Source organism: Bradyrhizobium sp. 141, from assembly GCF_023074055.1.
In the GTDB taxonomy this organism is placed as follows: domain Bacteria; phylum Pseudomonadota; class Alphaproteobacteria; order Rhizobiales; family Xanthobacteraceae; genus Bradyrhizobium.
In genome coordinates, this window is record NZ_JADPKR010000115.1 from 110985 (window position 1) to 168141 (window position 57157).

A 57157-nucleotide genomic window follows, 5' to 3' on the forward strand; every position below is an offset into this window, starting at 1 on the left:
TGTCATAGGGGAAGCGCAGCTCGTGCGGCTTGTTCTTCTGGATGACCGGCGGGATCGAGCGCAAGTACGCGAAGATCGCGTCGCTGTCGGCGCGCGTGACCTTGGTGTAGGACGCAAACGGCATCGCCGGATAGATCAGCCCGCCGTCCGGGAAACGGCCGCTGTGCATGGTCTTGTAGAAGTCGTCCGCGCTCCACTTGCCGATCCCGGTCGCAGGATCCGGCGTGATGTTGGAGGTGTAGAGGGTGCCGAACGGCGTCGGCATGGCGCGGCCGCCGGCGAACAAATGGCCTTCCGCCGCGGTGTGGCAGGCGGTGCAATCGCCGGCGCGGGCGAGATATTCGCCGCGCGCGACGACGTCGCTGTTTTTGTCCTGCGCCTGTGCCGCCGTCGTCAGCGCGGCGAGGGCGAGAAGCGTGATCGACAGTTTCGAGCCCATCATCCGCCTCGTCAGTTGGGCTGGCTGCCGCAGCCGAATGGCAGCGCGTAGGTGCCTTTCGGCACGGGAGCAGGGTTCGCGGGCGCCGGCCGCGTCGCGAGCCACGCGGCAACCGCGGTGACATCGGCCTCGGTCAGATGCCCGGCGACGAGCTGCATGCAATCGGGCGCTTTCGCCGTGCGGTTGCCGTAGCGCCAGGCGCCGAGCTGGGCGCTGACATAGGCGGCGCGGAGACCGAGCAGACCGGGAATGCCGGGCTGCATGCCCGTGAGGCCGGGACCATGACAGCTGACGCAGGCCGGAATGCTACGATCGGCGTCGCCGCTGGTCGCGAGCAACTCGCCCTGCGCGAGGACTTCCTTGCTGACCTCGCTCGGGGCAGGCTGCGGTAGCGGAGGGTGCTCGCTGGCAAAATATGCTGCCATCGCCTCCAGATACGGATCCGGCAGAAATTCCAGCAGATAGTTCATCGGCGGGTATTTGCGCCGGCCGCTGCGGAAGGCGAGGAGCTGATTGTAGAGATAACCGGCCGGCTTGCCGGCAAGCCGCGGGAAATAGACGTCGTTGGTGCCTTCGCCCTTGTTGCCATGACAGGGCGTGCACGCCTCCACCCGCGCCGCCATCGTGTCGGGCGGCTGGTTGGCCGTTTGTGCGGCCGCGCCATCCATGGCGGCCAAGGTGGCAATGGCGAAGGCCAGGGCAGGGTAGCGAGCGAACACTTTCGTCGCCCTCCAGAAAGCAGGACCGGGTTGATTCCTGGCCACAACATACTGCTCCATTATTGCGCCAATATAGCTGCGCGCAAGCGCCGAAGGGATCAACGACGTTTGGTCGCGGCTTTGCAATGCAATGACGATCCATTTCGACAAATTTTGCGAGTTTTTTGAAAAGCAAACATAAGTTTGCAGTCTCGCGGCTCATCTCGCCCGAGATTTGCTTGATCTCATCACCCTCTTTGTCAGAGGGTGCAGGGAAGACCGGATGCCGGCTGGGCACCAGCGGTCCACTGTGCGAAGGTTGCGCTACAAGAGGCTGCACAGCGGCATACAGGTGAAGCCAAACAACCGGCCTTCCCTGCGCAGGGGAAAATAAAGATCCGTATGGAATAGTAGAGAACCATATGGAATGACCAACTCGTTGATCAGACGAAGTTTACTGCCATATGATGCCATCGGCATTCCTCCGCATTCCCACACACCATTGGGACAAAACCGGGGACACACATGGCACGCAAGGTTCGTCACAGCGCCCTCGAAAGCCGCAGCGCGCGTCTGAAGTTGCAGGTTCGCCGGAAGCCATATCCCGGCCCGTCATTGGCGCGAGGCGTCTCGCTGCTCTACCGGCGTAATCGTACCAATGGCGCATGGGTGGTGAAATCGAGCAACGGTCATGGTGCCTACTGGACCAAGCGCATCGCCGATGCCGACGACTTCGCGGACTCTGACGGCAAAGACGTCATGACGTTCTTCCAGGCGCAGGACGCCGCGAAACGTTTGGCGCGCGGCGATCATGGCACCGGCGATAATGCACCCGTCACCGTGGACGGCGCTCTCACCGCCTATGAAGGCGATCTCAAAGCGCGCAGCGCCAACCCCTACAACGCACAATGGCCTCGCGTGCACCTCACATCCGTGCTGCTCGCCAAACCAGTCGCCCTGGTCACCTCGAATGAGTGGCAGAAATGGCGCGATGGCCTGCTGACCAAGATGGCGCGTTCGACAGTCAATCGACTCTCCGGCTGCCTGTGCGCTGCGCTGGAGCTGGCTGCACAGCACGATCAGCGCATTCAGAATAAGCGTGCGTGGGACGTTGGTCTCGCCGGCCTGCCGGATGCGCAGGAAGCCCGCAACGTCGTCCTCTCTGATCAGAAAGTGCGGGAATTCGTCGTCACCGCCTATGGGCTGGATGACAAGTTGGGGCTGCTGACTGATACGCTGGCGATCACAGGCGCGCGGCCAAGCCAAGCCGTGCGCCTGCGCGTTGCCGATCTGGACGCCCATCCAGTGCGGCCGAAACTGTCGATGCCGAAATCAGCCAAAGGCGGCGGACGCAATCGCGCCAAGAAGAAAGTCGAGCGCTACAGCGTGCCCATCACGGCGCAGCTCGCGACCAAGCTGAAGGAGTCGGCGAAAGGTCGCGATGGCGATGCGCCGCTGCTCTTGCAGAGCGACGGCAGCCCCTGGGGCGATAATCCCGGCCAGACCTATCATCGGCAGATCGACAAGATCGTCACTGCGATCGGACTCGACCCTGCCGTTGTGACGATCTACGCCCTGAGACATTCGAGCATCGTGCGAATGCTCTTGCAGAACATTCCGATCAGACTGGTGGCATCGCTGCACAACACCAGCGTCGCGATGATCGAGCGAACGTACTCGAAGTTCATCACCGAGCACGGCGACGACATCTCCCGCAGGGCGCTGCTGCAGGACGAGCCGCCGAGCGGCGCGAAGATCGTAGCGCTGGCGAGTTGATCGGCTGAGTCTGTTCGTCAGTGGACGAGCAACGTTGTCCTGTAACGGTTGTCATCCAACAGTTGGCCACCAACGTCAGCGGATAGTTGGTGACAAACATTAGTTGTTGGCGCCCTCTAGCCGGCGACGCCGGGACTGCTTGTCATCTTGCGTCAACTTGATCACTGAAGATACATGGAGTTCGCGTGGCAACGCGCTGCGGCTCTCTGCGTTGTTGAACCAGGATATTCGGAAGTGTCGGTGCAAGCTATGCCTAAACGTGAGAACCCGGCCGGCAGTCGGCGGTCACCACGCGCAGCATCGCGCGTTGGAGCGGTGCCACACCGTTCGGCTGGCGCGACAAGCGTCGTGCCATTTACTGCTCTCTCCGAAGAAAAATGGCAGGCAATTCGTTCGACCTGCACTCATACGTCCCAGGGCATCGATTTGCGCAGAGAGACCGACCAGATCGGTCAAGCTTATTGGGCGGCGCGGGCCACCAGGGAGATGTGGCTCAAGAAATTGCAGGGGAAAAAACCGGCAAAGCAGCGGGAAAAAATCCACAAGGCATTGCTGTCAGTGCGCCAGTCCCAGAAGGCGTTGGCGGGAGTGCTGGCGGACGGCCTGCTCGATGACGACTTTGTCCACCCCGATTTCGAGACGCCGGAGTACCGACTTGAGGCGTGGCTTTCTGATTACGATTTGTGGGTTCACCCGTTTGCCGGCAAGAACGACCCTATCAAGGCGGAACTGGTATCGCGATTGATCGGCCTCTGGAAGAAGTCTGGCGGGGCGCTGCGCTGGTCGAGGAAGAAGGACGATGCCGGCACGCCCTATGCTCCTGTTGTCGATTTTCTCACAGTCACGCTCAACGCCATCCTCGGCACGGCGTTCACGCCATCTGGCGTTGCTAAAATGATCGACCGCCATCGAGGAGAACGCCTGGGATATAATCCCTGGCTCATGTACGCGGTGCATCGGCGAATCACCCGAGACATGTGATCGCTGGCGGAGTCTGCCGCCACGGGGACCGAGGGCGAGTGTCGCATCGTGACGACAAGAGCCTGGAGCCGCTGTGAGATTGGCGACTTCCCCTATCAATCCTGAACTAACATCGATCGTAGCACTCTACGAAGCAGATAGACCGCGCTCTATTGCCTCCTACACGCCACCACACGAGTAGGAGCACACACAGCTATGGCCCCCCCCGAAGTCACCGGCCGGAAGACCGCACGGCGCGACGTCGCAGACGACGCAGATGCGTTTACAGTGAAGGAATTCTGCGCGCGCCACCGCATCTCCGTGCAGCTCTTCTACAAGAACCGCAAGCAGATGCCGCGCACGATCAATGTCGGCACGCGCGTCCTGATCAGCAAGGAAGCCGCCGCTGCGTGGCGTCGCATGCGCGAGCGGGCGGCGCAAGCCGCTGAGCGCGCGGCCTAGCCGCAGAAAAGGCGGCCCGCCAGCCGCCCTCTCCAATCCCTCTCACGGAATCTCTTTAGATGTTTGTCAGCAATACCAGCGCGCTCACGGGCGTGCAAGCCGGCCGCAACTTCCCCGAGCCGGAGACCGCCGTCTCGTTCTTCGCTCCCCTGGCGGAGTACAGTTACGATCTGGTTGTGATCGACCCGCCCTGGCCGTTTTCGACCTGGAGTGCGGCCGGGCAAAGCAAGTCGGCATCGAAGCACTATCGCATCATGACGCTTGCCGACGTCATGGCATTGCCCGTTCGCGGCCTGTTGAAAGATCACGCCGTTGTCCTGCTCTGGGCAACCGGCGCGATGCTCGCGCAGGCGGTCGCGGTCATGGAGGCGTGGGGGATCACCTACAAGACTGAGCTTGCCTGGCGCAAGGTCACGCGCAACGGCAAGGTGCGCATGGGCTGCGGGTTCTGGGCGCGCACCATGCATGAGCCTGTCCTGCTGGGCACGGTTGGCAAGCCGAGCAAGTTCACGCTGCCGTCCTGCTTTGACGGAATCGCGCGCGAGCACAGCCGCAAGCCTGACGAGTTTTACCGCATGATCACGGAGCGGACGCCCGGCTTGCGCCGCGCGGACGTGTTTGCGCGTGAGCAGCGTGATGGCTGGGATGCCTGGGGCGATGAGGTTGGCAAATTCTCGTCGGCGGACAGCCGCACCGAGCGCAACGCGATTCCCAAGCGTGACCGCGCAGAGGCAGGCCGCGAGCAGGCGGAGGCGTGCGATGCATGATCGCACCCGGCCTTCGCTGGAACAGGCCATCGACTTCCTGATGCTGCTGCGCCCTGACGGGCCGTGGCAGTTGTCTGCGATCAATCCGAACGTCAATAACGACATTAAGACCATCACCGCGACGACCGCCGACCAGGCGCGCGTGTTCCTCAATCGCTATAACGGCAACCACAATCTCTACTACGCGCCCAATCCGGTGCGGATCAAGGACAAGAAGGCAGCGAAGACGGACGTCAGCGCGATCGAATTTCTGCCCGGCGATCTCGACCCGCACGAGGGTGAAGCGCCCGAGGCCGCGAAGGCCCGCTTTCTCACGGCGCTGAAATCGTTTGAGCCCACGCCGATGTTTGTGGTCGATAGCGGCAACGGCGTGCAGGTGCTGTGGCGTCTCGACCAGCCGATCCCGCTGCCCGATCCGGTCATGGTCATCGATGGCGATGGCAAGACGAAGCCGGCTCTCTCGCCGGAAGCGCAAGCCATCGTTGCCGATGCCGAAGCCCGTTCCAAGGCGGCGATGGAGAAATTGGATAGCGTCGCCGGAACGCAGAACATCGACCGCATCCTGCGCTTGCCTGGCACCAAGAATCTGCCGACCAAGGCGAAGATCAAGAAGGGCCGCAAGGCATGCGAGTCGAGCCTGCTCGCCTATAACGAGCTTGCTGAGTGCAAGCTGGATGACTTTCCGATCGGCCCCGGCAGCAAGGCTGGTAGCTCCGGGGACAGCACGAGCAGCAACGCTGGTAGCAGCAACAACACCGGCAGCGCCAGTCCGACGAGCAGCAACGCGAGCGGCACCAGCAGCATAGATTGGGCCGTTATCGAGAAACATCGCGGCTGGCTGAAGAGCGCCGCCGATCTGCTTCCCGACTTCAGCGCCAAGGGCAAGGCGATCGTCGGGCATTCCGGCAATCTCAAGGACCTCAATTTCGATCTCCAGCACGCCGGCGCCCTTGTCAAGCCGTACCAGAGCTGGAGCGAGGTGTCCCTTGCGCTTGCCGCCATCTTCAAATCCGATGGTCGCTACAGCAATGAGCAGATCGCGGCGGCATTGCTGTGCGACCTGGAATGCAATCAGCACATCAAGAACCAATCGAACAAGCGGCGAGCCATCGAACGCCTGATCCTGCGGTCACACGCCCCAGCGTCGGGCAAGGTACAACGGGCAGACATGCCCGACTGGCGCGAAAAAACGGAAGGCGGCTCGCCGCTGCCCAGCATGCACAACGCACGCCTTGCCATCACTGCGCTCGGCATCGCGTGCAGCTACAACATCTTCCACAACAAGTTTTTGTTTGGCTTCAAGGAAGACGCCACACGCCACGCCCTCGAACAATTTTTTGGCGAAGTGACCGACAACGGCGTCATCGCGCTGCGGCAGATGATGTCGGATACCTTTGGGCTTGATTTTCACGACAAGTACACGCGCGATGCCGTGATCTCGCTCGCGCTGGAGCATTGCTTCGACCCCGTTGTCGATATGCTTGCGCAAGCCGAGGCGAACTGGGATGGCGTCAAGCGACTGGACCGCATGGCGGTGGAATACTTCAACTGCGAGGACACCAAGCTCAACGCCGCCTTCATGCGGAAAACGATGATCGCAGCAACGGCTCGCGCCCGCAAGCCCGGCTGCAAGTTCGACAATATCACCGTGTTGGAAAGCGCCGAAGGCTTCAACAAGTCTACCGCGATCCGCGTGCTCGCCGGTGACGAGAATTTCTCCGACGAGAGCATTATCGGCAAGGAGAGCCGCGAGGTCCAGGAGCAACTCGCTGGGGTCTGGCTTCACGAGAACGCCGAACTCGCGGGCATGCAAAAGAAGGAAGTCGAAAAAATCAAGAACTACGCATCGAAGCAGGTGGACCGCGCACGCCCCGCGTATGGTCATTTCAACAAGTTGCAACCGCGTCGCTCAGTCGAATTTGGCACCACCAATTCGGCCGAATACCTGCAATCGCAGACCGGCAATCGGCGGTTCTGGCCGCTGCGGGTTCTCAAGAGCATCGACATCGAGAAACTGCGGCGCGACCGGTTGCAGTTGTGGGGCGAGGCGGCGCGCTATCAGAGCCAAGGCGAAAGCCTGGTGCTCGATGAGGCGCTGTGGGGCGAGGCCGGCATCGAGCAGGAGGCCCGCCGCATCACTGATCCCTGGGAGGACGTGCTCCGCGACATGCCGAAAGTAGCTGCTGTCCGTGAGTTCAAGGACGGCTACTGGCGAGAGGAGGACGTGCAGATCATTTATCGCGATGACGAAGCTGGTGAAGACCGCGTCGCCGCAGCAGACCTCCTGGAATATCTCCTCAAGATTCCGCCGGGCGCCCAGCAGACCGGGCATTCGATGCGGTTGTCTGCCGTGATGCGCAAGCTGGGCTGGGATCGTCCCGACAACGGCAACCTGACGATCGGCGACAAGCGGGTGAAGGGCTACTTCAGACGCTCATGAAGCCAACAGCTATGCACTTTCGGCATGAGACGCGGACGACCTGGACGACCAGGGACGACGAGGATGGGCATTTCCTACTTGCTCCAGGATGTGCTGCCCGGCAGGCGGCACGCGACAGCGCCATGGTGCGTGTCTGGAGAACTCTTCTCAACAGGTCATCCAGGTCATCCAGGTCGTCCTTATGGCTCTCTGCACAGCGTTTTTCTCGCAAGCGGCTGGTCGTCCGTTTTCGGGGGACTTGGTCGGCCAAGCCGTCCTCTGGGTCGTTGGAGGGCGCTGACAGCAATGCTGCCCCAGGGGGGCGCCCCGCTCCATGGGGGGTGCACTCGAAACGGCCTGCAAAGCCCCGATTACCGCACGGGCTCGTCCGTTTGCACTGGGATCAGATTCCGAGAAGGGGGTTGCCCATCGTGACGGCATTTAGCCCACGGGGGGCACCGTGAAAACCAAGGCGAAGGCGCACCCTGCACCGACGGCCGCCGCCCAGCGCATGCGGGAACACCGCGCGCGCAAGGCAACCGGCGCGACGCGAATCGCCTTTGATGTCGACGGGGACGACAAAGATTGGCTTCGCAGCCAGGGCGTGCTGCGGGAGTGGGACGAGGACAATGGACTTGCACTGGCCCAAGCCTTGAAGCTGGCGCTGCAGAAACTGCATCGCAAGTTACAGCGTAACGAAGGTTGAGATCGTGATCTGCTATTTGAAGGTCGACTTCGAAATGAAGAGGGGGCGACAATGGTCGTCAGGCTAGCAGCGAGTGAAGTGGAAACAGGTCGCCGTTTGGTTGCCCGCAAGATGGCCCGTTCGGTGGTTCGCATTTTGCCGGAAGCCGATGATCTGGTTGCAATCAATCGGATAGCCAAGCAAATCCGCGAGCTGCTCTGGCACCGCGATGATCCTGACAGCATGCGCGCGTGTCGCGCGCTGATCCGCGAGCAAGCCCAGCTGTCGCTTGCGTATGAGCGACGCCATGGGAAAGCACCCAACATCGAGCGCGTGTAAATGACGGACATCCCAACTCCCGAAGAGCGCCGTGCGATCGAAGCCAGGGTGTCGCCCCAGCGGCGAGCCGAGATCGAAGGCCTCGTCAAATCGCTGGCACCGGTGATCGGCGATTTCGTACTGGCAGCAATCACGCCGCTGAAAGAGCGGCTCAAAGAACTCGAATCGCGCCCGACACTGCGGTACTTGGGCATTTGGGATGTATCGCGGACGTATCCGCCGGGGTCCTTCGTGACGCATGCGGGTTCAGTTTGGCATACCGAGACGGAAAGCACCGGCGTTCGGCCGGGTGAAAGCGGATTCTGGCGACTGGCTGTGAAGCGTGGAACAAAATGACTTTAGATGAAGCAAACGCCGAGTTGTGCCGCCATCGCGATCTTGCGCTCACGGCCTATGCGCACCGTCTGCTCGCTCAAGGTGCCGACATTCACGGCGAACAGTTTCGTGCGGACTTGTCGAAATACGCCACCGAGCTGGAGGCGTGGCGGAGCAAAGCTATGGAGGGCTTGCGGCAGTTTGTCCAGGCGATGATGGAGCGGCCGGGCGCGACGTTGCACTGACTTGCCGACTAGCTTACCGAGTTTCTGTTGGCGTTTTGAGGAGCGCTGTAGGACTTTTGGGATCAATTTGCATCGATCGGTCTCACTCGCGGGCCACCACCCTCGCCGTTGTCGCAATCAGCGCGCCCTCGGAGAATGGGGGTTGTGAAACCGTGTGCTGTTGGAGAAGCCATCGGCGATCACGTTCGCGGCGCGCCCTGAACAGGTCGAGGCACTTCTTGGAGCAAAGCGCGGTTCGCCAGGAGTAATAACGGATCAGGCCAAACTTCCCGCCACACATAGCACAGTTCTTCGCTGCGGAACGGCACTCCGCGTATTCCAAGCTATCGCACATGCTGCCTCCTTTGGGCGGGTGGGGTTCTTGGAATCCAGCCGCGCAACACTTCTTCGGCACCGTGACCCCACTTTTGTTGGATTCGTCAGGAAGGTCGCTCGTTCAAGAGTTACTCAGCAAAAAAACTCTACTCAGTTCACCAGGAAAATTCTTGTGAGTTTGAGCCAGAAATTTTGGATTTCGTGCTGCTGAGGCACTCTCACCTCACGGAGTTGGAGGCCCGGAACTCTCGGGGTGTCAGACCTGTCCAATTGGTAAAGGCGTGAGTAAACGAACTGACCTCACGATACCCCAAGAGCCACGCGATCTCCGAGATTGGCAATTGCTCTTCGCGCAAGTAGTGCCTGGCTAACGCCTGTCGCAGATCGGTAAGTACCGCCGAGAACGTTGCGCCCTCTTCTGACAATGCCCGAGCGAACGTGCGGCGGCTCATGCCAAGGCGCCGGGCAACTTCAAGCACATTGCCTTTGCCGTTGGGGAGTAGTTGGGCGAGCTGATCTTCGACTTGGGATCGGATGCTGGCGCGCAGTTTTTTACGCTGACCGAGCGCTTCATCGGCATATTTGAGCAATAGCTTGTTCAGATGGACTTCAGCGCCGATAACCGGCAAAGAGCCGATCGACTTTGGAAAAAGAATCTCGTCCGTGTCGGCCGCATAAGTGATCATACACCCTAGATGGGTTCGCACATCGTTCGGTATATGCGTTCTCAGATGCCTTAATTTGACCTGCCTCGGTGCGACTCTACCGCCGGTTAGCGCTCGACAGATGCGCAGCAAGGTGACAAGCCAAAACTCTGTGTGGTGGCGATCGGTGCCACGATCCAAGGTCGGGTATTCAAGCCCTATCGTGACAGCGGTGTTGATAGAAAGGCGTATCCGAATGCCTTCATTATTGATTGCACAATAGCGCTCCGCGCTTCGAAGCGCATCGACGAGCCGATCGGATGACGCCATGACATAGTACACCAACCCGATTTCGCCCAGTTCAAACTCCTGAGCCAGGCGAAATCCAAAATATTCGTCGTGCAGCTCAGTGGCAGCAAGCTCGAGTATCTTGATTTGCGACTCCGCTTTCACGCGGCAGTCGAGATTCTCAATACCATGAATTGCTAGACCTGCATCCGCCAGAACTGGCTTTAAGTCTTTGCCCGCCTTCCGTAGCCGAGCGCAGGCGAGCCGGGCTATTCCTCCGGTAGCAGTTGGTATCGAGGAAAGGCGGCCCGTAAGCTTCTTGCGCATCGAGCCCTCTCATCTTTCAAACGGGCAATGGCCTGAAACCACATTATTTGGATCGGCCAGAGGATGGCGCAGTTGGTTTGCGCGCGGCTGTCAAGTTTCACAGCGCTAGCACGATGCGGTAAGCTGAAGGTCAGCGTTGCCGTTGATCTAGATCAATCTTCGACTCTCACACCCGTACAACGGCAACGTCGGAACTCGCTACGGAGCTACTGACGACCAAATCGATGTCGTGTTGTGCGGATCTGACTGTAGGCTCATGCGTTTAGGACTACATCCCGAACAACACCCAGACCATCGCGACTAACAAACTGACAAACCAAACAATTGAAGCCAAGAACAACCAGTCGCTTCCCGTCATGATGATGAGTGCGTTTAGTATCGCTGCCGCTTTTTGTCTTACTTGCATGGTGCCTGGCGCTCTAGCGGACAACGCCAAGCAAGTCCTGCTATCAGGTGCCAACAAATTGGGAATTTGGGCCAGCCGAGCCGACAGACTCTTTCCGTTTCGGCCGGTCAGAGGGCGACACGGCCGACTAAGACGGATAAAAGGGGTCCTGCTTCCTAGCGTCGATCAGAAGGACAGTGCAGAAAATGAACAGCGCCCAACGCTCCGTAAGATTACGGCGCGCGGGCCAACTTCGCCTTCCGGATGGTTCGGATCGAGCGTGCGTGATGGCTAAGAACGCTATCGTGGACCTGGGAAGCGATTTCGGCCTGGGGGCTCAAGAGGGGCGTTTGGAGTCCCTGTTCGCCCATCGCGTCGGTTGGCGCCTGCAGCGGCAGGTCTGAAGCCGGGAGTAGAGCCGACGTCATCGCCTCCGGTGCAGATCGGCCGTTGAGGTCCGCTGTTAGTGACTCGGGCGAGCCTCCCTTACCGACGCTTTAGGGCGGCGTGGGCTGGCGATGCTGATCTTCCAGCAGCGCGGAAGCGAGCGCCAGCAAGCTCTGCTCGTCATAGCTCGCGCTCCATCGCTGGATGCTTGCGGTTCTTCACTTTGATCCAATAGCGACAGCGACCGCCCTCATAAGGACGATCGCGCCGCTTGGACACCAGTCCCTCAAGCCCGATGTTGCAGGCCGCTCGAAACAGATCAGGCCCAAGCTCACCGCGCTCGAAGGGATTGACGAACACACCTTCAGGACGCCGCGCCAACAGGCGCTCCAAGTTCGCCTTCCGCATCGACAAGGGGAGCAAGCGAAGGTCGTCACCGCCTTCGGCCAGAATATCGAACGCACAGAACTGCACTTCGTGATCGTGCTTGCGCGAGTGCAGCGCGTTGAAATCGGAGACACCATCGACGCCGAGCACGACCGCCTCGCCGTCGAGCACGAACTGCTTCTGGCGGACCTTACGCGCGGCTTCCACGATCCACGGATAACGGCTGGCCCAGTTGTAGCCGCCACGGGTGATCAGGCGCACGCGGTCGCCATCGCGCTCCAGGCGGAGGCGGTACCCATCGTATTTTACTTCATGAAGCCAATCGGCGCCGTTCGGGACTGCAATGCCCTTGGTCGGCAGGCAAAACTCAAATGAACGGCATGCGAGAAGAATAGGCATTCGCGGCCTGTTTGCCAGATGTGGAGCTTGGGCAACCGGCCACAAGCTGGCGGGCTGCTCTACGGCCTTGGCGGCAGATCAGGTTCAGTTTCGCTACCGGTGCTCCACGGATAGCTTGCTCCACTGCCGATGCGAGCACAGCAAGGTTTTCGGCCAATCTGGCAAACACAACTCGCGCTTCTTGGGATTAGACGCCAGGTCGCGAATAAGGGCGCACTCCGCCGCGTCTCGCTGGAGCTTCTCTAGCTGGGCCTGCATGTCCTTCATCTGCGGCCTCAATGTTCCGGCGTCGGAACATTACAAATACTTGTTCCTGGTCACAAGTGAACACAGCGATAGCGCTCAATGGGACTAGCGTGCGATCACATGGCGCCTTCTCACGCGCCAGCCGTCGGACCGCTTGGCCCCCGTACTTGTCCCCTCCAGCCCCCAGGGGTCAGGCTGGCCCGATGGGGGCTTTGCGCAATGTCAAAGTGAGAGCCTGGCATCTCGGGCAGTGGCATAAGAGGTCCGGTATCAAGGGTAGATCGGACCTGCCGTATGGGAGCGCCCGACCGCCGCTTTTGCCCCTGGCTGTGTTTGCACACAACCAAGAGACCCATTGCGGACCCCAGGGGTTACCCTGAAAGAGCGAGATTTGATCGGCAGCGTTCAAAGGAGCAGATGAACGACCCGTCGTGGCAGTCGGCCAGGAACCCATCTACTCGCATTTGCTTAAACAGTTAGATACGAACGCTCTTTGCTATGGTTGACGGAGCCGACAATGAGCTCCGTAGACGTCGTTGTTCCCTGCTTCCGGTACGGGCACTTCCTGCGAGAGTGCGTCGAGAGCGTTTTGACGCAATCCGGTCCCGAATTGCGTGTGCTCATCATCGATGACGCGTCGCCCGACAATACTGCGGAAGTTGCGCAAGAGTTGGTTGGCTCCGATGCCCGCGCCAATTTCCGAAGGCACACCTCGAATCAAGGTCTCATTGCTACCGCCAACGAAGGTATCGCCTGGGTGAGAGCCGACTACATGCTTCTGCTGTCTGCGGACGATTACCTGCTGCCCGGTGCCCTCAAGAGATCGGCCGATCTGATGGACGATCATCCTTCTGTCGCTTTCACCTTCGGAAGCGCGGTTGTCCTGGATCAACGGGGGGAGCGTTCGCGCCGCAAAACAGGTGTGGGATCGAGAACCCACGTTTTGTCTGGACTTGATTTCATTAAACTTAGCGGCGCAAGAAACATTGTGCTGTCACCGACCGTAGTGGTTCGCACGAGCCTGCAGAAAAGAGTGGGCGGGTATTTGGCTGACTTGCCCTACGCCTCTGATATGGAAATGTGGTTGCGGCTCGCCGCGCACGGCGACGTGGGGGTCATTGCTGCTGATCAAGCGGTGTATCGATCGCACTCGGCCAATATGTCAAGTGAGCCTTCGCGGGAGCAAGACCTGCTCCAACGCAAGGCGGCGATTGAACACTTCCTGAATAGTTGCGCCGCTAGGTTGACGAACGCTGATGATCTTCGTGCCTGGTTGATCCACATGTTGGCGCTTGAAGCGATCGGCTGCGCAAGCGCTGCCTTCAACGAAGGAGCGATGGAAAGCTCAGCGCGCCTTTCTAAGCTTGCGGTGAGTATCGATGCGAGCGTTCAAGGAACGCGTCGGTGGTGGTTTCTCGCCTGCAAGAAGGCTCTTGGGTTGCGAGCATGGCTGCTGGTGCGGCCCTCAGTTGAGTGGTTTAGATCTATCTTCCAGAACGAGCGCCGCTGAATCTGCTAAAGCGACTGGGGCGTCATTTCAGCTTTTGGCCCATCGCGCCAATACTTGCATGTCTCCTCTTGCGCCGCTCTTCGGGGCTAAGCAGACATTGTGGTGCAAGTTCTAGCGAACGCACTGCCGCACCCAGTAGCCGCCGCTCACCCGTATCCACTGGCGCGGGCTCGGCGGGGCTCTTTGATGATCGGCCATCCATGAATGTCGATGTTGGTTGGCGCGGTGATGCCGCGCCAAAAGACAGCATTCGCTTCGGAGGAATGGACGACCAAAGCTCCGGCGATGCAGGTAACGGCTATGCAGCACAGCAGGAAACGACTCATTTGTCTGATCCCGGTGAGACGCCTTTGCCGATGCTATCCGAGGTCCGGGATTGGGCCAAGGCACCGAAATTTCAGTTGTACGTCAACCTTGGCGTTCGGGATGACGCCGTCGCCGGCGTTGCACTGCGGAACTGAATTGACTCGACGCCGTCCCAGAAAGGGAATTCACTGGTTCCATCGATGAAGACATCCGGTTGCACTCCAATACTGGAGGAGCCGTAGCGTGATCATCAGAGAACTCCATTTCGACATGTATTCGATCCTGGCGCGCATCCGTTTTGCCATCGCGCTGGTCGGTGGCGCACTACTGATCGCCCTCGGTTACCAGCATCTACTTTATGAAAGAACGCGCTCGTACAGCGCATGATGTTGGGCACCATGCCTAGAGAGATCGCCATAGCGCTCTGGTCCCTAGCCGCCGCCTGCATAGTGGCGTTCAGCGTTGCCGCGCTCGTATCCCCGCATTAGCAGTGCTGAAGGCTTGGCACGATCTGCGCCGGATAGGGTGCGGTAATCGGCAACACCAAAGGATCAGGAGGCACGGCGGAGAGGTATAACCGGCCTCTACGCGACACTTAGTTAATTTTTCGGGAGGTTCGCGTGCGGACTGTCGTCCTACTTATTGGGCTATGGCTACTGATCAACGTTTTGTTTGTTGTGATCACGATGCCCCCTCGCAGGCCACGCTTGCCGTCTCGACCAGCGCGGCCACCGTTGATCCAAGCATTGGATGCAATCAGGCGCTTTCTGAAAATACGACGCCCTTGAAAAGTCAGACGATTGCGCTGTCATTTAAACCGGTCAAACACCGGACTATCACCCGTCACTTTAATCTGCGAGAACCTTCAATCCGAGACAAACAATGGCTTGCGAAAAGCAAGTCCGAAGGAGGTTCGCAGTGGAGAAGGTGCGACGCTTGCGCGCGATGGGTTCTCTGTGCCGTCAACAGGCGGCGTACAACAGCATGAACAAATGGAAACTCCTCGCGGACGTGGAATGCTGGGAGCACTTGGCTGAGCTTGAGTTGTCGTCCCACTTCCAGGAATGCAACGTCGCTAGCTCAATCAGCTCGCTTGCTGGGTGAGAAAACTCCTGCAACGCGAAATCGACCAATGGGCCAATTCTTCAAACATCGGGGGCGTGCAATGGCTAACCGTAGTCGGACGTTGAACCGCGTTGTCCTGTGCCTGCGTGCTCAGGCGCTTCTTTTTCAGCTTGCCGAACTTGAGACCCTTCGAGGCCGAGTGCGAGAGGCCGAGGAGAATACAGCTCTCGATCAATCGTCAGACCCGGTGAAGTCAACCATTCACTGATTGATCTCGGGTCTCACGGTCGAGCGTGGGAGGGTGCGCTGCATCACCCGATTGCCCGACGCCTCGCTGGCCGATTTCAACGGTGAAGCACATTGAAGACTGATCGGCCGTGCGCGCGATAGGCTTTGCCGCGATCTATGGCGCCTCGGCAGAGTGGGCAATGGAGGCGCGCAAGGTCGCCGACCGGCTTGCCTGTAAAGCGTGAAATAAACGCATGCTTGCCTTCCAAGGGCCTGGCTTATCCAATCCCGCCAGCGCCAATCGGAAGACGACGGCGATCCGTGAGCTAGAGCGATACATGCTCGTTCAGCGTCTTCGCCTCGGCGCTCGCGTCCGTACATCACGCTCGTTAAGGAACTGGTTACGGGTCGCTGTCACCATTCCCCTATTAGGTCGCCATAGGCGGCAGCCAATTCCAACAACGGTTAGATTTTTCGACACGCCCGGTTGGCGGTCTCTTGTAGGAGAGGCCCAATGTTTAAGGGCTTCATGGTGGCGGTTGTGGCGCTGATTAGTACAGCGCAGGCGGATCAATACCTAACCAACGGTCGATACACCGAGGCGGCGATGGCTATGCTGCGCCAAATCAGGAACGCGTTTGGATTTTGACTATTTTTTGCGACGGAGGCGCGTGATGGAAGATGTCTCATGGGCTGATCTCGACCCGGATGAGCAACGCGCCATTGCCATTTTGGGAGCCGGACTTTCTATCGAACTATGTGCTCCCCTTGCTCTCCTGACCTTAAAGCGGCTCGGGCTGGTCGTAGGCTCGCATTTGACGGCTGCTGCGCACCAATTGCGGAGGGACGTTGTTTTAGACGATCTTAGGACGCGTGATTGCAGCTTGAAGGTTCGAATGAAGCTCGGGGGTACGGGAGATGTCAGCAGCCATTGAGCTGATCGTGGAGGGTTACGTTTCCCTCAAGGACCAGAAGTCGCTCGACGAGCTTCGGATGCAGCGCCGGAAACTGATTGCAGACCTCAATGCGTGTACCGGGATCGACTGCACGAGCACAATCCAGCAGATTGAGGGCGACATCGTCGTGATTGAGGCTGGTCTGGTGCAGTTGGACGGGGCGACGACGAGATAACCGGTCAGTCTGTGTTCACCCTGGTGTGACCCGCAAGGTGCGGAGGTAATAGCCCCGTGCCCGAACGGCTGACTTGATCTCGTCGCTGACCTTGAGAACTCTCTTTCTGCTCTTGTGCCACTTATGTGCAGAATAAAGCACGGGTACGGCAGAGCCTGTGCTCAGAACGAGCAAGTCGCGCTTGTGATTGCGATAGACATCAAACACCTTCTGCCCCCGCTGATCATATGAACTAAGAATGAAATATGTTCTCGCCTCTATCGAGGAGCTTAGTGTCTCGATTGGCTATGCGGGTTGTAAATCTGCAACGCCTGCCACGTTTTCCTTTCATCGCGAATTGATGCAAAGTCCGCGCGGCTGGAGCGCGGCGCCTACGGAATTACCTTAGCAATGCGCGAAGATGGCGGCTTAGTTCGTCGTGATCGAATAGAAGTTGCACGTGGGCTTGCCAAACCGCTAACGCTGGTGTGCCGATAATCTTCATTTCGATGGTCCGGGCTTCGGACGATAAGCCTCCAGCAGTTCTTCGAAGCTCATGTCGTTCGGTTCGAGAGATCGCCCGATCAGCGCCTTCGTCAGTGCACGGCACATGGGGTATCCACGCCGCGCCTGGAGTCGGGCTGCCGCCAAGCGCTGCGGTCAACTCCACAGCATGGATAAAGGCGAACAACGGGCTACGGCCGATATAGGTCTCGCCGCATCTGGCAAGCAAATTTCGCGTTGCCAATTGTTAGATCAGCAACGCCTTGGGTTGCCGTGCACAGGTCAACATCAACGCCATTCTCGGTCCCGATATAGTCAGCTCGGCAGCCTTCGCCCGTCTTCACATTGCGAAACGTGGTGCCGCGCCATTTTATCGTGCAAGGCGTAGTCTCACCATCGCAATCATCCCGGCTGCCTGTGTCAAGGACGAGTGGATATGTTTGATTATGATCTCGGCAAAGGTAGGTGTAAGTGGCAGCTTGCGTCGAGCCGATCAGCGCGACGGACGTTGCAGTCGCTAGTAATAACAATCGTACCACTTACCCCTCCTAGCTAATCCGTTTTGGCGGGTTTCTGATATCCACGACCCATGGCTTTGGTGAGTTGGAGCGAATCTGCCACATTACGGGCGATGGCAGACAACCAGCAACTTAGCCTGATTCTCGGCAACGCGACGCGGTTGCTCGACGATGCGCGGTTGCTGGTCGAGCATCGGCGCTACGCCAGTGCCTTCGCATTGGCGCTGCTCGGTGTCGAGGAGATCGGCAAGGTGCTGCTCAAGAGCTGGGAGGCTGAGGGGCCGCTCGCAAAAGCCAAAGAAAGGAAGACCGCGCACGTTCTAAAGCAAGCGGCTGTGGCAAACTTGCTGGTCGGCGCGCTGCTCGCGCGGACGTTTCCCAACGGGGTTGACTGGGCGACCATCGACTTCGATGCCGTGACCAAGGCATTCAACGACAGCGTTGAAGGCGAGCTGCTGGTGCTGATCCGCCATGGCCATCTCGACCGCAGGAAACAGGAAGCGCTGTATCAGGACGACGTGATCACCGCTGTCGAGGATGGGTTCGCAGAGCTGCAGATCGGCGGGATGCTGAAGATTGCCAGCGACGCGCAGGAAGCGCTGGCAAGTCCCTTCAACCGGCTCGCGGCGCGAGCGTTCTACGAAGCGACCGTGCTTGGTGTTCGGTGAGCGACCGGCCCGACGCCGCCCCGCACACGGCCAGCGCGCGACTGTGATACTGAACCATGGATCAGTATTGCGCAGCCGCCTGATCGTCGCCTCGACCGAGTTTCCCGATGGGGCGTTGAGTGGCAGCAAGGTTCTTGTCGACCAAAACCAGATGGGACGAGGCGCTGGCGAACATCGAGGCCTATGTGGACGATCTCCGGGAGCTGATCCGGAAACTTGAAGCGGCGGTTGCTGCATTGAGGGCCGACGACGTCGAAGGCCGGGCCAGGCGAGAGGCTTCAAGGCACAGGCAAATCAGGCCCGGCAGTCGCAACCCTACGACCACCGGGCCTGAGCGCCAGCCAATAACATTACGATATGAAACATCGTCAGTGTCGCTGACACTGAGGGCGCAGGTCTGTCCGCTTCCCGACTTTCGGCGATAGGGGAAAATACGGAGTTTCCCGCGAGGTAGTCACACCTTCAAAAAATTTCCTGGAAACAGCACCGTCCCCAGATCGGGACACAACGGTGAACACAAACTCGCTTGGATATTGATTTTATTATGTTTTTCGACCCATTCTATTCCCTGCGCAGTGGTTTGACGGCTTATGCCGAGCTCTCCCCGGGGAGCGATGCACTATTGCCCCGTCGCCTTGCGGATGACTGATGTGCGCACCCAGTCGGGCCGCCACATCACCGCAAGACTTGACGCACAGACCCCGGGCGTCAGGACGACACGGTTTGCCGTACGCTGATAGCACGGGTCGTGTGCGCGAAGGCTCTTCGCTCACGGTTGCCCGCCCTGCGATGCCTCTCGCGCCGGCGCTGCCAGCGTCCACCACGGCTCACCCCGCGTTTCGTGACGATCGCGATACGCCCCTCTGACAGGGATGAGGTGACGCGACAATGCGATAAATCAGAAATTCTGTAAAGACGAATATTTTAGCGAGCGTGCATTGCCCTACGGCTAGCGTGTTTTGCCCGTCGGGCAACGCAAGGGCTTGTAGCCCGGATGAGCGCAGCGACATCCGGGTTCACGCGGGCAGTGGTCCCGGGTCTCGCTTCGCTCACCCGGGCTACGAAGTTCCGCTTGGGCCACCTCAGGGATCATTTCGCACCCCCGCGAGTTCTCTCCGGATCGTCCGGGTTGGAGCTGCCATGACCGTTGATTTCGACACGCTGAAGGCCTCGCTCGTCCTGTATGGCCTGAACGCGATCTACGCGGTGCTGCTGCTCGCGATCGGCTGGTATCTGTCCGGCGCCATGCAGCGTTTCGTCACGCGCCTGCTGAGCGTCACGCACCGCGTCGATCCGCTGGTGACCTTGTTCGTGGGCAGTCTTGCGCGCTACGGCGTACTCGCAGTGGTCGGCATCGCCGTGCTCCAGCTCTTCGGCATCCAGACCGCGAGCCTTGTCGCCGTGCTGGGTGCGACATCACTTGCCATCGGTCTCGCGCTTCAAGGCACGCTCTCCAATCTCGCCGCCGGCGTGATGCTACTGTTGTTCCGGCCCTTTCATATCGGCAATGATGTCGAGGTGGCCGGCAAGGCGGGGAAGGTGAAGTCGCTGTCGCTGTTCATGACCGAGCTGGTCGCACCCGACAACACGCAGATCCTGTTGCCGAACGGGCAGGTGTGGGGCGCGGCCATCATCAACCACAGCGCCTATCCCGGCTCGGGTGAGGTCAAGGTGGCGTTTCCGGTCCCGGCCGGGGCGGCCAATGCGATGGCCGATCGTATCCTGGAAGAGTTGCGCAAGGACTCCCGCATCGACAATCAGGCGCAGCCTGCCGTCTCCGTCACCAAGGTTCTCGATGTCGCCAATCCCGCGGCACCGATTCTGGAATTGACGGTCAGCGCGAAGGCAAAGCCGTCGCAGGCTGACGCCGTGAAACAGTGCGTGCTCGACCACGCGAGTGCGCTGCTGGCGGCGGCGTGACGTGACCTAGCCCCGGGGCGACCGCGTCGGCCTGCGCTTCACCGCGTGCCGGCGCGGCGAGCGGGTCACGCGCGGGCGCAGGCGGGTTGCGGCGGCGCGCGGCTTGGTCTGGGCTTGCGGGCCGCGGGCGAGATCCATCAGCATTCGCAGCGCCTCGACGACGGAGCGCTGACGCACGGCGGAGCGGCCGATCGCGCCGAAACGATGCTCGCGGTGAATGATCCGGCCATCGCGCGCGGCTGCTGCGAAGTGCACGAGACCGACCGGCTTGCCGGGCGTTGCACCGCCGGGACCGGCAATGCCGGTGATGGCGACGGCGAGATCGACGCCGGCACGCTCCAGCGCGCCGACTGCCATCGCGGTTGCGGTTTCCTTGCTGACGGCGCCGAAATTGGTGAGCGTGCTCGCCTCGATCCCGAGCATCGCGCGCTTGGCGTCGTTGGAATAGGTGACGAAGCCGCGATCGATGACATCAGAGGAGCCGGGGATGTCGGTCAGCGCGCCGGCGACGAGGCCGCCGGTGCAGGACTCCGCGGTCGCGATCGTCAGCTTGCGCATCCGGCACAGATCGAGCAGCGAGCGGGACAGGGCGCGTGCGTCGCTGCCGCCCATGATCCTACACGCTCCAGGGAAGACGGATGGTGGCGCTCGCGGTGGCCGCGATGCCTTCCTCGCGGCCGGTGAAGCCGAGCCGCTCGCTGGTGGTCGCCTTCACCGCGACGCGGGAGATATCGACGCCGGAAATCTCGGCGATGCGTGCGCGCATGGTGTCGCGCAAGGGGCCGATCTTCGGCCGCTCGCAGATCATGGTGACCTCGAGATTGGCGATGCGGCCGCCGCGCTGGGTGACGCGCTCGATGGCGTATTTCAAAAACTGGTCGGAGGAAGCGCCCTTCCATTTCGCATCGCTCGGCGGAAAGTGCGAGCCGATGTCGCCGTCGGCGAGCGCGCCGAGGATGGCGTCGACCAGCGCATGCAGGCCGACATCGCCATCGGAATGGGCGAGAAAGCCCTTGGTGTGCGGCACCCGCACGCCGCAGAGCATGAGGTGGTCGCCTTCGCCGAAGGCGTGCACGTCGTAGCCAGTGCCGGTCCTGATATCACCGAGCTGGGCCGCCAGGCGCGCTTCCTCGCGCACGAAATCCTCGGGGGTGGTGAGTTTCATGTTGGCAACATCGCCTTCAAAGGTTGCAACCGTCAATCCCGCCCATTCGGCAATCGCGGCATCGTCGGTGAAATCGCTGCGACCGTCCTTTGCCGCGCGACGATGCGCCTCGAGGATGACGTCGAAACGAAAGGATTGCGGCGTCTGCGCGATTCGCAGCCGCGCGCGGTCCGGGGTGCCCTCGACATGGCCGCCATCGCCCGTGAGCTTGATGGTGTCGGTGACGGCAACGGCGGGGATCGCAGCGCCGGTGCGGCTCGCCGCCTCGATCGCGCGCGAGATCAATCCTTCCGAGACGAAGGGGCGCGCGGCGTCATGGATCAGCACGATATCGGGCTTGTGCTCGACCAGGGCCTCGAGGCCGGCAAGCACGGACGCCTGCCGCGTCGCGCCGCCATGGGTCGGCGGCTCGTGCTTGAGCCCCGCGACCGCGGCCGTGAACATGGCGCCGTCATCGGGGTTCACCACCGGCTGCACCGCAAACACCTCGGCGTGGCGGCTGAAGGCTTCCATCGCGCGATAGATCACGGGCACACCGCCGATCTCGCGATATTGCTTCGGCCCGCCGGCGCCCGCACGCAGCCCGCGCCCGGCTGCGACGAGGACGACCGCGGTGCGCTGTGATTTCGCCATAGGAGTCGAATACTCAGTTGGTGATGAAAGAGTCGGGAAGTGGGGTGATTGCCGCATGCCTCTAGCACGGCAGGCCCGCAAAAAAAGGGGGTTTCCCCGTATTGTTGGAAACAGCATTTTGCTGCACTGCACTTGAAAGGTTTGCAGAATTGTCTAAACTGTAGGCATGGCGCTTGACTGCACAAGAATTGTGCGCAAGATAGATCATGGCAGGCGCGATGAGGCCCTGCCCAGTCGACGAGACCCCTGTGACCGGTTCGGCAGTATCCGGCTCTAAGCCGTTGAAAATAGGCGATATTGACGTCGCCAATCCGGTCTTCCTGGCGCCGATGTCGGGGGTGACGGACTCGCCCGTCCGCAAGCTGGCCGCCGAGCTTGGGGCCGGTCTCGTCGTGTCGGAAATGACTGCCAGCGATGAGCTCGCCAACGGCCACCGGATGTCCCGGTTGCGTTGCGAAGCCACCGGGATCGGCCCGCACGTGGTCCAGCTCGCCGGCTGCGAGAGCCATTGGATGGCCGAGGGCGCCCGGATCGCCGAAGCCGAAGGCGCCGATATCATCGACATCAACATGGGCTGTCCGGCCCGCCACGTCACCGGCGGCCAGTCCGGCTCGGCCTTGATGCGGGACCTCGACCATGCCGTCAGCCTGATCGATGCGACCATCGCGGCGGTGAAGGTGCCGGTGACGCTGAAGATGCGGCTCGGCTGGGACGATCGCACGCGCAACGCGCCGGAGCTGGCGCGGCGCGCGGAAGCCGCCGGAATCAAGCTCGTAACGGTGCATGGCCGCACCCGCAGCCAGTTCTACAAGGGCGAGGCCGATTGGGATGCGATCCGCGCCGTGCGCGAGGCCATCGCCATTCCGCTCGTCGTCAACGGCGACATCACCTCCTACGAGAAGGCGCTCGCCGCCCTCGGGGCGTCCGGCGCCGATGCCGTGATGATCGGCCGCGGCGCGCAGGGCCAGCCCTGGCTGCCCGGCCAGATCGGCCGCCGCCTGAAGGGCGGGGCCGAGGAGGCGGCGCCCTCGCTCGAAACCCAGCTGCATTATGTCCGCACGCTCTATGAGGGCGTCTGCGCGCTCTATGGTCTGCGCATCGGCCTCAGGCATGCCCGCAAGCATCTGGGGTGGGCGCTCGATGTCGCGGCGCAGGCGAGCCGTGCGCCGGCCGAAAAGCTGAAATCCTGGCGCCAGAAGATCCTCACCTCGGAGGATCCGCGCCTCGTCCACCAGTCCCTGCAGGATGCCTTCGACGACTTCGCATGGAGCGCTGCTGCATGAGCTCAGCCGTTGAACATCGTCGGCCGCTTGCGTCCGACAGCGACGCCATCCTGGACGCTCTTCCCAATCCGGTGCTCATGATCGGGCCGGACGGCAAGATCGTTGCCGCCAACATCGCGACCGAAGCCTTCTTCGACATCTCGACGCAGTTCCTGAAGCGGCAGTCGCTGAAAGAGCTGGTGCCGTTCGGCAGTCCCTTGCTGGCGCTGATCGACCAAGTGCGTTCGTCGAACGCGCCAGTCAACGAATACAAGGTCGATCTGGGCACGCCGCGCATGGGCGGCGACCGCCAGGTCGACCTGCATGTGGCTCCGCTGACCGAGCGGCCCGGCCATATCGTGGTGATGCTCCAGGAGCGCTCCATCGCCGACAAGATGGACCGCCAGCTCACCCATCGCAGCGCCGCGCGCTCGGTGATCGCGCTGGCCGCGATGCTGGCGCATGAGATCAAGAATCCGCTTTCCGGCATCCGCGGCGCGGCGCAGCTTCTGGAGCAGCAGGCCTCCTCGGAAGACCGCATGCTGACGCGGCTGATCTGCGACGAGGCCGACCGCATCGTGACGCTGGTCGACCGTATGGAGGTGTTCGGCGACGAGCGCCCCGTGGTGCGCGGCCCCGTCAACATCCATTCGGTGCTCGATCACGTCAAACGGCTGGCGCAGTCGGGCTTTGCCCGCAACATCCGCTTCATCGAGGATTACGATCCCTCGCTGCCGCCGGTGCTGGCGAACCAGGATCAGTTGATCCAGGTGTTCCTCAACCTCGTGAAGAACGCCGCGGAAGCCCTGATCGACGTGCCCGACGCCGAGATCCAGCTCACCACTGCGTTCCGCCCCGGCGTGCGCCTGTCTGTCCCCGGTCAAAAATCCCGGGTATCGTTGCCGCTCGAGTTCTGCGTGAAGGACAACGGACCAGGCGTGCCGGACGATCTTCTGCCCAACCTGTTCGACCCCTTCGTGACCACCAAGCAGACCGGCTCGGGGCTGGGTCTTGCGCTGGTCGCCAAGATCGTCGGCGATCACGGGGGCATCATCGAATGCGAATCTCAGCCGCGCAAGACCACCTTCCGCGTGCTGATGCCGATGTATTCCACATCGGTGAAACATGCCGATCAAAGCAGTCGCGCCGACTCTGCCGGGAAGTCGTCGCCTGTGTCACAGGGGGCGAAATGAGGATTAACGATGCCCGCAGGTAGCATTCTCGTAGCTGATGACGATACCGCCATCCGCACCGTTCTCAATCAGGCACTGTCCCGGGCCGGCTATGAGGTCAGACTCACGGGCAACGCCGCAACGCTGTGGCGCTGGGTCAGCCAGGGGGAAGGCGATCTCGTCATCACCGACGTGGTGATGCCGGACGAAAACGCCTTCGACCTGTTGCCGCGGATCAAGAAGATGCGGCCGAATTTGCCCGTCATCGTCATGAGCGCGCAGAACACGTTCATGACGGCGATCCGCGCTTCCGAGCGCGGGGCCTACGAATATCTGCCAAAACCCTTCGATCTCAAGGAGCTGATCGCCATCGTCGGCCGCGCGCTCGCCGAGCCGAAGGAGCGCGTCTCGACGCCGGACGAGGACGCCGAGATGGAGGCGATCCCGCTGGTCGGCCGTTCGCCGGCGATGCAGGAAATCTACCGCGTGCTCGCGCGGCTGATGCAGACCGACCTCACCGTGATGATCACGGGCGAGTCCGGCACCGGCAAGGAGCTGGTGGCGCGCGCGCTTCACGATTACGGCAAGCGCCGCAACGGCCCGTTCGTCGCGGTCAACATGGCCGCGATCCCGCGCGACCTCATCGAATCCGAGCTGTTCGGCCATGAGCGCGGCGCCTTCACCGGCGCCAACACCCGCGCCTCCGGCCGGTTCGAGCAGGCCGAGGGCGGCACGCTGTTCCTGGATGAGATCGGCGACATGCCGATGGAGGCGCAGACCCGTCTCTTACGCGTGCTGCAGCAGGGCGAATACACCACCGTCGGCGGCCGCACCCCGATCAAGACCGACGTGCGCATCGTCGCGGCCTCCAACAAGGACCTGCGGGTCCTGATCCAGCAGGGCCTGTTCCGGGAAGACCTGTTCTTCCGCCTCAACGTCGTGCCGCTGCGGCTGCCACCCTTGCGCGAGCGCATCGAGGATCTGCCGGATCTCATCCGTCATTTCTTCGCGCTCGCCGAGAAGGACGGCCTGCCGCCGAAAAAGCTCGACACGCTGGCGCTGGAGCGGATGAAGCAGCACCGCTGGCCCGGCAACGTGCGCGAGCTGGAAAACCTCGCCCGGCGTTTGGCGGCACTCTATCCGCAGGACGTGATCACAGGCTCCGTCATCGACGGCGAGCTCGCCCCACCGACCGTCAGCCCGGGCGCGGCAGTCCAGCAGGGCGTCGACAATCTCGGCGGCGCCGTGGAGGCGTATTTGTCCTCGCACTTCCAGGGCTTTCCGAACGGCGTACCGCCGCCGGGCCTCTATCACCGCATCCTCAAGGAGATCGAGGTGCCGCTGCTCACGGCCGCGCTCGCCGCCACCCGCGGCAACCAGATCCGCGCCGCCGATTTGCTTGGCCTCAACCGCAACACGCTGCGCAAGAAGATCCGGGACCTCGACATCCAGGTCTATCGAAGCGGGGGCTAGACCGCTCGCGACAAACGCTGAACGCGTTTGCGCGGCGCGACAAACGCTGAAGGGCGTTTGCGCGGAGGTGGCTCAGCTCCCCCTACCAAAGCGGAGCTGAGCCTGTCCGGATCGCGCTGGCCGTTGTGGCTGACGCGGTGAGCAGAAGTCCGACACGGGCCTAAATGTTCCGCTGAAAGGGGACGATCTCGTCATTTGGCCGCAGGCCGCACCTGCCGGGCCTCATCTGACCAGGCGAGTTGATGTTGGCAGCATGGCCAAGTCGGCTCGCTCCTGCAGACCCGGGCCATTGACCAGCAGGTCGGAGGCCACGATCAGCAGCAGTACAGCCGAAGCCATTATCGCAAGAAAGATCCTGTCCATGCCGGGTCAAGCCGGAATAGCCGGATTCCGTTCCCGCTGATTTGGCATTGCCCTGTGGATGCGCCGCTCCGTCCCGTCGCGGGCGCCGCGGAATTGTCGCAATTCGGCAACAATGTGGTACGAATACATCAGTATCCGCCCCGTCGCGGACCCGTTTTCAGCCACCACCATTGCCGGAATGACCAGCGCAGACACCTCGGCCGCACACTTTAACACGGCCCCAGCGGAAGAGCCCCGGCGTTGGTCGGTGCGGCGCTGGCTGGCGCCCATTGCCGTGGCGCTGGCGCTGGGGTCGGCGTTTCTGACCTTCCTGGTCCTGACCGGCCTCACCAAGATCGAGCCGACGCCCGAAGTTGTCCGCTCGTTCTACCTGATCAATGCGGCCACGATCCTGCTGCTGGTCGGCATCATCGTCCGCGAGCTCTGGCAGCTGATCCTGGCGCGGCGGCGGGGCAGGGCGGCGGCACGCCTCCATGTCCAGATCGTCAGCCTGTTCTCGATCGTGGCGGTGCTGCCGGCGGTGCTGGTCGCCGTCGTCGCCAACGTCACCATCGAGCGCGGCCTCGACCGGTTGTTCTCCGGTCCGACCAAGGAGGTGATCCAGAACTCGCTGACCATCGCGCGGGCCTATATGCAGGACCATGCGCAGCTGATCCGTGGCGACATTCTCGGCATGGCCAACGACATCGCGCACGCCCGGCCGCTCTACGACCAGGATCGCCGCTCGTTCCGCGAGATGCTCACCGCCAGCGCCGGCTCGCGCAACCTGCCGGGCGCGATGATCATCGACAAGAACACCAACATCCTGGAATCCGCCGAGACCGGCATGCGGCTCGCTTATTCGCCGCCGGCGCCCGACTTCCTCAGCAACGTCAACGAGAACGAACCCGAGATCGCGGTGCTGCCGGACGCGAGCTACGTTGCCGCGGTGATCCGCCTTCGCGCCTTCAACGACACCTTCCTCTATGTCGCCCGCCCGCTTGATCCCAATGTCGTCAATCAGCTCAAGCAGACCGAGGTCAGCGTTGCCGAATACGCCCAGATCGAGTCGCGCCGCCTCGGCATCCAGGTCGCCTTCGCGCTGATGTTCGCGGTGATCGCGCTGACCATCCTGATGGCCTCGGTGCTGATCGGTCTCAACTTCGCCAATTCGCTGGTCTCGCCGATCCGGCGGCTGATGAATGCGGCCCACACGGTTTCGACCGGCGATCTCCATGTCCAGGTGCCCGTGCACCAGTCGGAAGGCGATCTCGCCCAGCTAGGCGAGACCTTCAACAAGATGACGCAGGAATTGCGCAGCCAGCGCGACGAGCTCGTCAACGCCAGCGACCTCATCGACAGCCGCCGCCGCTTCATCGAGGCCGTGCTGTCCTCGGCGAGCGCCGGCATCATCGGCGTCGATGCCTCCGGCAGCGTCGGCATTTTGAACCGCTCCGCCGAGAAGCTGATCGGGCACGCCGAATCCGAGACGCTCGGCCATCCGCTCTCCGATGTGCTGCCCGAACTCGACGAGATGATGAAGGCGGCGCGGGAAGGGACCCAGCGTCTGGTACAGGGCCAGATCACGATCACCCGCGACGGGCAGGAACGCAATCTGTCAGTCCGCGTCAGCGCTGAGAAGAACCAGCCGCACGACAGCTACATCATCACGCTCGACGACATCACCGAGTTGGTCTCGGCGCAGCGCACCTCGGCCTGGGGCGACGTGGCGCGCCGCATCGCCCACGAGATCAAGAACCCGCTGACGCCGATCCAGCTCTCCGCCGAGCGCATCCGGCGCAAGTTCGGCAAGGACATCACCGAGGCCAAGGACAAGCAGATCTTCGAGCAGTGCACTGATACCATCGTGCGCCAGGTCGACGATATCCGCCGCATGGTCGACGAGTTCTCGCGCTTCGCGCGGATGCCGAAGCCGGTGATGGAGGGCGAGGACGTCGCCGACGCTGTGCGGCAGGCGGTGTTCCTGATGAAGGTCGCTCATCCCGAGATCGATATCGAGGTCGAGTTCAAGCAGGATCCGCTGCGGGCCCAGTTCGACCGGCGGCTGATCTCCCAGGCAGTCACCAACATCGTCAAGAATGCCACCGAGGCGATCGAGCAGGTCCCGCCGGAGGAGCTCGGCAAAGGGCGCATCGACGTCGTGGTGTCGCGCGAAGGCGAGGACGTGCTGATCGACGTGGTCGACAACGGCATCGGCCTGCCCAAGGTCGCGCGCTCGCGTCTGCTCGAGCCGTATGTTACCACGCGCGCCAAAGGCACCGGGCTTGGCCTTGCAATCGTCGGCCGCGTGCTTGAAGACCATGGCGGGCGCATCGAGCTGAAGGATGCTTCCGACTTCCGCGAGGGCCAGCGCGGCGCCTGGATGCGGATGCGCTTTGCGATCTCCGGGCAACCCGCGAAGTCCGAGGGAGCCGAGCAGGCCCCGGCGGCCGCGGTCAAGGAAGCAATCGGCAAACAGGCCGGCGCTCCTGTCAAGGATCAGGCGCAGGAAACAAAAGAGCCGGCGGCCGAAACCAAAGAGCCCGCTGAAAAGACCAATGATTCAACGAAAATCGAAGCCTCAACAGGCAGCTGACAAGACAGGCGCGAACCCATGGCTAGTGAAATTCTGATTGTCGATGATGAGGCCGATATTCGCGATCTCGTTGCGGGCATTCTCGAGGACGAGGGCTTCGTGACCCGGACCGCACGCGACAGCGATACGGCACTCGCCGAGATCGCCAACCGCAGGCCGCATCTCGTGTTCCTCGACATCTGGCTGCAGGGCTCCAAGCTCGACGGCTTGCAGCTGCTGGAGCAGGTCAAGAAGGACAATGCCGACCTGCCGGTCGTGATGATCTCCGGCCACGGCAACATCGAGACCGCGGTCGCCGCGATCAAGCGCGGGGCCTACGACTTCATCGAGAAGCCGTTCAAGGCCGATCGGCTGATCCTGGTCGCGACCAGAGCGCTGGAGAACTCGCGGCTCAAGCGCGAGGTCAAGGAGCTGAAGCAGCTGGCGCCGAGCGCCAGCCAGCTTGTCGGCCGTTCGCCCAGCATGAACCAGCTGCGCCAGACCATCGAGCGCGCGGCCAAGGCCAACAGCCGCATCCTGATCGTCGGCCCCGCCGGCGCCGGCAAGGAATTGACCGCACGCACGCTTCACACGGCCTCGGGCCGTGCCGACGGTCCCTTCGTCGTCATCAACGCCGCCGCGATCACGCCCGAGCGCATGGAGCACGAGCTGTTCGGTGTGGAGCAGTCCAACGGCGAGCAGCCACGCAAGCCCGGCGCGCTCGAGGAAGCCCATGGCGGCACGCTGTTCATCGACGAGATCGCGGACATGCCGCGCGAGACCCAGAACAAGATCTTGCGCGTGCTGGTGGAGCAGTCGTTCCAGCGCGTCGGCGGCACTGGCAAGGTGCAGGTCGATGTGCGCATCATCTCCTCGACCGCGCGTAATCTTGAAGAGGAGATCGCGGCCGGCCATTTCCGCGAGGACCTCTATCATCGGCTCTCGGTGGTGCCGATCCGGGTGCCCGCGCTCTCGGAGCGGCGCGAGGACATTCCGGAATTGATCGACTACTTCATGGAGCAGATTTCGGCCGGCAGCGGTCTGCCCAAGCGGCAGATCGGGCAGGACGCGATGGCGGTGCTGCAATCGCATGTCTGGCCGGGCAATGTACGCCAGCTCCGCAACAACGTTGAGAGAGTCATGATTCTGGCTGCGGGTGGCCCCGAGGTCATCATCACGGCCGACATGCTGCCGCAGGACGTCGGCTCCATGGTGCCGGCGATGCCGACCAGCAACAACGGCGAGCACATCATGGGCCTGCCGCTGCGCGAAGCGCGGGAAGTGTTCGAGCGCGACTATTTGATTGCACAGATCAGCCGTTTTTCAGGAAATATTTCTCGAACGGCCGAGTTCGTTGGCATGGAACGTTCGGCGCTGCATCGGAAGCTGAAGGCGCTCGGTGTCGGTTAACGACGCCGGGGTGCCGTTACACCTCGGGAATAGGTAAGGAAAGTCATCGATTTCCGTAGTCTTTCGGGGCAATACGGCGTGCCCTGCCGCGTGAAGCGGCTTGCCTAAAAGGCCCACCTGTCCTCTAATCGCACAGCTGTTCCTTCCGAGGGGGATCTCATGAGGAACGGCAACCGGGAGAGGCCCCGGACATCACAAAGAGGGCCGCAACCGGCGCAATAAAAAGAAACTCAAAGCGAGAAAAAAACAATGGCGGCAGACCGCGCACAAAACCTACAGGACACCTTCCTTAATCACGTTCGCAAAACCAAAACGCCACTGACGATCTTTCTGGTCAACGGAGTGAAGCTCCAGGGCATCGTGACCTGGTTCGACAATTTCTGTTTGCTGCTCCGGCGCGACGGTCATTCGCAGCTTGTCTACAAGCACGCGATCTCGACCATCATGCCGGGCGCACCGATTCAGTTGTTCGAAGGCGGCGAGGATCAGCCGGCTTGAGAGTGATCTGATTGGAACCCCGGAATTTCGACGGGGATGCCGACCGTCCGCGGTCGGCAGGGGCTAAGCAGACGGGGCGGGTGCTTGTCATCGGTCCCTATTTGCGAGTGCGCGCGGGCAATGCCGACGCGCAATCGGAAACTCACGTCTTGCGTGACGCCGAGGCCCGGCTTGATGAAGCCGCGGGCCTCGCGCGCGCGATTGACCTTGTGATTGCCGACGCCATCATCGCGCCGATCAGCCAGATCAGGCCTGCGACGTATATCGGCAAGGGCAAGGTCGAGGAGATCGCTGCGCTGATCAAGACCCTCGACGTCGAACTCGTCGTGATGGATTGCGCGCTGGCGCCGATCCAGCAGCGCAATCTCGAGAAGGAATTGCACGCCAAGGTGCTCGACCGCACGGGGCTGATCCTGGAAATCTTCGGCCGCCGCGCCAAGACACGGGAAGGTTCGCTCCAGGTCGAGCTCGCGCATCTCAACTACCAGCGCTCGCGCCTCGTCCGCTCCTGGACCCATCTGGAGCGCCAGCGCGGCGGCTTCGGATTCATGGGCGGTCCCGGCGAGACGCAGATCGAGGCCGACCGCCGCCTGATCCAGGAGCGCATCTCCAAGCTTGAGAGTGAGCTGAAGAAGGTGCAGGCGACGCGCCGGCTGCATCGTGCCGGACGCCAGCGCGTGCCGTATCGCGTCGTGGCGCTGGTCGGTTACACCAATGCCGGCAAGTCGACGCTGTTCAACCGCCTGACGCGTGCCGACGTGCAGGCTGCCGACATGCTGTTCGCCACCCTCGATCCGACGTTGCGTGCGCTGAGCCTGCCGCATGGCGGCAAGGCGATGCTGTCGGATACGGTCGGTTTCATCTCCAACCTGCCGACCCAGCTCGTCGCCGCCTTCCGCGCCACGCTGGAAGAGGTGTTGGAGGCCGACGTCATTCTCCATGTCCGTGACATCTCGCACGAGGATGCCGAAGCGCAGCAGAGCGACGTTGACGCCGTGCTGCGCCAGCTCGGCATCAACCCCGATGATTCAGGCCGCATCATCGAGGTCTGGAACAAGATCGACCGCTACGATACCGAACAGCGCGAAGAGCTCTTGAACATCGCCGCGCGCAGGCCCGAAGATCACCCGGCGATGCTGGTCTCGGCCGTATCGGGCGAGGGCGTCGATGCACTTCTCGCCGCGATCGAGGAGCGTCTCGCCGCAAAACGTACCACGCTCGATCTCTCCATCGACGCTGCCGACGGCGCCGGCATCAGCTGGCTGCATCGCAATGCCGAGGTGCTGGCGAAAGAGCTGCACGACGGCCGCTTCGACATGACCGTGCGTGTGGACGAGACCAAGCGGGATATCGTGGTGAACCGGTTCGACGCCGTGCCGCGTCTGTCGGCCTAAGGCCAGCGGCTCAGTAGCCCGGATGGAGCGAAAGCGTAGTCCGGGATTCTCGCGTTCGGACAGATTGGCCCCGGATTGCGCTGCGCTCCATCCGGGCTACGGCGGAGAGAATCACCTCGACAGGTCGAGGCTCATGAACTGGTTGTGCGGACTCGCCTGGTAGTCGGCGAACGGCTCACAGGGGACGAAGCCGACGCTGCGGTAGAGCGCGACGGCGGGAACGTGCAGCGGCGCTGTGCCGGTCTCCAGGCTGAGACGCGCGTAGCCTCGCTTGCGGGCTTCGGCGATGATGTGGAGCAGGATAGCGCGACCGACCCCGGTCCCACGCGCGGCCGGCGCGGCGCGCATCGACTTCACTTCGCCGAGTGCCTCATCCAGCCGCTTCAGGGCACCGAAGCCAGCCAGCACATCGCCGTGCCAAACCGTCCAGAACGTCACGGTCGGAGCCGACAGACCGCTCGCATCCAGCGCCTGCGCGTGCTCACCCATGACGCTGCGGAGTTCTTCCAGATGATGTGCCAGCAGATCGGCGACATGCGGCGCCTTCGGATCGTCCTGTCTGATTTCCATGGCGCGTCCTTGCATCACTTAGCCGTCTTCGCCGCGTTCCACAGCGCGTCCATCTCCGCAAGCGACGCCTGTTCGAGCGTCCGGCCCTGTGCCTCCAGGGCTCGCTCGATATAGGCAAACCGCCGCTCGAATTTCGCGTTCGTCGCGCGCAAGGCTGCTTCCGGATCGGCGTCGACATGGCGGGCGAGATTGACGAGCGCGAACATCAGATCGCCGGTCTCTTCGGCGATCTCCAGCTTGTCGTTGCGGTCGAGCGCGGCCTCGATCTCGTCGGCTTCCTCGCGGATTTTTTGCAGCACCGCGCGCGGGTCGTTCCAGTCGAAGCCGACGGTGGAAGCCTTGCGCTGCAGCTCCATGGCGCGCGTCAGCGCGGGCTGGCCGGCCTTCACGCCCGACAGCAGCGATGTGTGCGCCGGCACTTCCTCCGCCGGCCGGCGTGCGGCGCGCTCGGCCTTCTCCTCCGCCTTGATGCGGTCCCAGACCTCCTTGACGTGGGAGGAGGCGAGGTTGCCGTCCTTGTCCGCGAAGACATGGGGATGGCGCCGGATCATCTTGCGGGTGATGGCCTCGACGACGTCACCAAAAGCAAATGCGTTCTGCTCCGACGCCATCTGGGCGTGGAACACCACCTGGAGCAGAAGGTCGCCGAGCTCCTCGCGGAGATCGTCGAGATCGCCGCGGGTGATGGCCTCGACTACCTCATAGGCCTCCTCGATCGTATAGGGCGCGATCGTCGCAAAATCCTGTTCAAGGTCCCAGGGGCAGCCGGTCACCGGCGTGCGCAACGCCGCCATGATCTCGATCAGGCGGGAAATATCGCGGGAAGGGGTCATTGCGGGGCGCTCTCCTGGGTCCCAGTCTTATGCCAAAAGCGGGCCGCCGTTCCCAGCGTGGGCGTGCGCAACGGGCCGATTTCCACCGATTGGCGGGCAGGGCCTGCAATGCTAAAGCGCGGGCCATGAGTGACGCATTTTCCTCCGAAACCGCGCTGGTGCTGTTTTCCGGCGGCCAGGATTCCACCACCTGCCTTGCCTGGGCGCTGAGCCGCTTCGCGCGCGTGGAGACGCTGGGCTTCGACTACGGTCAGCGCCACGCCATTGAGCTCGCCTGTCGCGAGCGGCTGTTCGACGGCGTGAAAGCGCTACGCGCGGACTGGGCCGCAAAGCTCGGCGAAAGCCACACGCTGTCGATCCCGACGCTGGCGGCGGTGTCCGAGACCGCGCTGACGCGCGACGTCGCGATCGCGATGGGCGCCGACGGACTGCCCAACACCTTCGTGCCCGGCCGCAATCTGGTGTTCCTGACCTTCGCGGCGGCGCTGGCCTACCGGCGCGGCATCACACATATCGTCGGGGGCATGTGCGAGACCGATTATTCCGGCTATCCCGATTGCCGCGACGACACCGTCCGCGCCATGCAGGCCGCGCTCTCGCTCGGCATGGCCAGAGAGTTCGAGCTGCATACGCCCTTGATGTGGATCGACAAGGCCGCGACGTGGCAGCTCGCGCAGGATCTCGGCGGCCAGGGGCTGGTCGATCTCATCCGCGAGCACTCCCACACCTGCTATCTCGGCGAACGCGGCGCCCAGCACGATTGGGGTTATGGCTGCGGAGAATGCCCGGCATGCAGCCTGCGGGCGAAGGGGTGGCGGGAGTTCGTGGCGGGGAAGTGATCGCCGTACTCTTCTCTCGTGCCCCGGACGCAGCGCAGCGCTTCTTCAGCGGTGCGCTGCAGAGCCGGGGCCCATGTTTCCGTAACGTATCGTGTCGCCATCTGGGTCCCGGCTCTGCGCCGCAACGCTTGCGCGTTGCAGCTTGTCAGGGACACGAGAGCGAACCGCTCGCAATGACGGCGTGTGGTGGGAGCTACCGAAAATCCTCCTCCCGCAGCTCAATCGGTTTGCCGTGCGGGGTCCGGTCCGCGGCGTGGTCCCAGGCATCGCGATAGCGATGCAGCGTATCCATCGACGCGACGCCCTTGCGTGCGATCAATCCTTCGAGCGTCGCGAGCCAGTGCAGGTAGTAAGTCTCGCCGGTGTCGGGGTCGCCGGCGGCCTGCGCGCGCTTGATCTCGGAGGCGAGGCTAGCTGCCCATTCCGGCCAGGTGAACACGCCGCGCTCGTGCAGCCTCAATGCCATTGCGAAGGCGTGCGCCTCCCAGGGCGCGCGGAACACCGGGCCGTCGTCGTCGCGCGGAATGCTCGGGATCGCCGCTGTCGCGGCGGCAGCGGCGCTACCGCTCATCATGCCGGATCCAGATAGGGCTCGAAGGCATCAATTGAGACCTTCAGCGTGGGATCGCCATCCTCGCCCCAGAGATCACGGCCTTCGAACACGACGGTGTAGAGCCATTGGGGATTTTCGCCGAGCTCCATCGCTGCGGAATCCGGAAACACATGGCAGCCGTGGTTCAGCTCGACGACACCAACATGGCCGCGCACATAGCGCGGCAACCTGGTGTGCGTGGCCGGATGAATGTTCCTGGCGCGTACGCGATCGCCGATGCTGAATTTCGCGGGCGCGGGGGCAGGGCGGGCGAACTTGCCGCGCACCATGATGCGCTCGACCTGACCAAGATCGAACTTGCCGTGCTTGAGCGTCTTTGCGGGCTGCATCGCATGGCCGGCGGCGACCTCGTCCCTCGTGAGGTAGCCCTTCTCCATCAGCATCTCCTCGAGCCCGAGAAACCATTTCTTGTAATAGGAACTCGACAGGTAGACATGCGGCGGCAGCGTTTCGCGGTAAAAGCGCGAGGTGTCGATGTTGAAGGCGCCGGCCGCGCCCATCGCGCGCACCATCGCCAGCACGCGGGATTCCCATTCCTCGTGGAACATCGGCTCGTTGGCTTCCGGCTCAACCTTGCCGAACCCGTCCATGCCGCCCATGTCGTGCACGCCGTTCAAGAGGGGGCTCCCGGTGTTTTGGGAAAGCCGGTCCCGATCATGGAATCACGCGTGACGAGCTCGGCGAGCTGCTCCTCGCTCCAGCCCTCGGTGCCCTCGGGGCGCATCGGCAGCACCAGGAAGCGGGTCTCTGCCGTCGAGTCCCAGACCCGGATCTCCATGTCCTTCGGCAGGGTGACGTCGAAATCGGCGAGGACGCCGCGTGGATCCTTCACGGCACGGGACCGGTAGGGCGCAGCCTTGTACCAGACCGGCGGCAGTCCGAGCATTTCCCAGGGGTAGCAGGAGCACAGCGTGCACACGACCATGTTGTGCCGCCGCGGCGTGTTCTCGACCACGACGAGATGGTCGCCGACGCGGCTGACATGGCCGAGCGTGCCGATGGCTTTGGAGCCATCCTCGAGCAGCGCCGCCTTGAACGCCGGATCGGCCCAGGCCTTGGCGACGACGCGCGCGCCGTTGTGCGGGCCGATCTTGGTCTCATAGGCCTGGATGATGGCGTCGAGCGCGGCGGGCTCGACATAGCCTTTTTCGGTCAGGATGGTCTCGAGCGCGCGCACGCGCAGCTCGGTCTCCGACAATTCGGAATGATCGTGGTCGTAGTGATGGTCGTGATCGTGGCTCATGGTCTGGAAGATAGGGGCAATGGGCCCTGCCTGTCGAGTATGCGTTGCGGCGCAACCGGGTCCCATATTCGTGAGGCCGGATGTAGGCTAGCATCGCCGCACGGCAGAGTGGGAGACGTTGGTGACGGACTACGTGAAGATCGAAAAGGGCCTCGGGCCCGAGGGACGGATCGCGGTGGTGCGTTTCGACCGCGGCGACGGCATCAATGCGCTGTCGCCGGAGGCGCTGCGCCAGCTCACCGCGGCCGCGCGCAGCTTCGAGGATGATGCTGCGACCTCCGTCGTGGTGCTGACAGGCAGCGCGAGCGCATTCAGCGCCGGCTTCGACCTGAAGGATGCCGAGGGACGCGCGCGCAAGGACATGGATCTCGGCATCTTGCGGCGGCACCTCAAGCTCGGACCACGTCTCACCCACGCCTGGCAGGAGATGGAGCAGATCACGATCGCGGCGATCGAGGGCTTTTGCGTCGGCGGTGGCGTGGCGCTGGCCGTTGCGCTCGACTTCCGTGTCATGGGCAGCGATGCCCATCTGCGCGTGCCCGAGATCGGGCTCGGCATGAACATGAGCTGGCAGAGCATCCCGCGCATGCTGCATTTGATCGGGCCCGCCCGCACCAAGCAGGCCGTGATCCTGGCCGATCAGCGCATCTCTGCGGAGGAAGCCTATGAATGGGGTCTGGTGGAGCACGTCGTCGATCCCGGCCATGCGTTCGACGCCGCCATGGATCTCGCCCGGAAAGTCGCGGCGCAGCCGCCGCTCTCTGTGGCGATGACGAAACTCACCGTCAACCGGCTCGCGCATGCGCTCGATGATCTCGCCAGCCACATGGACGTCGACCAGTTCGCGCTCGCTGGCTTCAGCGAGGATCACAAGGAGGGCGTCGAGGCGTTCCTGGCTCGCCGCAAGCCGCGCTTCAAGGGGCGGTAGAAACCGACGTCAGACCATTGATCGCATCGCGGACAATCCGTATACGCCGCGCAGGGACAAAGCAGCCCGGACAACGGGCGCACGATGTGACGGCAATCGAGGGGAGGGCTCATGGCCACTGGTTCACAGGCGCCTGGAGCAAAAGGGTTTCGCTGGAAGCTGATCGCACCGCTCGTGGTGTGGCTGGCCATCTATCTGTGGCCGGTGCCCTCAGGGCTCAACGTCAATCAGTGGCACTATTTCGCGGTGTTCGCGGCCGTCATCACCGGGCTCATCCTGGAATCGATGCCGGTCGGCGCGGTCGGATTCATCGGCCTGACTGTCGCGGGCGTCGCTGGCTATATCGATCCCGATCCGACCAAGTCGCTGCGCTGGATGCTGGCAGGCTTTGCCGAGAGCACGGTCTGGTTGATCGTCGGCGCCTTCGTGTTCTCGATCGGCTATCGCAAGAGCCAGCTCGGCCGGCGTATTGCCTTGGTGCTGGTGCAGCGCCTTGGCCGCAATACGCTCGGCCTCGGCTATGCGGTGGCGATGTCGGACTTCCTGCTCGCGCCGGCGACGCCGTCCAATACCGCGCGCAGCGGCGGCATCGTCTATCCCATCATCAGCAACATCCCGCGCATCTACGGCTCCGAGCCGGGGCCGACCGCCGGCAGGATCGGCACCTACGTGATGTGGACGGCGTTCGCCGCGACCGCCGTCACCAGCTCGCTGTTCTTCACGGCGCTTGCGCCCAACGCGGCGGCGCTGGCTATCGCCAAGAAGACGGTCGGGGTCGAGGTCAGCTGGGGCCAGTGGTTTCTCGGCTTCGCGCCGCTCGGCATTCTCCTGATGGTGCTCGTTCCGCTGCTCAGCTACGCGATGTGCCGCCCCGAGGTGAAACGCAGCCCGGAGATCTCCGAATGGGCGGCGAAGGAACTCGCCGAGATGGGCCCGATGTCGCGCAACGAGTGGATCATGCTTGGGCTGATCGTGCTCGCGATGTTCCTGTGGATTGCTGGCTCGAGCCCGGACATTCATGTCCCCGTCCTCGGCTCGAACTTCGTCAATGCGACCACCGTCGTGTTCATCGTGATCTCGCTGATGCTGGTGACCGGCGTGATCGAGTTTGCCGACATCGTCAGCGAGAAGAGCGCCTGGGAGGTGTTCTTCTATTTCACCTCGCTGCTGACGCTGGCCTCCGGCCTCAACGAGATCGGCTTCATCAAATGGTTCGCGACCGAATACGCAAAACCGCTCGCCGGGCTGTCGCCGTCGACCGCGATGCTGCTGCTGGTCGCGCTGTTCTTCTGGATCCACTATTTCTTCTCGAGCATCACCTCGCATGCCGCCGCCGTGCTGCCGGTCGTGCTCGCGGTTGGATCGGGCATCCCCGGTCTGCCGGTCACGACGCTCGCCATGCTCTGCATGTACTCGCTCGGCCTGATGGGCGTGATCTCGCCTTACGCGACCGGACCCGCGCCGATGTATTTCGGCAGCGGCTATATCGGAAAGGGCCAATTCTGGGGTTTTGGCCTGATCTTCGGGCTGCTCTATTTCGCCGGGCTCCTGCTGATCGTGCTACCCTGGTTGCAGATGGGATGAGCCCGGCGGGAGGCTGATCTCCCCGGGCGAAGGAATATTCTTCTCCGGGGGGAGATCGGGGAATCTTCGTCCAACTCCTCGCAAATATCTGACATTGCAAGAAAGACTGGAAAAGGCGATGGTGCGTGCTGCGGTGCAGCGCGTGCCCCTTTGAGACGTTTGCTGCTGTTCCACCCCCAGTCGCTGATGCGACCCGGCTCCTCGTTTGCCTTTTCGGGTGGGCGAGAGAACTATTGTGCATGAAGGCCGTCTCCATGAACGCTCATCAATCGCTCGCCGTCGGACAGCCGATAGCGCCGCCTGAAGCGATTTCAACTGCCACAGCTGAGCCGGACGCGATGGTCCGTTTCGCCGGGATCTCGAAGACCTATCCGGCTTACCGCGGCAAGCCCGGCGTCAACGCGCTGCAAGACATCGACTTCGCGATACCGCGCGGTTCCATCACCGGGGTGATCGGCCGCTCCGGCGCCGGCAAGTCGAGCCTGGTGCGGCTGATCAACGGGCTGGAGAAGCCGACCACCGGACGCGTGATCGTGGACGGCCGCGATATCTCGGCGCTGGCGGGCCGTGAGCTGCGTCTGGCGCAGCGCTCGATCGGCATGATCTTCCAGCATTTCAATCTGCTGTCGTCGCGCACAGCGGCCGACAACATTGCGCTGCCGCTGGAGATCGCCGGCTGGGCCAAGGCCGATATCAAGGCCCGCGTCACTGATCTGCTCGCGCTCGTCGGCATTGCCGACAAGCATGACCGTTATCCGTCAGAACTCTCCGGCGGCCAGAAGCAGCGCGTCGGCATCGCCCGCGCGCTGGCGACACGGCCGAGCGTGCTGCTGTCGGACGAGGCGACCTCCGCACTCGATCCGCAGACGACGCGCGCGATCCTCGATCTGCTGGCGAACATCAACCGCGAGCTCGGGGTGACCATCGTGCTGATCACCCACGAAATGTCCGTGGTGCGCCAACTCGCCAAGGAAGTCGTGGTGCTGGATGCCGGCCATGTGGTCGAAAGCGGCGATGTCGCCGACATCTTCACTCAGCCCAGGCATCCCATCACGCAGTCCTTCCTGGCCGAGGTCATCGGCGATAGCTTGCCGGTCTCGCTGGCGAGCCGGATCGTGGCGGAGCCGTCGGCCGGTGGACAGGCTGTGATCCGCCTTCAGGTGCGCGGGGCAGGGGCCGGCGACACCCTGGTCGCGCGGCTCGCCCGCGAGCTCGGCCTCGACGTGTCGCTGCTGTCGGCCCGCATCGACGAGATCGGCGGCCAGCCTGTGGGCTCGCTCGTTCTCGGCATTCCCTTCGGTATGTCCAGCGGCGAGGACGCGGTGACGCGGACGCTCGCCTGGCTCTCTCAACATCAATTCCCGGCGGAGCGTCTCGGCTATGTCGCCTGAACTCATCAACCTGATCATCCAGGCGACCTTCGAGAGCCTGTACATGGTCGGCATTGCGGCGCTGCTCGGCACCGCCTTCGGCCTGCCGCTCGGCGTCTTCCTCGCAACCAGCCGGAAGGGCGAGCTGTTCGCGGCTCCCTTCGTCAATCGCGTGCTCGGCATCGTCGTCAATGCAACGCGGTCGACGCCGTTCATCATCCTGGTCGTCGCCATCATCCCGTTCACGCGCCTTATTGCCGGCACCTCGATCGGATCGAGTGCGGCGATCGTGCCGCTGACGATTGCGTCGGCGCCGTTCATCGCGCGTCTGGTCGAAGCTGCCATCCGCGAGGTCGATGGCGGCCTGATCGAGACCGCGTCCTCGTTCGGCGCCTCGCCGCTTCAGATCGTGTTCAAGGTGCTGATCCCCGAAGCGCTGCCGGGCCTGTTGCTGGCGCTGACGCTCGCAGTGGTCAGTCTGCTCGGCTATTCCGCGATGGTCGGCGCGGTCGGCGGCGGGGGCTTGGGTGACCTCGGCATCCGCTACGGCTATCAGCGCTTCATGCCGGAGATGATGCTGGCCGTTGTCGTCGTGCTGATTGCGCTGGTGCAGCTCGTTCAGAGCGCCGGCGACTATCTGGCGCGCCGGGTCAACCGCCGGCTGCGGCATCATTGAGCCGGATCACGCGGCACGCCTCGCCCGCCGCAGCGTCTCCGAGGGTAACTCGGCGAAGTGGCGCTTATAGTCGAGCGAGAACTGGCTGAAGTGCCAGAAGCCGTGCTGCACGGCGACGTCGTAGATGGACGTCCCGGCGCCGCCGGCGCGTTTCAGGTCGCGCCGGACCCGGTTCAGCCGCATCGCGCGCCAATAGTGCATCGGGCTCGTGCCCAAGACCTCCTGGAAGCAATAGCCGAGCTTGCGCGGGCTGGCGCCGACCGCCGTGCAGACCTCCAACAACGACAGCGAGCGGTCGCCGCTGCCGTGCATCAGCTCGCGGGCGCGATCGACGGTGCGCCTGCGCGCCGCGGCGCTGCGGCCGGGATCGCTCGGCCGTGCCGTCGGCAGCATGTCCATGATCTCGACGAGAAGGGCATCCTCCAGCGCCTGCCGTGTCGCAGGATCGTCAAACAGCCCGGGTGCGGTCGTGATGGTCTCGTGAATTGCGGTGAGATGCGCGCGCAGCCGCGCGACCGGCGCCTCCGCCATCTCGATCACCTGCAACCGATGCCAGGCGCGGCGCGGCAGCGCGATGTCGAGACTGGCGGCAAGCTGCTCGATCAGCGCCGCGCTGGCGACGACGCCGCGCAGCTCGAAGGCCTTCGGCGTGCACATGTCGACCTCGGCATCGATGCAGGCGATCACCTGCGCGCCCGTCGCGTTCGCTCCGTCGCAATTGATCTCGCCGTCACCGTGCCAAGGCAGGCCAATGCCAAAGCTGCCGGCACCCAACTGGCCGTATTGGCGGACCTGCTGGCTGGTGATCTCGCGAAACACGTCGAGCCGGGGCAGGGAGAGCTGGGTGAAACTGCCCTTGAACGCGCCGGCGCTGATCTGATCGTAGCTCAGGCGCCAGCGGCCGAGCGCGGCGCAGTGCTCGTCAACGTCCGTGCTGCTGGCCTGGAACAGGCTGGCGGCCGAGTCCTGAATCGTAGGAGTTGCACTTAAGGCCATGACAGCGCGTCGAAATTTGCCAGGCGAATTTTAGCGAGAACCTCGCAAGACTGGGCATGGCCATCGCCCGTGTCCAGCAAAATATTGCCGGATCTCGATAACGCCCGGTGGTGCCCGGGCGCAGTCTTGCTCGCTAACCGTCCCAGCAGGGCCGCTGGTGGCGCTTCGCGGAGGATCGAGATGCGGCCGACCGAAATCATGCGTGGCAGCCCGCCGGCGCCCGAGGCCCTGGTGACGCGCGCCAACTGGCGCAGCTATCCCGCGATCCGTTGGGGCTTCACCCACACCCGCGAAGTCCTGCCAACGGCCGAGGTTCGCCGGTCGGCCAATCCCAGCGCCATCACCAGCGCGCCGCGTGAGCTGGTAAAGCTCGGCTTCACGGCGCCCGACGGCACGCCCACCACGGTCGAGGCAACCTTGCGCGAAACCTTCGCGGACACGCTGCTCGTGATGCACCAGGGCACGCTGATCCACGAATGGTATGGCGACGGCATGAGTGCGGCCACGCCGCATCTGATCTGCTCCATCAGCAAGGCGATCGCCGGCACCTTGGGCGGCGTGCTGGCGGCACGTGGACTGGTCGATCCCGAGGCGAGGGTAGTGCGCTACGTGCCAGAGCTGGAGACCTCGGTCTACGGCGGCTGCACCGTCCGCAATCTCCTCGACATGGCCGTCGCCATCAAGTTCGAGGAGGATTACGAGGACCCCTCAGGCGATGTCGCGCGCTATCGCTTTTCCTCGGGATGGGACATGCCGCCGCCGGGCGTCGAAGCCGGTCACCAGCGTGCCTATCTCACCACGCTACGCGGGACAGGAAAACCGCATGGCAAAGTGTTCCATTACGTCTCGCCCAACACCGAAGTGCTCGGCTGGGTCTATGAGCGCGCCTGCGGCATGCCTTACCAACATATTCTGTCCGAATATCTGTGGCAGCCGATGGGCGCGGAGGAAGACGGCTCCCTGACACTCGATAGCCACGGCATGGGCCGCATTGCCGGCGGCCTCTCCGTCACCGCGCGCGATCTCATGCGCTTTGGCGAGATGATCCGTTGCCGTGGCGCCGTCCAGGGACGACAGGTGGTGCCCGGCTGGTGGATCGACGACATCCGTGAAAACGGCGATCCCAAGGCTTGGGCCGACGGCGACCTCGCCGAATTCTTCCCGGGCGCGCGCTACCGCAGCAAATGGTTCACGATCGATCCGTCGCGCAACGCGCTCACGGCGATCGGCATCCATGGTCAGTTGCTCTATGTCGACCTGGACTCGGACACCGTCATCGTCAAGCTCGCGACGCAGCCGAAGGCGATGGACGTACCGATCGACCTGCGCTGGTTCGCCGCCTTCCGCACCATCACCGCGCATCTCGCTCCGCGCTGACCTCCGGACTCCATCATGCTCGACACCGTCACATCCAAATCGTCCGCGCAAGCTACCGCACCGCATTCGCTCGACCCGCTGACCGCGGCGGAGATCACGACCGCCTGCACGATGGTGCGCGCCGCCGTGGCTTCACCCGAGAACTGCCGCTTCCCGACGGTGCGGCTGGAGGAGCCTACCAAGCAGGAGCTGGCCGCGGGCGGATCAGGGCTTCCGCGCCGCGCCTTCGTGCTGACGCTGGATGTCGTCACCGGGGAAGCGATCGAGCACATCGTCGATCTCGGCCGGGGCGAGATCGTCGATCGCAAGCTCATCCCCAACCGCGAGGCGCCCTATGGGCAGCCGCCGGTGATGCTGGAAGAGTTCTTCAAATGCGAGGCGGTGGTGAAGGCAGATCCCGGCTGGCGTGCAGCGATGCAGCGGCGCGGGCTCAGCGACAAGGACATCGAGCTGGTTCAGGTCGACCCGTTTTCCTCGGGCTTCTTCGACAACGAGTTCGAGCGCGGCGCGCGCATCGTGCGCGCCGTCAGCTATTTCCGCGAGCATCTCCAGGACAACGGCTACGCACACCCGATCGAGGGTGTGGTCGCGGTCGTCGATCTGATCGGCGGCAAGGTCATCGACCTCACCGACGAGGATCCGATCGTGCCGATCCCGCGCAAGAAGCGAAACTACGGCGCGCATGAGGTCACGGACCGGCGCACCGACATCAAGCCGCTGCACATCGAACAGCCCGAGGGCGCGAGCTTTCGCGTCGACGGCTGGAAGGTCGACTGGCAGAAATGGAGTTTTCGCGTCGGCTTCACGCCTCGCGAGGGCCTCGTGCTGTATCAGCTCGCCTACCAGGACGGTGCACGCAAGCGCTCGCTGATTCATCGCGCCAGCGTTACCGAGATGGTGGTGCCTTACGCCGACCCGACCGCCAATCATTTCTGGAAGTCGGCGTTCGATGCCGGCGAATACGGCCTCGGCATGCTCGCCAACGCGCTCGAACTTGGCTGCGACTGCCTCGGCAACATCCACTATTTCGATGTGCCGGCTGCCGACAGCAGGGGCGAGCCCTTCGTCATGCAGAACGCCATCTGCATGCATGAAGAAGACTACGGAATTGCCTGGAAGCACTATGAATTCCGCAACGGCCTGTTCGAGGTTCGCCGATCTCGGCGGCTCGTGATCTCGTTTTTCGCGACCGTCGGCAATTACGACTACGGCTTCTACTGGTATCTTTACCAGGACGGCACGATCCAGCTCGAGACCAAGCTCACCGGCATCATTCAGACTGCCGCCGTGCAGCCGGGCGAGACATACAAATGGGGCGGTATGGTCGACGACAATCTGGGCGGACCGACGCATCAGCACTTCTTCAACGCGCGCCTGCACATGGACCTCGACGGCGGCGGCAATACCGTCACCGAGCACGACTTCGTGCCGCGGCCATGGGGCCACGACAATCCGCACGGCAACGTGTTCGACACCACCACGCGCGTGCTGTCGCGCGAGCGCGATGCAGCGGCGATCGCCAACGGCGAGACCGGGCGGTTCTGGAAGATCAGCAATCCCAGCGAGACCAATTCTGTCGGCAATGCTCCAGCCTACAAGCTCGTGGTCAATCCGAGCCCGCTGATGCTGGCGCAGGAGGGCAGCTATGTGCGCAGCCGCGGCGGCTTTGCCACGAAGCACGTCTGGGTGACCGCGTTCGACCCGAGCGAAAAATACGCCAGCGGCGATTATCCCAACGTCCATGCGGGCGGCGACGGCCTGCCGCGCTATGCCGCGCAGAACCGCGACATCGAGAATGCCGACATCGTGGTGTGGCACTCGTTCGGCCACACCCATGTCTGCAAGCCCGAGGACTTTCCGATCATGCCGGTCGAATATGCCGGCTTCATGCTGAAGCCGACCGGATTCTTCACCGCCAATGCCGCGGGCGACATTCCGCCGGATCGCAACAGCCGCAGCGTGCTGGCGGGAGCAAGCAATGCTCCCAACGAATCGTGCTGTAACGCCGGGAAGACCTAGGCCTGAACATTTCCGACCATTGCCTAAAAGTGAGGGAATGTTTTCATCTGGAAGCATTCCAAATGCGAAGGCATCGAGATGGCCGTGATTGGTGCCTCTCGTATGCGACGGCAGCGCGGCATCTTGGGCCTCATTCGCCGTGAGTGCATTCGTCGCACGTGCTGAGCACATGTCTGGAGAGATTCTAACGCTGTTCCTATCGCACTCCGAAACCCCCTGAGTTAGGGCGGGACTTCAAAAATGATACCGGCAAAGCCGGCAGTGCGTGGGGCTCAAGAGACGTGACCGACTTCCAACTTTCTTCGCGTGAGGACGCGCGTCGTCGACAGATCCAGATGCTCCTCCTCGGCGCGGTCAGCACGTTTTCCCTCGTTGTTCCCTTCGGTTCCGTGGAGGCCCAGACGCAGATTCCCGCTGTCACCGTCGACGCGCCGGCCCAGCGCGCCCGTCCTGCGGCGATCGCTCCGTCGCGAAGGGCAGCGACGCGGACCTCGCGCGCCAATCGTCGCTCTCCCGCGCAACAGGCCGCGCCAGCCCAGTCGGCCGCATCGAACGGCGCCACGGGCGAACGCGCCAATGGGCCAGTGCGCGGCTTCGTCGCCACAAGGAGCGGCACCGCCACCAAGACGGATACCCCGCTGATCGAAACCCCGCAGTCGGTGTCCGTCGTCACCCCCGATCAGGTCAGGAACCAGGGCGCGGTCTCGATCGGCGAGGCACTGCGCTACACCGCCGGTGTCAGCGGTGACGTCAATGGCGGTTCGGACACCCGCTTCGGCGCCCTCCAGATCCGCGGCTTCGACACGACCATGTCGGGCCTCTACGTCGACGGCTTGCGGATTCCCTCCAGCAACTACGTGCACTTCAACGGTCTCGATCCCTACGGCGCCGAGCGCCTCGAGGTTCTCAAGGGGCCGTCCTCGGCGATGTATGGCGGCAGCGGCACGGGCGGCATCCTCAACTACGTGACCAAGCTGCCGACGGCGCAGCAGTTCGGCGAGGTCTCGATCTCCGGCGGCAGCTTCAACCGCTATCAGGGCCAGTTCGACATGGGCGGTGCCGTCAACAAGGAAGGCACGGTGCTGTGGCGCCTGACCGGCGTTGTTCGCGACGGCGAAACCCAGGTCGACTTCACCAAGGACAACCGCGTCTTCATCGCGCCCGCCGTTACCTTCAAGCCGAACGAGGACACCACCATCACGATCCTGGCCAATTACCAGCGGGATCGGGCAGGGTGGGGCCTGCAGTTCCTGCCGGCCTCGGGCACGGTGTGGCCGAACAACGGCCGTACCATCCCGGTCTCTTTCTTTGCGGGCGTGCCGAGCTTCAACGCCTTCAACACCGAGATTGCGACCGCCGGCTACCAGCTCTCGCACAATTTCACCGACAACATCACGTTCCGGCAGAACCTGCGTTACGCCTATCAGCACAACGAGGAAAAGACCTTTTACGGCACCGGATATACCGACGAGGCGGCGGGACAGCTTGGGCGTTTCGGCAGCTACAGCAACTCGTACATCAACTCCTTCGCGGTGGACAACCAGCTCCAGGGCAAGTTCACCACCGGCATCCTCAGCCATACCACCCTGGTCGGGATCGACTATCGCAACACCACGTTTCGCGACACCGCCTTTGCCGTCACGACGTCGGCGCCGGAGATCAACGTCTTCAACCCGGTCTACAGCTACGACTGGACCCTCGGGGGCATGTACGACAACACAGGCGTCAAGCAGTCGCAGGTCGGGCTGTATGCGCAGGATCAGATCAAGCTCGGCCGGCTCTCGTTCCAGCTCGGCGGCCGCCAGGATTTCGTGACGACGCAGCTCGATAGCGGTATCTCCAACACCTCGTCCTCGAAGGATGCGTCTGCCTTCACCGGGCGCGCCGCCGTGATGTACAATTTCGACAACGGCATCGCGCCCTATTTCAGCTACTCGGAATCGTTCCTGCCGGTGCTTGCGACCAGTGCGTCCGGACAGATGCTCAATCCCGAGACCGGCGTGCAGTACGAAGTGGGCGTCAAGTACCAGCCGCTCGGCTGGAACGCGCTGTTCACCTTCGCAGCCTTCGACCTGACGCGCGACAACGTCGTCGTCTACGTGCCCGCAAGCACCTTTGCCGAGCAGACCGGGCAGGTGAAATCGCGCGGCATCGAGCTCGAAGGCACCATGTCGCTGGCCGACGGCTGGAACCTGCGTGCCGCCTACGCCTATGTCGATGCCATGGTCACGCAGGACCCGGTCAATGTCGGCAAGGCGCCGGTGACCGTGCCGCTCAACCGTGCTTCGCTGTGGAGCGACTACACGCTCCAGAACGGGCCGGCCGCCGGCCTTCAGTTCGGCGGCGGCATCCGCTATGTCGGCGCGACCTGGGGCGATGATGCCAATACATTCAAGGTAGGATCGGCGACCGTGCTCGACGCGCTTGTTGCCTACACCAGGGACAATTGGCGCTTGTCGCTGAACGTCACCAATCTCGCCGACACGCGTTACGTCGCCGCCTGCTACAGCCTGTCGGGCTGCATGTATGCCGAGGGACGGAAAGCCATCGGCAAGCTGACATACCGGTGGTGAGGGTGAAATTGAGGCCGATGAACACGCACGGGAGGTCGTCATGGCCGGGCTTGTCCCGGCCATCCACGCCTTGCCCCGCGGGACGAAGAACGTGGATGCCCGGGACAAGCCCGGGCATGACGACGTGGAAGCTTTTCGAGATCTGAACCATGAGAGCGATATTCGGCAAGTTGCATCGCTGGGCGGGACTGCTCACGGCCGGCTTCCTGTTCTTCTCCGGCATCACCGGCGCGATCATCTCCTGGGATCACGAGATCGACGACGTCTTGAACAGCCATCTGTTCGACGTCTCCAGCAAGGGACCGGCGATCCCCTCGATCGAGCTTGCCAAGATGATCGAGCAACGCGATCCCCATGCGCGCGTCGTCTACCTCTTCATGACGCCGGAGGAGGGCCACTCGCTGTGGTTCTTCGTCATGCCGCGGATCGATCCCGCGACCGGCAAGCGTTACTCGCTCGACTACAATCAGGTCTTCCTCGATCCCAACACCGGCGCGGAGCTGGGCCGGCGCTATTGGGGCGCGGTGTGGCCGGTGACGCGGGAAAACTTCGTCTCGTTTCTCTACAAGCTGCACTACACGATGCACATCCCTGAGTTCTGGGGCAGCGACCGCTGGGGCATGCGCGTGCTCGGCGTGATCGCCATCATCTGGACCATCGATTGCTTCGTGGGCTTCTATCTGACGCTGCCCTCGCGCCGGCGCGCGAAGGCGGCGCGCGCACCTGCCGTCACGCGCCAGCTCGAGCGCGGCTTCTGGGCGCGCTGGGCACCGGCCTGGACCATCAAGACCTCGGGCAGCGCCTATCGGATTAATTTCGACATCCACCGCGCCTTCAGCCTGTGGACCTGGAGCCTGTTGTTCGTCATCGCCTTCACGGCGTTCTCGCTGAACCTCTATTTCGAGGTGTTCTCGCCGCTGATGAAGATGGTCTCGAATTATACGCCGACGCCTTATGAGCAGCGGCCTTATCGCGATCTCGACGACCCCATCGAGCCCAAGGTCACCTTCGCCGATATCGCCGCGCGCGCGGCGGCCGACGGCAAGGCGCGAGGGTGGACGATTCCGGTCGGCTCGGTCAATTACGGCCCGGCCCATGGCGTCTATGCCGCCGCCTTCTTCCACCCCGGCGACGATCACGGCGCCGGCGGCGTCGGCCCAGCGCAGCTCTATTACGACAGCGAGGATGGCCGCCCGATCGGCGAACGGCTGCCCTGGGTCGGCACCGCCGCCGACATCTTCGTGCAGGCGCAGTTTCCGCTGCATTCGGGACGCATCGTCGGCCTGTTCGGCCGTATCCTGATCTCGATCATGGGCCTCGTGGTGGCCGCACTCTCGGTCACGGGGGTCGTCATCTGGTGGCGCAAGCGCCGCGCCCGGGTCCGCGTTCGCGGGACCGCGGCGGTGCGCCTGAATGAGCGGCAACTCACGCCGGCGGAGTAGGGCTAAACGAAGCGATGTTCTGGAAGGCCCTGCGCGACGCCGTGAATGGCAAGGACATGACCGGCCTGAGGCTCGGTGCTCAACTGGCGCTGATCCAGGAACTTTCTCGCCGTCGTGACATACAGCGTTCTTAGATCGCTCCCTCCGAAGCACAGGCACGTCGGATTGGTCACTGGCATCGGGATAATGGTATCGATCTGCCCGTCCGGCCGGTACCGCACGACCCGGCCGCCGGAAAAGAAAGCCGTCCATAGCCCGCCGGCAGCATCGACGCACGCGCCATCAGGTCTTTCCTGAGAAGCGCTATAGTCTGCAAACAAGCGCCTGTTTCGGATCACGCCGTCATCGACATCAAAGTCGAACATCCAGGTGCAGTATCGCCGCGTGTCCGTGAAATAGAACGTGCGATTGTCAGGCGAGAATGCAATTCCGTTCGTGACGATGACGTCGCCGAAGATGCGCGCCACCTCACCGTCGCCGGTCACGCGATACAGCGAGCCGTTCGGACGATGCAGCTGATTGTCCATGGTGCCGATCCACAGGCGGCCACGGGCGTCCACGCGGCCGTCGTTGAGGCGGTTGTCCAGGCCACGTTCGACCTCGCAGAACTGACTGGGAGAGGCATCGTCGCAAGAGCCGCGGGTGAGACGCAGATCCCGCGCAAGGAGATGCGAGCCGTCCGCCGTCAGGGCCTGGCTGCCCAGGAATTGGCAATCGCAGGAGGAAACCTGATGGGTGCCCGTCGCCGGATCGAAGGATTGATGAAGCTGACCGTCGATGTCGATCCACCACAGCTTGCGGGACCGGTCGCACCACAATGGCGTTTCGCCGAGAATATCCGCGCTGGCGACCGCGGTCTCAACCCGATGCGCGGGGATGGTGTCCGGGGTCATCCAGGAATCCTGTTGCAGCCGTCGACGGCTTGATTGGCCTGACGGGAGAGGGCGGTCAGCTTTCCTTCCAGGAGGACAACGCATGCGCAACGCAGCCATTGATGTGGTCGGTGAGGACGGCCCTGGCGGTCCTGATGTCGCGCTTCAGGGCGCAGTCCAGCAAGGCCTTGTGCTGGTTGATTGTCTCGGCGCCGCGATAGAGCAGCGCATAGCGGAAGTATTTGTCGAACACGACCGAATGGGTGTGCATCAACTCGCGCGAGCCGCAAGCAGAGATCAGCGCCTGGTGAAATTCGCCGTCATAGCGCTTGCGGAGTTCGGGATCGTCGCCCTCCGCGAGGACGGTTCGCTCGGTGGCCGCCAGCTTGTGGTGCGCGGAAACCACGCGGCCCTCCCACTCGACGTCCCCGGCGCGGAACGACTCAGCCATCGCATAATGCTCCAGCAGGATGCGCAGTTCGGCGAGCTCCCGCAGATTCTGGATTGAGATGGGCGCCACCTCGAATCCACGTTGGCCTTCGGCAACCACAAAACCTTCGGAGGTCAGGCGATTGAGGATCTCACGCAACGTGCTGATGCTGACGCCGTAATCTTCCTTCATGGCGTCGAGCCTGAGACGCCCGGATGGCGTGAGCACCCCGAAAATGATGTCGGACCGAATGCGCCGATAGCCGCTGTCGCCTGCCGACAGGGGCCGTTCCTCAACTGCCGTCATGCTTTTCTCGATCCCACGTCCCGATCGCCGCTGCTCCGTGCGGAGGCCGAACAATCAATGTTGACAGCAATATAGCAGACATCAGGTGCCTGACGTCTACCAAAATCTCATATGAAACTATTATCATCATTTGACATGTAAATTGATGTATGATCTCTAAATGGCCAGAGGGCGCGAAAGATGGCTTAAGCCGCGGTTCGTGCTCGCTCGCATAGGGGAGGAATCGATGAGCTTGTTGGCACGGGCGCTGTCTGCGACGGCGATCTGCGTGGCGCTGACGGTCGGCGCATCTGCCGAGGATATTCAGGAGCGCACGATCAGGTGGGGCCACCTGAACAATACCGATCACCCCGTGAGCCAGGGCGTGCAGAAGTTCGCCGAGATCCTGCTCTCCAAGAGCGGCGGCAAGATGAAGGTCCGCGAGTTCGCGGCCTCGCAGCTCGGCAACGAGCTGCAGCAGCAATCCGCGCTGCGCGGCGGCACTCAGGAGATGCTGTCGGCCTCGACGACGTCGCTCGCGACCGTCATTCCTGAGTTCGGCCTCATCGATTTTCCGTTCCTGTTCAACTCGACCGAGCAGGCCGATGCGCTCGGCACCGGCAAATTCGGCAAGGCGATGCTCGACACCCTGCCGGCAAAAGGGCTGACCGGCCTGGGTTATTGGGGTCTGGGCTTCCGCAACGTCACCAACAGCACCCGCCCGATCACCAAGCTCGAGGACTTCAGCGGGCTTAAGCTTCGCGTCATTCCGAATCCGGTCTATCTTGAGAGCTTCAGCGCCTTTAAGGCCAACCCGGTCCCGATGGCCTTCGGTGAGCTGTATTCGGCGCTGGAGACCCGCACCGTCGACGGCCAGGAGAATCCCTACACCGTCATTCTCTCGAACAAATTCTACGAAGTGCAGAAATACGTTTCCGCCACAAATCACACCTTCACCCTGAACATCATTCTGGTGAGCAAGGCATTCTGGGACAAGCTGTCCCCGACCGAGCAGCGCCTGATGCGCGAGGCTTATGAAGAAAGCCGCGGCTATCAGAAGGAGCAGACGCGCCTTCAGACGGAAAAGGCTTTGGCGGAGCTGCAGGCCAAGGGCATGCAGTACAATGCTATCGCTCCCGACGAGACTGACCGCATGCGCAAGGCGGTTCAACCCGTCGTCGAAAAGATCTCGGCGAACCTTCGTGCCGAGACCGTGAAGCTCTTCAACGAAGAGGTCGAGCGCATCCGCAAGGACGTGAAGTAGCCGCCTTCTTCGTCACGCAGGCGGCGGAGCCGGCGAGTGGCCGGCTCCACCCCTTGATTTGCCCGGACGTTACGCATGGCGCGAGCTCTCGACCTCTATTGCACGTTCCTGAAGGCCGTCATTGCCGCGTGTCTTGCCGTCATGGTGGTGCTGGTGTTCGGCAACGTCGTCCTGCGCTACGGCTTCAACTCCGGCATTGCGATTTCCGAGGAACTGTCGCGGTGGCTGCTGGTCTGGTTGACCTTCCTCGGCGCAATCGTCGCGATGCGCGAACACGCGCATCTGGGCGTCGATAGTCTGGTCCGGATGTTGCCGTCTTACGGCAAGCGCATCTGCTTCGTCATCAATTATTGCCTGATGCTGTTTGCCGACTGGCTTCTGCTCTCGGGCAGCTGGCGCCAGACCATCATCAACATCGACGATCGGGCGCCGGCCACGGGTCTTTCGATGGGCATCTTCTACGCGGTCGGCGTGATCTTCGGCGTCTCGACTGCAATCATCCTTCTCTACGACCTGTACCGGGTGATCAGCGGGCAGGCGAGCGAGGAGGACATGGTGGCCGTCAGGGAATCGGAGGAGCAGTGATGCCGTCCGTCGCCATCGCGCCTGCTCATCCGCTTCGCGCCACCCGGATCATGCCATGACGATCGCCGTGTTCACCTTCTCGCTGCTTGGCGCCATGGCGCTGGGCATGCCGATCGCCTTTGCGCTCCTCATCTGCGGCGTCGCGCTGATGAGCACGATCGATATGTTCGACGCCCAGATCGTGGCGCAGAACGTCATCAACGGCGCGGACAGCTTTCCGCTGATGGCAATCCCCTTCTTCATGCTAGCCGGCGAGATCATGAACAAGGGAGGACTGGCCAAGCGCATCGTCAATGTCGCCCTCGTTGCGGTCGGGCACTTCAGGGGCGGCCTCGGCTACGTGACCATCCTGGCGGCCTGTATTCTCTCGTCGCTTTCGGGATCTGCTGCGGCTGACGCTGCCGCGCTCGCGGCGTTACTGGTGCCGATGATGGTGGCCGCGGGGCACAAGAAGACCTATGCGGCAGGTCTCGTGGCTGCCGGCGGCGTGATCGGCCCGGTCATCCCGCCCAGCATCGGCTTCGTGATCTTCGGCGTCGCCGCCAACGTGTCGATCTCCAAGCTGTTTCTCGCCGGCATCGTCCCCGGCCTGCTGCTTGGGTTGGGCCTTTGCGCCGCCTGGTATTGGGTCGTGCGCAAGGAAGACCTGACGCCGCCGCCGCGGGCCTCGCTGCGTGAAATCCTGCACGCCATCATCGACGGCTTCTGGGCGCTAATGCTGCCCGGGATCATCATCGTCGGCTTGCGCTTCGGCATCTTCACGCCGACCGAGGCCGGCGTCGTGGTCGCCGTCTATTCGCTGTTCGTCGCGACCTGCGTCTACCGCGAGCTGAAATGGTCGCAGGTTTATGCGGTTCTGGTGTCGTCGGCGGTGACGACCAGTGTCGTCATGTTCCTCGTCGCCGCGGCGCTGGTGTCGTCCTGGCTGATCACGGTGTCCGAAATCTCCGCGCAGGTCGTCGATCTCCTGAAGCCTTTCATGGGCAACAACACGATCCTGATGCTCGCGATCATGGTCGTGGTGGTGGTCGTGGGCACGGCGCTCGACATGACGCCGACCATCCTGATCCTGACGCCGATCCTGATGCCGATCATCAAGGCCGCGCACATCGACCCTGTCTATTTCGGCGTGCTCTTCATCATCAACAATTCCATCGGCCTGATCACGCCACCGGTCGGCATCGTGCTCAACGTCGTCTGCGGCGTCTCCAGGATCAGCATGGAGGACATCATCAAGGGTGTCTGGCCCTTTATGATCGCGCAATTGATCGTCCTGTTCGCGATGGTGCTATTCCCCGGACTGGTGACGATCCCGGCGAAGTGGTTTGGTGGTTAGTCGCGCATTGGCAAAGGACACGAGGAACGAGAATGACCGCACGGATCATGATCCTCAATGGACCCAATCTCAACTTCCTCGGCATCCGGGAGCCCCATATCTACGGCTCGACGACGCTGAAGGAGATCGAAGCCAGCTGTCAGGCTTTGGCCGATCATCTTGGTGTCTCGATCTCCTTCCACCAGTCCAACATGGAAGGCGAGCTCGTCACCCTCATCCAATCCGCCCATGGCAAAGCGGATGCGATCATCATGAACCCGGCGGCCTATTCCTTCACCTCGATCGCGCTGATCGATGCGTTGAAGATCTTCGAAGGGCCGAAGATCGAGGTGCATATCTCGAACATCCATACGCGCGACGAGCTTCACCGCCACTCGGTCACGTCGAGCGCCTGCACGGCGGTCATTTGCGGTCTGGGCCCATACGGCTATCTCGCCGCGATGCTGGCGGCTGTTCAGCGGATCGGACAATTGCCCGAGACGATCCCGGCCGCTCTTCACGGGCTCGCGGCCGCCGGCAAGGCTTAGGCAGGGAGAGCGGAATGCACGGAGCTGGATTTCTCGCCATCTGGAGCGACGTCGAGGCGCACGATCTGACTGATTACCGGCACTGGCTGACGCGCGAGCACACCACCGAGCGCGTGACGACCAGGGGTTTCCTGGCTGCGCGTGTCTTTCGCGCTGCAAGGGCCGACATCGACCGCTTCTTCATCCTGTACGAGCTGGAAGCGCCGGAGGTTCTCGATGGCGAAGCCTATCTGGCGCGCCTCAACGCGCCCACGCCGTGGTCGCAGCGCATCATGCCGAAACTCGGCAATTTCATGCGGGGTGGGGGCGCTATGGTCACGCGTGCGGGCAGGGGCGAGGGGGCAACGATCATGGCCCTGCGGATCGAGAATCTGCCTGGAGATCCGCAAGGAATGGCTCAGGCGCTCGTCGCCTGCGACGGGGTCGCCGCCGTACAGATCGGCGCGACCGATCAGGCGCGGACCTCGGTGCCGACGGCGGAGAAGGGCATGCGGAAGAACGAGGGATTTTTCGCGGGACTTTTGCTGATCGAGGCGCTGGACCTGGCATCCTTGCGCGCCGCTCTTCACAAGGCGACGGAGATTGCACCTGACGTCATGAACCACGCCAGCGAGCCGGAGATTTATCAGAGCATGTTCGCGCTCGACGCCCGCATCGCGGATTTCGTTTGAACCTTCCCGCTTCGCACAGGCACAAAGACTGGAAATCGCTCCCCAAGTCCGCGGACAATGAATGAAATCGCTTGCCTTGCTCAGCTTGCTCGTCCTGGCGACGCCCGTCCATGCAGCCACGCCCGAGCAGGGCTATCTCGACCTGCGCGATCGCTATATCGAGAAATTCTCGAAAGCCAAGGAGAGCGAGGAGATCTACAAGCAGCACGAGGCCGCTCTGAAGGAGCTCTCAGGCGTGCTGCGCGGCCTGGTGGGACCGGTTGCGATCAAGGGGCTGCCCGCAGACGGCAAGTCGAACGTCGATACGCTGTTTCGGAGTGACATCGGCTTTGGCCACCTCGACGGGCTCAGTTTGGCTTCGGAAGGCTACAAGACCCAAGCCGTGGTGACCACGACGACGCTGCTCAAGCACTGGCTGCGCGAGCATCGCGAGGACGGGATGCCACAGGAGAGCGGCGCCGCCTTCAAATCGGACCGCTTCTACTACAATGCGATCCAGGACGCGGCCTTCGCCATCTATGCCGAGCTGCCGATCATCAAGCCCGCGGGCACGAGTGCCGCCGTCGCCGTGCTCGGCCTGCGCGGCAATGGCGGGCTCAAGGGAGCGCCCGACGAGATCGACGTCGTCGCGATCAAGGGTGACAAGGTCTTCTTTCTCGCCACCAGCGACGCCGTGAAGACGGCCGAAATCCCGGCCTGCGAGCGCGTGGGGAAGCAGATGATGGCGAAGCCCGTCAACAAGAAGGACCCGCGCGGCGACATGGCCAGGGAAGACCAGGCGATGGATGCCTATACGAAATGCTTCGCCAAGGAAGCGCCGGGCCAGAGCTGGTTCGCGGCGGCGGTGAAGAAGGCGCAGAGTCAGTTGGAGTTGCTGCCGCTGCGCTAACGCGGGCTCCCACCCAAACTCCACCCGCGGCCGCCCTCGCCAAAGATCTCAAAGCCCGTCGGCGTCACCGCCACCGTGTCCTCGAGCTTGATGAAGCCGCGCTTCGGATGCTTCATCGTGGTCTCGATCGACACCACCATGCCGGCTTCGAGCGGCAGGCGGGCGTCGGTGTCGTCGTAGGGAACCGGACCCTTGGCGGTCAGGCGAGGGGCCTCGTGGCTGACGAGACCCATGCCGTGGGCGAGGAAATCGGTGCAGTCGCGGTTGCTGATCTGGGCGAGCTGGCGCTCGGCCGCGACGTAGATGTCGCCGCCCATCGCACCTGGCCGGACTGCGGCGAAGGCCGCGCGCTGCACCGCCTCGATCTCGGCCAGACAGTCCTTCAGCTCGGAATCGGGATCGCCCAGCACGGCCATGCGCGCGAGGTCGCCAATATAGCCGTGATAATTGCCGCCGGAATCCAGCGACAGCACGTCGCCTTGCTCCCAGCGCTGCGCCGACGGCGCACGGTTGTGGCTGCTGCCGCAGGCCAGCAGGCAATATTCGAAGGTCAGGCCGCGACTGGCTTCGGCAATGCGTAATGCGTCCGACAATTGCTGCTTGGTCGTGCCCGGCCCGTGCCCGGCGATCACCTCAAGCATGGAGGCGATGACCAGCTCGGACGCAGTCTTGAGTTTCGCAAGCTCCTCCGCGGACTTCACCGCCCGCAACCGTTCGAGGATCAGGAGGGCGTCCTTGAGCTCGGCGCCGGGCAGGGCGTCGGTCAGCGCCCGGCCCGCATCCATCGGCAGGAACGCCATCTCGACCCCGACCCGCTTCAAAGGCACGCCGGCATCCCGCATCAGGCCAACGGCCCGCGTGACGGCGTCGACAGAGCCGTTGGACTCGGTCCGGACCTGCGGCACCCAGGGCGGAGCGACCGTGCGCTGATGGGTCTCCAGCCGGTGCCCGACATAGACGGCTTTTTCGGGTGCGCCCTTGGGATAGACCAGGACCGGC

55 protein-coding genes (2 of these 55 only partly in view) are annotated in these 57157 nt (G+C 62.9%); 39 read left to right on the forward strand and 16 right to left on the reverse strand.

Annotated features, from left to right (window positions below):
• Together IVA81_RS39165 and IVA81_RS39170 are read right to left on the reverse strand one after the other, a co-directional pair.
• Nucleotides 1–439: the 5' portion of a cytochrome c gene (locus IVA81_RS39165; protein WP_247330245.1), read on the reverse strand. 800 nt of this gene lie to the left of the window's left edge; the window shows 439 of its 1239 coding nt (coding positions 1–439); it begins with the start codon at nt 437–439; its stop codon lies beyond the left edge, outside the window.
• 11 nt (nt 440–450) lie between these two features.
• Nucleotides 451–1107, reverse strand: a complete 657-nt coding sequence (locus IVA81_RS39170) for a c-type cytochrome (protein WP_247330248.1) — start codon at nt 1105–1107, stop codon at nt 451–453.
• A gap of 555 nt (nt 1108–1662) precedes the next feature.
• On the opposite strand from IVA81_RS39170, the gene IVA81_RS39175 reads away from it, so the two are divergent.
• The 9 genes from IVA81_RS39175 (at nt 1663) to IVA81_RS39215 (ending at nt 9105) form a co-directional block, all read left to right on the forward strand.
• Nucleotides 1663–2913 carry a site-specific integrase gene (locus tag IVA81_RS39175; RefSeq protein ID WP_247329236.1) on the forward strand — a complete coding sequence of 417 codons (1251 nt, stop codon included), beginning with the start codon at nt 1663–1665 and terminating at the stop codon, nt 2911–2913.
• A 348-nt stretch (nt 2914–3261) separates the two neighbouring features.
• Nucleotides 3262–3894, forward strand: a complete 633-nt coding sequence (locus IVA81_RS39180) for a hypothetical protein (RefSeq protein ID WP_247329239.1) — start codon at nt 3262–3264, stop codon at nt 3892–3894.
• 195 nt (nt 3895–4089) lie between these two features.
• Nucleotides 4090–4335 carry a hypothetical protein gene (locus IVA81_RS39185; protein WP_247329243.1) on the forward strand — a complete coding sequence of 82 codons (246 nt, stop codon included), beginning with the start codon at nt 4090–4092 and terminating at the stop codon, nt 4333–4335.
• A 59-nt stretch (nt 4336–4394) separates the two neighbouring features.
• Nucleotides 4395–5102 carry an MT-A70 family methyltransferase gene (locus IVA81_RS39190; RefSeq protein ID WP_247329246.1) on the forward strand — a complete coding sequence of 236 codons (708 nt, stop codon included), beginning with the start codon at nt 4395–4397 and terminating at the stop codon, nt 5100–5102.
• A complete protein-coding gene (locus tag IVA81_RS39195; protein WP_247329250.1) occupies nt 5095–7542 on the forward strand; it encodes a virulence-associated E family protein in 2448 nt (815 codons plus the stop codon). The genes IVA81_RS39190 and IVA81_RS39195 overlap by 8 nt, the downstream gene beginning before the upstream one ends.
• Before the next feature lie 439 nt (nt 7543–7981).
• Entirely contained in the window at nt 7982–8227 is a 246-nt protein-coding gene (locus IVA81_RS39200; RefSeq protein WP_247329253.1) for a hypothetical protein, read from the forward strand.
• A gap of 51 nt (nt 8228–8278) precedes the next feature.
• Nucleotides 8279–8545: a hypothetical protein gene (locus IVA81_RS39205; RefSeq protein ID WP_247329256.1), complete on the forward strand. Its 267-nt coding sequence runs from the start codon at nt 8279–8281 to the stop codon at nt 8543–8545.
• On the forward strand, nt 8546–8881 hold the full coding sequence (locus IVA81_RS39210) for a hypothetical protein (protein ID WP_247329259.1): 336 nt from the start codon (nt 8546–8548) through the stop codon (nt 8879–8881). It abuts the gene before it with no gap.
• Nucleotides 8878–9105, forward strand: coding sequence for a hypothetical protein (locus tag IVA81_RS39215; RefSeq protein ID WP_247329263.1), 228 nt, complete (start codon nt 8878–8880; stop codon nt 9103–9105). The genes IVA81_RS39210 and IVA81_RS39215 overlap by 4 nt, the downstream gene beginning before the upstream one ends.
• Before the next feature lie 533 nt (nt 9106–9638).
• On the opposite strand, the gene IVA81_RS39220 is transcribed toward IVA81_RS39215, so the two are convergent.
• On the reverse strand, nt 9639–10679 hold the full coding sequence (locus IVA81_RS39220; RefSeq protein ID WP_247329266.1) for an AraC family transcriptional regulator: 1041 nt from the start codon (nt 10677–10679) through the stop codon (nt 9639–9641).
• Nucleotides 10680–11631: 952 nt separating this feature from the next.
• The gene (locus IVA81_RS39225) at nt 11632–12237 is read right to left on the reverse strand and encodes an RNA ligase family protein (protein ID WP_247330250.1); all 606 of its coding nucleotides are present in this window, start codon (nt 12235–12237) and stop codon (nt 11632–11634) included.
• A 763-nt stretch (nt 12238–13000) separates the two neighbouring features.
• On the opposite strand from IVA81_RS39225, the gene IVA81_RS39230 reads away from it, so the two are divergent.
• The 6 genes from IVA81_RS39230 (at nt 13001) to IVA81_RS39250 (ending at nt 16723) form a co-directional block, all read left to right on the forward strand.
• Nucleotides 13001–13993 (forward strand): glycosyltransferase, encoded by a 993-nt coding sequence (locus tag IVA81_RS39230; protein ID WP_247329269.1) that lies wholly within the window; start codon nt 13001–13003, stop codon nt 13991–13993.
• A gap of 200 nt (nt 13994–14193) precedes the next feature.
• Complete coding sequence (locus tag IVA81_RS39235; RefSeq protein WP_247329273.1) at nt 14194–14454, forward strand: hypothetical protein; 261 nt, start codon at nt 14194–14196, stop codon at nt 14452–14454.
• Between the two features lie 88 nt (nt 14455–14542).
• Nucleotides 14543–14686: a hypothetical protein gene (locus IVA81_RS39240; protein ID WP_247329292.1), complete on the forward strand. Its 144-nt coding sequence runs from the start codon at nt 14543–14545 to the stop codon at nt 14684–14686.
• Between the two features lie 531 nt (nt 14687–15217).
• Nucleotides 15218–15403 (forward strand): hypothetical protein, encoded by a 186-nt coding sequence (locus IVA81_RS39245; protein WP_247329295.1) that lies wholly within the window; start codon nt 15218–15220, stop codon nt 15401–15403.
• A 703-nt stretch (nt 15404–16106) separates the two neighbouring features.
• Complete coding sequence (locus tag IVA81_RS40570; RefSeq protein ID WP_256469431.1) at nt 16107–16241, forward strand: hypothetical protein; 135 nt, start codon at nt 16107–16109, stop codon at nt 16239–16241.
• Between the two features lie 269 nt (nt 16242–16510).
• Entirely contained in the window at nt 16511–16723 is a 213-nt protein-coding gene (locus IVA81_RS39250) for a hypothetical protein (RefSeq protein WP_247329298.1), read from the forward strand.
• 15 nt (nt 16724–16738) lie between these two features.
• Here the strand turns inward: IVA81_RS39250 and IVA81_RS40795 are convergent, their stop codons facing one another.
• Nucleotides 16739–16930, reverse strand: coding sequence for a hypothetical protein (locus tag IVA81_RS40795; protein WP_247329301.1), 192 nt, complete (start codon nt 16928–16930; stop codon nt 16739–16741).
• An 865-nt stretch (nt 16931–17795) separates the two neighbouring features.
• Here IVA81_RS40795 and IVA81_RS39260 point away from each other — a divergent pair.
• Both IVA81_RS39260 and IVA81_RS39265 read left to right on the forward strand, forming a co-directional pair.
• Complete coding sequence (locus IVA81_RS39260; protein ID WP_247329305.1) at nt 17796–18392, forward strand: AbiV family abortive infection protein; 597 nt, start codon at nt 17796–17798, stop codon at nt 18390–18392.
• A gap of 1140 nt (nt 18393–19532) precedes the next feature.
• Entirely contained in the window at nt 19533–20312 is a 780-nt protein-coding gene (locus IVA81_RS39265) for a mechanosensitive ion channel domain-containing protein (protein ID WP_247329308.1), read from the forward strand.
• A gap of 6 nt (nt 20313–20318) precedes the next feature.
• Here the strand turns inward: IVA81_RS39265 and IVA81_RS39270 are convergent, their stop codons facing one another.
• Together IVA81_RS39270 and IVA81_RS39275 are read right to left on the reverse strand one after the other, a co-directional pair.
• Nucleotides 20319–20924 carry a CinA family protein gene (locus IVA81_RS39270; RefSeq protein ID WP_247329312.1) on the reverse strand — a complete coding sequence of 202 codons (606 nt, stop codon included), beginning with the start codon at nt 20922–20924 and terminating at the stop codon, nt 20319–20321.
• Nucleotides 20925–20928: 4 nt separating this feature from the next.
• The gene (locus tag IVA81_RS39275) at nt 20929–22110 is read right to left on the reverse strand and encodes a bifunctional 2-C-methyl-D-erythritol 4-phosphate cytidylyltransferase/2-C-methyl-D-erythritol 2,4-cyclodiphosphate synthase (protein ID WP_247329315.1); all 1182 of its coding nucleotides are present in this window, start codon (nt 22108–22110) and stop codon (nt 20929–20931) included.
• A 281-nt stretch (nt 22111–22391) separates the two neighbouring features.
• On the opposite strand from IVA81_RS39275, the gene dusB reads away from it, so the two are divergent.
• From dusB to hflX, 7 genes are all read left to right on the forward strand, one after another.
• Nucleotides 22392–23393: a tRNA dihydrouridine synthase DusB gene (gene dusB, locus IVA81_RS39280; protein WP_247330254.1), complete on the forward strand. Its 1002-nt coding sequence runs from the start codon at nt 22392–22394 to the stop codon at nt 23391–23393.
• Complete coding sequence (locus IVA81_RS39285; RefSeq protein ID WP_247329333.1) at nt 23390–24565, forward strand: nitrogen regulation protein NR(II); 1176 nt, start codon at nt 23390–23392, stop codon at nt 24563–24565. Before dusB ends, IVA81_RS39285 begins: the two co-directional genes overlap by 4 nt.
• A 9-nt stretch (nt 24566–24574) precedes the next feature.
• Complete coding sequence (gene ntrC / locus IVA81_RS39290; RefSeq protein WP_247329336.1) at nt 24575–26017, forward strand: nitrogen regulation protein NR(I); 1443 nt, start codon at nt 24575–24577, stop codon at nt 26015–26017.
• 541 nt (nt 26018–26558) lie between these two features.
• Entirely contained in the window at nt 26559–28955 is a 2397-nt protein-coding gene (locus IVA81_RS39295) for a PAS domain-containing sensor histidine kinase (protein ID WP_247329338.1), read from the forward strand.
• An 18-nt stretch (nt 28956–28973) separates the two neighbouring features.
• Complete coding sequence (locus IVA81_RS39300) at nt 28974–30344, forward strand: sigma-54 dependent transcriptional regulator (protein WP_247329342.1); 1371 nt, start codon at nt 28974–28976, stop codon at nt 30342–30344.
• A 249-nt stretch (nt 30345–30593) separates the two neighbouring features.
• Nucleotides 30594–30842, forward strand: coding sequence for an RNA chaperone Hfq (gene hfq / locus IVA81_RS39305; RefSeq protein ID WP_007591126.1), 249 nt, complete (start codon nt 30594–30596; stop codon nt 30840–30842).
• Between the two features lie 11 nt (nt 30843–30853).
• Nucleotides 30854–32236 carry a GTPase HflX gene (gene hflX, locus IVA81_RS39310; RefSeq protein WP_247329345.1) on the forward strand — a complete coding sequence of 461 codons (1383 nt, stop codon included), beginning with the start codon at nt 30854–30856 and terminating at the stop codon, nt 32234–32236.
• Between the two features lie 111 nt (nt 32237–32347).
• On the opposite strand, the gene IVA81_RS39315 is transcribed toward hflX, so the two are convergent.
• Together IVA81_RS39315 and mazG are read right to left on the reverse strand one after the other, a co-directional pair.
• Nucleotides 32348–32806 (reverse strand): GNAT family N-acetyltransferase, encoded by a 459-nt coding sequence (locus IVA81_RS39315; RefSeq protein WP_247329348.1) that lies wholly within the window; start codon nt 32804–32806, stop codon nt 32348–32350.
• 14 nt (nt 32807–32820) lie between these two features.
• Entirely contained in the window at nt 32821–33639 is an 819-nt protein-coding gene (mazG, locus tag IVA81_RS39320) for a nucleoside triphosphate pyrophosphohydrolase (RefSeq protein WP_247329368.1), read from the reverse strand.
• A 125-nt stretch (nt 33640–33764) separates the two neighbouring features.
• Here mazG and queC point away from each other — a divergent pair, with 125 nt between their 5' ends.
• Nucleotides 33765–34478, forward strand: coding sequence for a 7-cyano-7-deazaguanine synthase QueC (gene queC / locus IVA81_RS39325; RefSeq protein ID WP_247329371.1), 714 nt, complete (start codon nt 33765–33767; stop codon nt 34476–34478).
• A gap of 193 nt (nt 34479–34671) precedes the next feature.
• On the opposite strand, the gene IVA81_RS39330 is transcribed toward queC, so the two are convergent.
• The 3 genes from IVA81_RS39330 to nthA are packed head-to-tail and all read right to left on the reverse strand — an operon-like array spanning nt 34672 to nt 36334.
• A complete protein-coding gene (locus IVA81_RS39330; protein WP_247330275.1) occupies nt 34672–35049 on the reverse strand; it encodes a nitrile hydratase accessory protein in 378 nt (125 codons plus the stop codon).
• Nucleotides 35049–35708, reverse strand: coding sequence for a nitrile hydratase subunit beta (gene nthB / locus IVA81_RS39335; RefSeq protein ID WP_247329374.1), 660 nt, complete (start codon nt 35706–35708; stop codon nt 35049–35051). Before nthB ends, IVA81_RS39330 begins: the two co-directional genes overlap by 1 nt.
• Nucleotides 35705–36334 (reverse strand): nitrile hydratase subunit alpha, encoded by a 630-nt coding sequence (nthA, locus tag IVA81_RS39340; protein ID WP_247329377.1) that lies wholly within the window; start codon nt 36332–36334, stop codon nt 35705–35707. Before nthA ends, nthB begins: the two co-directional genes overlap by 4 nt.
• A gap of 121 nt (nt 36335–36455) precedes the next feature.
• On the opposite strand from nthA, the gene IVA81_RS39345 reads away from it, so the two are divergent.
• The 4 genes from IVA81_RS39345 to IVA81_RS39360 all read left to right on the forward strand — a co-directional run bounded on the left by IVA81_RS39345 (nt 36456) and on the right by IVA81_RS39360 (nt 40892).
• The gene (locus IVA81_RS39345) at nt 36456–37262 is read left to right on the forward strand and encodes an enoyl-CoA hydratase/isomerase family protein (protein WP_247329380.1); all 807 of its coding nucleotides are present in this window, start codon (nt 36456–36458) and stop codon (nt 37260–37262) included.
• 111 nt (nt 37263–37373) lie between these two features.
• The gene (locus tag IVA81_RS39350; protein ID WP_247329383.1) at nt 37374–38846 is read left to right on the forward strand and encodes a DASS family sodium-coupled anion symporter; all 1473 of its coding nucleotides are present in this window, start codon (nt 37374–37376) and stop codon (nt 38844–38846) included.
• A 239-nt stretch (nt 38847–39085) separates the two neighbouring features.
• Nucleotides 39086–40237 carry a methionine ABC transporter ATP-binding protein gene (locus IVA81_RS39355; RefSeq protein ID WP_247329386.1) on the forward strand — a complete coding sequence of 384 codons (1152 nt, stop codon included), beginning with the start codon at nt 39086–39088 and terminating at the stop codon, nt 40235–40237.
• The gene (locus tag IVA81_RS39360) at nt 40227–40892 is read left to right on the forward strand and encodes a methionine ABC transporter permease (RefSeq protein WP_247329389.1); all 666 of its coding nucleotides are present in this window, start codon (nt 40227–40229) and stop codon (nt 40890–40892) included. The genes IVA81_RS39355 and IVA81_RS39360 overlap by 11 nt, the downstream gene beginning before the upstream one ends.
• Nucleotides 40893–40898: 6 nt before the next feature.
• Here the strand turns inward: IVA81_RS39360 and IVA81_RS39365 are convergent, their stop codons facing one another.
• Entirely contained in the window at nt 40899–41888 is a 990-nt protein-coding gene (locus IVA81_RS39365; RefSeq protein ID WP_247329392.1) for a helix-turn-helix domain-containing protein, read from the reverse strand.
• 180 nt (nt 41889–42068) lie between these two features.
• On the opposite strand from IVA81_RS39365, the gene IVA81_RS39370 reads away from it, so the two are divergent.
• From IVA81_RS39370 to fsrB, 4 genes are all read left to right on the forward strand, one after another.
• A complete protein-coding gene (locus IVA81_RS39370; protein ID WP_247329396.1) occupies nt 42069–43265 on the forward strand; it encodes a serine hydrolase in 1197 nt (398 codons plus the stop codon).
• 15 nt (nt 43266–43280) lie between these two features.
• Entirely contained in the window at nt 43281–45284 is a 2004-nt protein-coding gene (locus tag IVA81_RS39375) for a primary-amine oxidase (RefSeq protein ID WP_247329399.1), read from the forward strand.
• 584 nt (nt 45285–45868) lie between these two features.
• The gene (locus tag IVA81_RS39380) at nt 45869–47857 is read left to right on the forward strand and encodes a TonB-dependent siderophore receptor (RefSeq protein ID WP_247330312.1); all 1989 of its coding nucleotides are present in this window, start codon (nt 45869–45871) and stop codon (nt 47855–47857) included.
• A gap of 149 nt (nt 47858–48006) precedes the next feature.
• Nucleotides 48007–49299, forward strand: a complete 1293-nt coding sequence (gene fsrB, locus IVA81_RS39385) for a siderophore utilization protein FsrB (protein ID WP_247329402.1) — start codon at nt 48007–48009, stop codon at nt 49297–49299.
• Nucleotides 49300–49301: 2 nt separating this feature from the next.
• On the opposite strand, the gene IVA81_RS39390 is transcribed toward fsrB, so the two are convergent.
• Together IVA81_RS39390 and IVA81_RS39395 are read right to left on the reverse strand one after the other, a co-directional pair.
• Nucleotides 49302–50192, reverse strand: a complete 891-nt coding sequence (locus IVA81_RS39390) for an SMP-30/gluconolactonase/LRE family protein (RefSeq protein WP_247329405.1) — start codon at nt 50190–50192, stop codon at nt 49302–49304.
• A 55-nt stretch (nt 50193–50247) separates the two neighbouring features.
• Entirely contained in the window at nt 50248–50907 is a 660-nt protein-coding gene (locus IVA81_RS39395) for an FCD domain-containing protein (RefSeq protein WP_247329408.1), read from the reverse strand.
• A gap of 226 nt (nt 50908–51133) precedes the next feature.
• Between IVA81_RS39395 and IVA81_RS39400 the strand changes: the two genes are divergently transcribed.
• The 6 genes from IVA81_RS39400 to IVA81_RS39425 all read left to right on the forward strand — a co-directional run bounded on the left by IVA81_RS39400 (nt 51134) and on the right by IVA81_RS39425 (nt 56158).
• A complete protein-coding gene (locus IVA81_RS39400) occupies nt 51134–52150 on the forward strand; it encodes a TRAP transporter substrate-binding protein (RefSeq protein ID WP_247329412.1) in 1017 nt (338 codons plus the stop codon).
• A gap of 75 nt (nt 52151–52225) precedes the next feature.
• Complete coding sequence (locus IVA81_RS39405; RefSeq protein ID WP_247329415.1) at nt 52226–52735, forward strand: TRAP transporter small permease; 510 nt, start codon at nt 52226–52228, stop codon at nt 52733–52735.
• Between the two features lie 55 nt (nt 52736–52790).
• The gene (locus tag IVA81_RS39410) at nt 52791–54071 is read left to right on the forward strand and encodes a TRAP transporter large permease subunit (protein ID WP_247329418.1); all 1281 of its coding nucleotides are present in this window, start codon (nt 52791–52793) and stop codon (nt 54069–54071) included.
• 32 nt (nt 54072–54103) lie between these two features.
• Nucleotides 54104–54598: a type II 3-dehydroquinate dehydratase gene (gene aroQ, locus IVA81_RS39415; RefSeq protein ID WP_247329420.1), complete on the forward strand. Its 495-nt coding sequence runs from the start codon at nt 54104–54106 to the stop codon at nt 54596–54598.
• 14 nt (nt 54599–54612) lie between these two features.
• On the forward strand, nt 54613–55269 hold the full coding sequence (locus tag IVA81_RS39420) for a hypothetical protein (protein ID WP_247329423.1): 657 nt from the start codon (nt 54613–54615) through the stop codon (nt 55267–55269).
• Nucleotides 55270–55330: 61 nt separating this feature from the next.
• A complete protein-coding gene (locus IVA81_RS39425) occupies nt 55331–56158 on the forward strand; it encodes a hypothetical protein (RefSeq protein WP_247329441.1) in 828 nt (275 codons plus the stop codon).
• Here the strand turns inward: IVA81_RS39425 and IVA81_RS39430 are convergent.
• Nucleotides 56155–57157 carry the 3' portion of a Xaa-Pro peptidase family protein gene (locus tag IVA81_RS39430; RefSeq protein ID WP_247329444.1) on the reverse strand. It continues 194 nt past the right edge of the window, so only the last 1003 of its 1197 coding nucleotides appear in the window; the start codon falls outside the window, past its right edge; the stop codon is at nt 56155–56157. The two genes, IVA81_RS39425 and IVA81_RS39430, sit on opposite strands and share 4 nt — an antisense overlap.

Excerpts from the sequence above, each read along its gene's own strand:
- IVA81_RS39395 (WP_247329408.1), bottom strand. The coding sequence starts at position 50,907 with ATGACGGCAGTTGAGGAACGGCCCCTGTCGGCAGGCGACAGCGGCTAT.
- hfq (WP_007591126.1), top strand. The coding sequence starts at position 30,594 with ATGGCGGCAGACCGCGCACAAAACCTACAGGACACCTTCCTTAATCAC.
- IVA81_RS39185 (WP_247329243.1), top strand. The coding sequence starts at position 4,090 with ATGGCCCCCCCCGAAGTCACCGGCCGGAAGACCGCACGGCGCGACGTC.
- IVA81_RS39365 (WP_247329392.1), bottom strand. The coding sequence starts at position 41,888 with ATGGCCTTAAGTGCAACTCCTACGATTCAGGACTCGGCCGCCAGCCTG.
- IVA81_RS39370 (WP_247329396.1), top strand. The coding sequence starts at position 42,069 with ATGCGGCCGACCGAAATCATGCGTGGCAGCCCGCCGGCGCCCGAGGCC.
- IVA81_RS39425 (WP_247329441.1), top strand. The coding sequence starts at position 55,331 with ATGAAATCGCTTGCCTTGCTCAGCTTGCTCGTCCTGGCGACGCCCGTC.
- ntrC (WP_247329336.1), top strand. The coding sequence starts at position 24,575 with ATGCCCGCAGGTAGCATTCTCGTAGCTGATGACGATACCGCCATCCGC.
- IVA81_RS39210 (WP_247329259.1), top strand. The coding sequence starts at position 8,546 with ATGACGGACATCCCAACTCCCGAAGAGCGCCGTGCGATCGAAGCCAGG.
- aroQ (WP_247329420.1), top strand. The coding sequence starts at position 54,104 with ATGACCGCACGGATCATGATCCTCAATGGACCCAATCTCAACTTCCTC.
- IVA81_RS39375 (WP_247329399.1), top strand. The coding sequence starts at position 43,281 with ATGCTCGACACCGTCACATCCAAATCGTCCGCGCAAGCTACCGCACCG.
- IVA81_RS39355 (WP_247329386.1), top strand. The coding sequence starts at position 39,086 with ATGAAGGCCGTCTCCATGAACGCTCATCAATCGCTCGCCGTCGGACAG.
- IVA81_RS39390 (WP_247329405.1), bottom strand. The coding sequence starts at position 50,192 with ATGACCCCGGACACCATCCCCGCGCATCGGGTTGAGACCGCGGTCGCC.
- IVA81_RS39350 (WP_247329383.1), top strand. The coding sequence starts at position 37,374 with ATGGCCACTGGTTCACAGGCGCCTGGAGCAAAAGGGTTTCGCTGGAAG.
- IVA81_RS39330 (WP_247330275.1), bottom strand. The coding sequence starts at position 35,049 with ATGAGCGGTAGCGCCGCTGCCGCCGCGACAGCGGCGATCCCGAGCATT.
- fsrB (WP_247329402.1), top strand. The coding sequence starts at position 48,007 with ATGAGAGCGATATTCGGCAAGTTGCATCGCTGGGCGGGACTGCTCACG.
- nthA (WP_247329377.1), bottom strand. The coding sequence starts at position 36,334 with ATGAGCCACGATCACGACCATCACTACGACCACGATCATTCCGAATTG.
- IVA81_RS39190 (WP_247329246.1), top strand. The coding sequence starts at position 4,395 with ATGTTTGTCAGCAATACCAGCGCGCTCACGGGCGTGCAAGCCGGCCGC.
- IVA81_RS39400 (WP_247329412.1), top strand. The coding sequence starts at position 51,134 with ATGAGCTTGTTGGCACGGGCGCTGTCTGCGACGGCGATCTGCGTGGCG.
- IVA81_RS39315 (WP_247329348.1), bottom strand. The coding sequence starts at position 32,806 with ATGGAAATCAGACAGGACGATCCGAAGGCGCCGCATGTCGCCGATCTG.
- IVA81_RS39405 (WP_247329415.1), top strand. The coding sequence starts at position 52,226 with ATGGCGCGAGCTCTCGACCTCTATTGCACGTTCCTGAAGGCCGTCATT.
- IVA81_RS39170 (WP_247330248.1), bottom strand. The coding sequence starts at position 1,107 with ATGGATGGCGCGGCCGCACAAACGGCCAACCAGCCGCCCGACACGATG.
- IVA81_RS39230 (WP_247329269.1), top strand. The coding sequence starts at position 13,001 with ATGAGCTCCGTAGACGTCGTTGTTCCCTGCTTCCGGTACGGGCACTTC.
- IVA81_RS39225 (WP_247330250.1), bottom strand. The coding sequence starts at position 12,237 with ATGCCTATTCTTCTCGCATGCCGTTCATTTGAGTTTTGCCTGCCGACC.
- IVA81_RS39195 (WP_247329250.1), top strand. The coding sequence starts at position 5,095 with ATGCATGATCGCACCCGGCCTTCGCTGGAACAGGCCATCGACTTCCTG.
- IVA81_RS39275 (WP_247329315.1), bottom strand. The coding sequence starts at position 22,110 with ATGGCGAAATCACAGCGCACCGCGGTCGTCCTCGTCGCAGCCGGGCGC.
- IVA81_RS39215 (WP_247329263.1), top strand. The coding sequence starts at position 8,878 with ATGACTTTAGATGAAGCAAACGCCGAGTTGTGCCGCCATCGCGATCTT.
- IVA81_RS39205 (WP_247329256.1), top strand. The coding sequence starts at position 8,279 with ATGGTCGTCAGGCTAGCAGCGAGTGAAGTGGAAACAGGTCGCCGTTTG.
- IVA81_RS39410 (WP_247329418.1), top strand. The coding sequence starts at position 52,791 with ATGACGATCGCCGTGTTCACCTTCTCGCTGCTTGGCGCCATGGCGCTG.
- IVA81_RS39285 (WP_247329333.1), top strand. The coding sequence starts at position 23,390 with ATGAGCTCAGCCGTTGAACATCGTCGGCCGCTTGCGTCCGACAGCGAC.
- IVA81_RS39260 (WP_247329305.1), top strand. The coding sequence starts at position 17,796 with ATGGCTTTGGTGAGTTGGAGCGAATCTGCCACATTACGGGCGATGGCA.
- IVA81_RS39270 (WP_247329312.1), bottom strand. The coding sequence starts at position 20,924 with ATGGGCGGCAGCGACGCACGCGCCCTGTCCCGCTCGCTGCTCGATCTG.
- IVA81_RS40570 (WP_256469431.1), top strand. The coding sequence starts at position 16,107 with ATGTTTAAGGGCTTCATGGTGGCGGTTGTGGCGCTGATTAGTACAGCG.
- IVA81_RS39360 (WP_247329389.1), top strand. The coding sequence starts at position 40,227 with ATGTCGCCTGAACTCATCAACCTGATCATCCAGGCGACCTTCGAGAGC.
- IVA81_RS39250 (WP_247329298.1), top strand. The coding sequence starts at position 16,511 with ATGTCAGCAGCCATTGAGCTGATCGTGGAGGGTTACGTTTCCCTCAAG.
- IVA81_RS39175 (WP_247329236.1), top strand. The coding sequence starts at position 1,663 with ATGGCACGCAAGGTTCGTCACAGCGCCCTCGAAAGCCGCAGCGCGCGT.
- IVA81_RS39220 (WP_247329266.1), bottom strand. The coding sequence starts at position 10,679 with ATGCGCAAGAAGCTTACGGGCCGCCTTTCCTCGATACCAACTGCTACC.
- queC (WP_247329371.1), top strand. The coding sequence starts at position 33,765 with ATGAGTGACGCATTTTCCTCCGAAACCGCGCTGGTGCTGTTTTCCGGC.
- IVA81_RS39235 (WP_247329273.1), top strand. The coding sequence starts at position 14,194 with ATGAATGTCGATGTTGGTTGGCGCGGTGATGCCGCGCCAAAAGACAGC.
- IVA81_RS39300 (WP_247329342.1), top strand. The coding sequence starts at position 28,974 with ATGGCTAGTGAAATTCTGATTGTCGATGATGAGGCCGATATTCGCGAT.
- IVA81_RS39295 (WP_247329338.1), top strand. The coding sequence starts at position 26,559 with ATGACCAGCGCAGACACCTCGGCCGCACACTTTAACACGGCCCCAGCG.
- mazG (WP_247329368.1), bottom strand. The coding sequence starts at position 33,639 with ATGACCCCTTCCCGCGATATTTCCCGCCTGATCGAGATCATGGCGGCG.
- IVA81_RS39420 (WP_247329423.1), top strand. The coding sequence starts at position 54,613 with ATGCACGGAGCTGGATTTCTCGCCATCTGGAGCGACGTCGAGGCGCAC.
- IVA81_RS39265 (WP_247329308.1), top strand. The coding sequence starts at position 19,533 with ATGACCGTTGATTTCGACACGCTGAAGGCCTCGCTCGTCCTGTATGGC.